Origin of the sequence: Nitrosospira multiformis (genome assembly GCF_900111585.1) — a bacterium.
Lineage (GTDB): Bacteria > Pseudomonadota > Gammaproteobacteria > Burkholderiales > Nitrosomonadaceae > Nitrosospira > Nitrosospira multiformis_B.
On the sequence record NZ_FOHI01000004.1, the window covers coordinates 1 to 57,671 of the forward strand.

General features: G+C 52.8%; 46 protein-coding genes, 3 tRNA genes and 1 pseudogene (1 of these 50 running past the window's edge). 33 read left to right on the forward strand and 17 right to left on the reverse strand.

Going from position 1 to position 57,671, the window contains the following annotated elements; translation table 11 throughout:
- A partial coding sequence (locus BMW46_RS07310; RefSeq protein ID WP_143121424.1) for an EAL domain-containing protein occupies positions 1–317 on the forward strand: 317 nt, incomplete at its 5' end.
- Between the two features lie 273 nt (positions 318–590).
- On the opposite strand, the gene BMW46_RS07315 is transcribed toward BMW46_RS07310, so the two are convergent.
- Positions 591–662, reverse strand: a tRNA-Val gene (locus BMW46_RS07315).
- 198 nt (positions 663–860) lie between these two features.
- On the opposite strand from BMW46_RS07315, the gene gltX reads away from it, so the two are divergent.
- The 8 genes from gltX to BMW46_RS07370 all read left to right on the forward strand — a co-directional run bounded on the left by gltX (position 861) and on the right by BMW46_RS07370 (position 10,096).
- Positions 861–2,258: a glutamate--tRNA ligase gene (gltX, locus tag BMW46_RS07320; protein WP_074706698.1), complete on the forward strand. Its 1,398-nt coding sequence runs from the start codon at positions 861–863 to the stop codon at positions 2,256–2,258.
- A 246-nt stretch (positions 2,259–2,504) separates the two neighbouring features.
- Positions 2,505–2,580: transfer RNA gene (locus tag BMW46_RS07325), tRNA-Ala, on the forward strand.
- Between the two features lie 58 nt (positions 2,581–2,638).
- Positions 2,639–2,714 (forward strand) — tRNA-Glu (locus tag BMW46_RS07330).
- Between the two features lie 1,713 nt (positions 2,715–4,427).
- On the forward strand, positions 4,428–4,613 hold the full coding sequence (locus BMW46_RS07340) for a CsbD family protein (RefSeq protein WP_074706703.1): 186 nt from the start codon (positions 4,428–4,430) through the stop codon (positions 4,611–4,613).
- A gap of 941 nt (positions 4,614–5,554) precedes the next feature.
- On the forward strand, positions 5,555–5,968 hold the full coding sequence (locus BMW46_RS07350; protein ID WP_011380929.1) for a nitrosocyanin: 414 nt from the start codon (positions 5,555–5,557) through the stop codon (positions 5,966–5,968).
- A gap of 882 nt (positions 5,969–6,850) precedes the next feature.
- The gene (locus tag BMW46_RS07360; protein WP_074706710.1) at positions 6,851–7,531 is read left to right on the forward strand and encodes an HNH endonuclease; all 681 of its coding nucleotides are present in this window, start codon (positions 6,851–6,853) and stop codon (positions 7,529–7,531) included.
- Positions 7,532–7,577: 46 nt separating this feature from the next.
- Positions 7,578–9,356 (forward strand): ABC1 kinase family protein, encoded by a 1,779-nt coding sequence (locus BMW46_RS07365; RefSeq protein ID WP_074706713.1) that lies wholly within the window; start codon positions 7,578–7,580, stop codon positions 9,354–9,356.
- 89 nt (positions 9,357–9,445) lie between these two features.
- Positions 9,446–10,096, forward strand: coding sequence for a hypothetical protein (locus BMW46_RS07370; RefSeq protein ID WP_256376993.1), 651 nt, complete (start codon positions 9,446–9,448; stop codon positions 10,094–10,096).
- A gap of 273 nt (positions 10,097–10,369) precedes the next feature.
- Here the strand turns inward: BMW46_RS07370 and BMW46_RS07375 are convergent, their stop codons facing one another.
- On the reverse strand, positions 10,370–11,131 hold the full coding sequence (locus BMW46_RS07375; RefSeq protein WP_074706715.1) for a GNAT family N-acetyltransferase: 762 nt from the start codon (positions 11,129–11,131) through the stop codon (positions 10,370–10,372).
- A gap of 278 nt (positions 11,132–11,409) precedes the next feature.
- On the opposite strand from BMW46_RS07375, the gene BMW46_RS07380 reads away from it, so the two are divergent.
- The 13 genes from BMW46_RS07380 (at position 11,410) to BMW46_RS07440 (ending at position 27,978) form a co-directional block, all read left to right on the forward strand.
- Positions 11,410–11,718, forward strand: coding sequence for a hypothetical protein (locus BMW46_RS07380; RefSeq protein WP_074706718.1), 309 nt, complete (start codon positions 11,410–11,412; stop codon positions 11,716–11,718).
- A gap of 47 nt (positions 11,719–11,765) precedes the next feature.
- Entirely contained in the window at positions 11,766–13,109 is a 1,344-nt protein-coding gene (gene astB, locus BMW46_RS07385; RefSeq protein WP_074706721.1) for an N-succinylarginine dihydrolase, read from the forward strand.
- Positions 13,110–13,204: 95 nt separating this feature from the next.
- Positions 13,205–13,582 carry a VOC family protein gene (locus BMW46_RS07390; protein WP_074706724.1) on the forward strand — a complete coding sequence of 126 codons (378 nt, stop codon included), beginning with the start codon at positions 13,205–13,207 and terminating at the stop codon, positions 13,580–13,582.
- A gap of 207 nt (positions 13,583–13,789) precedes the next feature.
- The gene (locus BMW46_RS07395; RefSeq protein ID WP_074706727.1) at positions 13,790–14,305 is read left to right on the forward strand and encodes an NlpC/P60 family protein; all 516 of its coding nucleotides are present in this window, start codon (positions 13,790–13,792) and stop codon (positions 14,303–14,305) included.
- Positions 14,306–14,689: 384 nt separating this feature from the next.
- Positions 14,690–17,752 (forward strand): monovalent cation/H+ antiporter subunit A, encoded by a 3,063-nt coding sequence (locus tag BMW46_RS07400; protein WP_074706729.1) that lies wholly within the window; start codon positions 14,690–14,692, stop codon positions 17,750–17,752.
- Positions 17,752–18,093 (forward strand): Na+/H+ antiporter subunit C, encoded by a 342-nt coding sequence (locus tag BMW46_RS07405; protein WP_074706732.1) that lies wholly within the window; start codon positions 17,752–17,754, stop codon positions 18,091–18,093. Before BMW46_RS07400 ends, BMW46_RS07405 begins: the two co-directional genes overlap by 1 nt.
- Positions 18,090–19,754, forward strand: a complete 1,665-nt coding sequence (locus BMW46_RS07410) for a monovalent cation/H+ antiporter subunit D (protein WP_074706735.1) — start codon at positions 18,090–18,092, stop codon at positions 19,752–19,754. Before BMW46_RS07405 ends, BMW46_RS07410 begins: the two co-directional genes overlap by 4 nt.
- On the forward strand, positions 19,751–20,239 hold the full coding sequence (locus BMW46_RS07415; RefSeq protein ID WP_074706737.1) for a Na+/H+ antiporter subunit E: 489 nt from the start codon (positions 19,751–19,753) through the stop codon (positions 20,237–20,239). Before BMW46_RS07410 ends, BMW46_RS07415 begins: the two co-directional genes overlap by 4 nt.
- Complete coding sequence (locus BMW46_RS07420; RefSeq protein WP_074706740.1) at positions 20,236–20,517, forward strand: K+/H+ antiporter subunit F; 282 nt, start codon at positions 20,236–20,238, stop codon at positions 20,515–20,517. Before BMW46_RS07415 ends, BMW46_RS07420 begins: the two co-directional genes overlap by 4 nt.
- Entirely contained in the window at positions 20,514–20,873 is a 360-nt protein-coding gene (mnhG, locus tag BMW46_RS07425) for a monovalent cation/H(+) antiporter subunit G (protein ID WP_074706743.1), read from the forward strand. The genes BMW46_RS07420 and mnhG overlap by 4 nt, the downstream gene beginning before the upstream one ends.
- Before the next feature lie 265 nt (positions 20,874–21,138).
- Positions 21,139–23,997, forward strand: a complete 2,859-nt coding sequence (locus BMW46_RS07430; RefSeq protein ID WP_074706746.1) for a hypothetical protein — start codon at positions 21,139–21,141, stop codon at positions 23,995–23,997.
- A gap of 138 nt (positions 23,998–24,135) precedes the next feature.
- Positions 24,136–25,209: a hypothetical protein gene (locus tag BMW46_RS07435; protein WP_074706748.1), complete on the forward strand. Its 1,074-nt coding sequence runs from the start codon at positions 24,136–24,138 to the stop codon at positions 25,207–25,209.
- Positions 25,210–25,611: 402 nt separating this feature from the next.
- Entirely contained in the window at positions 25,612–27,978 is a 2,367-nt protein-coding gene (locus BMW46_RS07440) for a Tex family protein (RefSeq protein ID WP_074706751.1), read from the forward strand.
- Positions 27,979–28,387: 409 nt separating this feature from the next.
- Here the strand turns inward: BMW46_RS07440 and BMW46_RS07445 are convergent, their stop codons facing one another.
- Positions 28,388–29,110, reverse strand: coding sequence for an Npun_F0296 family exosortase-dependent surface protein (locus tag BMW46_RS07445; protein WP_074706754.1), 723 nt, complete (start codon positions 29,108–29,110; stop codon positions 28,388–28,390).
- A gap of 269 nt (positions 29,111–29,379) precedes the next feature.
- Here BMW46_RS07445 and BMW46_RS15950 point away from each other — a divergent pair.
- Positions 29,380–29,735 (forward strand): annotated as a pseudogene (locus BMW46_RS15950) (S1 RNA-binding domain-containing protein); the annotation flags it as partial.
- Positions 29,736–30,013: 278 nt separating this feature from the next.
- Positions 30,014–31,576, forward strand: a complete 1,563-nt coding sequence (locus BMW46_RS07460) for an RNA-directed DNA polymerase (protein WP_074706760.1) — start codon at positions 30,014–30,016, stop codon at positions 31,574–31,576.
- Positions 31,577–31,721: 145 nt separating this feature from the next.
- On the opposite strand, the gene BMW46_RS07465 is transcribed toward BMW46_RS07460, so the two are convergent.
- Together BMW46_RS07465 and BMW46_RS07470 are read right to left on the reverse strand one after the other, a co-directional pair.
- A complete protein-coding gene (locus BMW46_RS07465; protein WP_074706763.1) occupies positions 31,722–32,804 on the reverse strand; it encodes a tetratricopeptide repeat protein in 1,083 nt (360 codons plus the stop codon).
- A 156-nt stretch (positions 32,805–32,960) separates the two neighbouring features.
- Positions 32,961–34,124, reverse strand: coding sequence for an alpha/beta fold hydrolase (locus BMW46_RS07470; protein WP_074706766.1), 1,164 nt, complete (start codon positions 34,122–34,124; stop codon positions 32,961–32,963).
- A 147-nt stretch (positions 34,125–34,271) separates the two neighbouring features.
- Here BMW46_RS07470 and BMW46_RS07475 point away from each other — a divergent pair, with 147 nt between their 5' ends.
- Positions 34,272–34,724, forward strand: a complete 453-nt coding sequence (locus BMW46_RS07475; protein WP_074706768.1) for an SRPBCC family protein — start codon at positions 34,272–34,274, stop codon at positions 34,722–34,724.
- Between the two features lie 64 nt (positions 34,725–34,788).
- Here the strand turns inward: BMW46_RS07475 and BMW46_RS07480 are convergent, their stop codons facing one another.
- Together BMW46_RS07480 and BMW46_RS07485 are read right to left on the reverse strand one after the other, a co-directional pair.
- A complete protein-coding gene (locus tag BMW46_RS07480) occupies positions 34,789–35,199 on the reverse strand; it encodes a hypothetical protein (RefSeq protein WP_074706771.1) in 411 nt (136 codons plus the stop codon).
- Positions 35,200–35,544, reverse strand: a complete 345-nt coding sequence (locus BMW46_RS07485) for a hypothetical protein (protein WP_074706773.1) — start codon at positions 35,542–35,544, stop codon at positions 35,200–35,202.
- A 346-nt stretch (positions 35,545–35,890) separates the two neighbouring features.
- Between BMW46_RS07485 and BMW46_RS07490 the strand changes: the two genes are divergently transcribed.
- Positions 35,891–37,291, forward strand: coding sequence for an adhesin (locus tag BMW46_RS07490; protein WP_081355725.1), 1,401 nt, complete (start codon positions 35,891–35,893; stop codon positions 37,289–37,291).
- A 171-nt stretch (positions 37,292–37,462) separates the two neighbouring features.
- Here the strand turns inward: BMW46_RS07490 and BMW46_RS07495 are convergent, their stop codons facing one another.
- Positions 37,463–37,924 carry a ferritin-like domain-containing protein gene (locus BMW46_RS07495; protein ID WP_074706776.1) on the reverse strand — a complete coding sequence of 154 codons (462 nt, stop codon included), beginning with the start codon at positions 37,922–37,924 and terminating at the stop codon, positions 37,463–37,465.
- 319 nt (positions 37,925–38,243) lie between these two features.
- Positions 38,244–38,555 carry a hypothetical protein gene (locus BMW46_RS07500; protein WP_074706778.1) on the reverse strand — a complete coding sequence of 104 codons (312 nt, stop codon included), beginning with the start codon at positions 38,553–38,555 and terminating at the stop codon, positions 38,244–38,246.
- Positions 38,556–38,738: 183 nt separating this feature from the next.
- On the opposite strand from BMW46_RS07500, the gene BMW46_RS07505 reads away from it, so the two are divergent.
- Positions 38,739–39,620, forward strand: a complete 882-nt coding sequence (locus tag BMW46_RS07505) for a zinc-dependent alcohol dehydrogenase family protein (protein ID WP_256376994.1) — start codon at positions 38,739–38,741, stop codon at positions 39,618–39,620.
- Positions 39,617–39,748 carry a zinc-binding dehydrogenase gene (locus BMW46_RS15795; protein ID WP_256376995.1) on the forward strand — a complete coding sequence of 44 codons (132 nt, stop codon included), beginning with the start codon at positions 39,617–39,619 and terminating at the stop codon, positions 39,746–39,748. Before BMW46_RS07505 ends, BMW46_RS15795 begins: the two co-directional genes overlap by 4 nt.
- A gap of 57 nt (positions 39,749–39,805) precedes the next feature.
- Here BMW46_RS15795 and BMW46_RS07510 read toward each other — a convergent pair whose 3' ends face one another.
- A complete protein-coding gene (locus BMW46_RS07510) occupies positions 39,806–40,360 on the reverse strand; it encodes an NADPH-dependent FMN reductase (RefSeq protein WP_074706781.1) in 555 nt (184 codons plus the stop codon).
- 241 nt (positions 40,361–40,601) lie between these two features.
- On the opposite strand from BMW46_RS07510, the gene BMW46_RS07515 reads away from it, so the two are divergent.
- Together BMW46_RS07515 and BMW46_RS07520 are read left to right on the forward strand one after the other, a co-directional pair.
- Positions 40,602–41,198, forward strand: coding sequence for a polysaccharide deacetylase family protein (locus tag BMW46_RS07515; protein WP_074706783.1), 597 nt, complete (start codon positions 40,602–40,604; stop codon positions 41,196–41,198).
- A complete protein-coding gene (locus BMW46_RS07520; RefSeq protein ID WP_074706786.1) occupies positions 41,185–41,697 on the forward strand; it encodes a hypothetical protein in 513 nt (170 codons plus the stop codon). Before BMW46_RS07515 ends, BMW46_RS07520 begins: the two co-directional genes overlap by 14 nt.
- An 89-nt stretch (positions 41,698–41,786) precedes the next feature.
- Here the strand turns inward: BMW46_RS07520 and BMW46_RS07525 are convergent, their stop codons facing one another.
- From BMW46_RS07525 to BMW46_RS07555, 7 genes are all read right to left on the reverse strand, one after another.
- Positions 41,787–43,073: a hypothetical protein gene (locus tag BMW46_RS07525; RefSeq protein WP_074706788.1), complete on the reverse strand. Its 1,287-nt coding sequence runs from the start codon at positions 43,071–43,073 to the stop codon at positions 41,787–41,789.
- Positions 43,074–43,177: 104 nt separating this feature from the next.
- Entirely contained in the window at positions 43,178–46,570 is a 3,393-nt protein-coding gene (locus BMW46_RS07530; RefSeq protein ID WP_074706790.1) for a hypothetical protein, read from the reverse strand.
- Positions 46,571–47,560: 990 nt separating this feature from the next.
- The gene (locus BMW46_RS07535; RefSeq protein ID WP_011380895.1) at positions 47,561–47,878 is read right to left on the reverse strand and encodes a DUF190 domain-containing protein; all 318 of its coding nucleotides are present in this window, start codon (positions 47,876–47,878) and stop codon (positions 47,561–47,563) included.
- A 66-nt stretch (positions 47,879–47,944) separates the two neighbouring features.
- On the reverse strand, positions 47,945–48,331 hold the full coding sequence (gene crcB, locus BMW46_RS07540) for a fluoride efflux transporter CrcB (RefSeq protein WP_074706792.1): 387 nt from the start codon (positions 48,329–48,331) through the stop codon (positions 47,945–47,947).
- Between the two features lie 23 nt (positions 48,332–48,354).
- Complete coding sequence (locus BMW46_RS07545) at positions 48,355–49,377, reverse strand: class I fructose-bisphosphate aldolase (protein ID WP_074706795.1); 1,023 nt, start codon at positions 49,375–49,377, stop codon at positions 48,355–48,357.
- A 77-nt stretch (positions 49,378–49,454) separates the two neighbouring features.
- On the reverse strand, positions 49,455–51,599 hold the full coding sequence (locus tag BMW46_RS07550; protein ID WP_074706797.1) for a hypothetical protein: 2,145 nt from the start codon (positions 51,597–51,599) through the stop codon (positions 49,455–49,457).
- A gap of 244 nt (positions 51,600–51,843) precedes the next feature.
- The gene (locus BMW46_RS07555) at positions 51,844–53,955 is read right to left on the reverse strand and encodes a bifunctional diguanylate cyclase/phosphodiesterase (protein ID WP_074706800.1); all 2,112 of its coding nucleotides are present in this window, start codon (positions 53,953–53,955) and stop codon (positions 51,844–51,846) included.
- A gap of 189 nt (positions 53,956–54,144) precedes the next feature.
- On the opposite strand from BMW46_RS07555, the gene BMW46_RS07560 reads away from it, so the two are divergent.
- The 3 genes from BMW46_RS07560 to BMW46_RS07570 all read left to right on the forward strand — a co-directional run.
- On the forward strand, positions 54,145–55,089 hold the full coding sequence (locus BMW46_RS07560) for a histone deacetylase family protein (protein ID WP_074706803.1): 945 nt from the start codon (positions 54,145–54,147) through the stop codon (positions 55,087–55,089).
- A gap of 347 nt (positions 55,090–55,436) precedes the next feature.
- Complete coding sequence (locus tag BMW46_RS07565; RefSeq protein WP_256376996.1) at positions 55,437–56,798, forward strand: ABC transporter substrate-binding protein; 1,362 nt, start codon at positions 55,437–55,439, stop codon at positions 56,796–56,798.
- A gap of 4 nt (positions 56,799–56,802) precedes the next feature.
- Positions 56,803–57,671 carry the 5' portion of a PAS domain S-box protein gene (locus tag BMW46_RS07570; protein WP_074706805.1) on the forward strand. It continues 3,337 nt past the right edge of the window, so 869 of the gene's 4,206 nt are visible here — the first part of the coding sequence; the start codon lies at positions 56,803–56,805; its stop codon lies off the right edge, out of view.

The window sequence follows — 57,671 nt, forward strand, 5'->3', positions numbered from 1 at the left end:
TGGCTATTGACGATTTCGGTACCGGCTATTCCAGTTTGTCCTATTTGCGGCAATTTGCCATCGACCGGCTAAAAATAGATCAAAGCTTCGTTCGTGACCTACCCGAGGACACTGATGCCCAAGCTATTATTTGCGCCATTGTAGCGATGGGACGCAGCCTTGGTTTACGCGTGATAGTTGAAGGTGTAGAGACAGAAGGCCAAGCGGAGTATTTGCGAAGCGTTCAATGCGATGAAAGTCAAGGTTATCTATATGCAAGGCCCATGATGCCAATTGATTTTGAGGCTTGGGTAAAAACCAGGAATCCGGTTGTTTAGACGCTCGCGCGCTATCATTCGTTAATCCTTTTGTGGGTGAGGGCCAGTTTTTCAAGGAGAGTTACCGGATCTATTGGATTTGCTGAAGACGGCAAGCGCAATCTGGTTTTGATTGTCGCCTATTCCCATTAAGATTTCATCAATTGAGGCGATGCTGATAACTATCGACCAGTTGCAAACCGGACGGAGAGTTTTGGCGAGGAAGACAGCCGCACCTGGCTCATATCCGCCAAAATTACTGGATGTCTTCAGCCTTGCTGGACTATCTTCTAGTGGGCGGTACTGGGATCGAACCAGTGGCTTCCACCGTGTGAAGGTGGCACTCTACCGCTGAGTTAACCGCCCGTTGTGACGTTATCCTAAATTGATAACGCTTGAGGGTGGCGCAATTAGAGCATAAATCGACGATTCTGGTCAACGCCTCCACTTATGCAAATTGCGCATACGGGCTGCAGGAATGTTAAGTCACGACTTACTTACATTCTTGTAAAATGGCGGGTTTCCACAACTGTCGAGCTGATTCCTGTAATCGGCGCCTCATCTATGATTCGCACTCGTTTCGCTCCCAGTCCCACAGGCTATCTTCACATTGGCGGTGCTCGCACGGCGCTGTTTTCCTGGGCTTATGCCCGCAAGCATGGCGGTAAATTCGTCCTTCGGATTGAGGATACGGATCTGGAACGTTCCACCGCTCAATCAACCCAAGCGATTCTGGACGGTATGGCGTGGCTGGGACTGGACTATGACGAGGGGCCGTTTTACCAGATGCAGCGGCTGGCGCGCTACCATGAAGTAGCGGAGCAATTATTGCGCACGGGCCGTGCCTATTACTGCTATTGCAGCAGGGAAGAGCTGGATGCAATGCGCGAGCAGCAGCGCGGAGCGGGGTTGAAGCCCCGCTATGATGGTCGCTGGCGCGATTCCAAGGAGGAGCCTCCTGCCGGTGTGAAGCCCGTCGTACGGTTGAAAAACCCGCTGGATGGGGAGGTAACATTCAAGGACCTGATTAAGGGTGAAATCACCGTTGCCAACAGTGAGCTGGATGATCTCGTGCTGCTGCGCGGCGATGGGGTGCCGACTTATAACTTTGGCGTGGTGATTGACGATCTCGATATGAACATCACGCATGTAATTCGGGGCGATGATCACGTGAACAATACGCCGCGCCAGATCAATATATTGAAGGCCTTGGGTGCACCTTTGCCGCAATATGCGCATGTGCCGATGATTCTCGGTGCGGATGGCGAGCGTTTATCGAAGCGGCATGGCGCGGTGTCGGTAATGCAATACCGTGAAGATGGTTACCTGTCAGAGGCGTTGGTGAATTATCTGGCCCGGTTGGGCTGGTCGCATGGTGATGAGGAAATATTCAGCCGGGAGCAGTTGGTGGAGTGGTTCGATTTATCCAATATCAATCGCTCACCGGCGAAGTTCAATCCGGAAAAGTTGCAATGGCTCAATCAGCAATACCTGAAAACGGCAGATAACGAGCGGCTGGCGGAATTGGTAAAACCTTTTCTCGCGGCGGATAGCTGTGACGTTACGGGCGAAGGGGTTCCCGATTTGCGCAAGGTTATGAATCTGCTCAAGGAGCGCGTCAATACCATTGCGGAACTGGCGGATGCAGCCGTTTATTTCTTCCGTCCGCTGGAGCCTGCCCAGGAACTGAGAGCGCAGTATTTCACTGCTGAGGCTAAAGTTCCAATTCTCGATTTGCGGACAAAACTTGCCACGGTCGAATGGGAAGGCCATGCCATCAACGACGCAATCAAGGCCAGCGCTACGGCACACGATGTGAAGATGCCGAAGGTGGCAATGCCATTACGCGTCATGGTTACAGGAGAGGCACAGACTCCGGCGATCAATGTGGTGTTGGAACTGCTGGGCAGGGAGGAAACGCTGAGGAGGATGGACAAGCAGCTTGAGTACTTTTCCAACTAATTAATAACCGGGACTAAACGCCGGGAATATTCCACGAACCCATCCTGCCATCGTTCCCTTTTCCGCTCTCACCTTCGACAAGCATGTCCTGAGCCTGCTGAAGGGGCTCAGGGAGTGGTCAGGACAAGCAAGGCGAAAGGATCAATTGTTCGCAGAGTGATCCGCCAGGGGATGATGGGGATGATATACTTCTACCTGTACATTGACGGGAAAAATAGTGGTCAGTATAATTCGCCTTCTTTTGCCGGGGGTATAGCTCAGCTGGGAGAGCGCTTGCATGGCATGCAAGAGGTCAGCGGTTCGATCCCGCTTACCTCCACCAGTTTATGGCAATATCACAAACTGACGGCAAATGGTTTTAAGCATTTCAAAGTCCTCTGGTCCCCATCGTCTAGAGGCCTAGGACATCACCCTTTCACGGTGAGTACGGGGGTTCGAATCCCCCTGGGGACGCCACCAATTCCCCCAAATTCAGCTTGATTTTGTAATGAATACAACAAGCTGGACTGGAGGAATCCAAAGTAATGCGGTCTATCAGGCTGCGCAGTATGGCTTTTAGCGATTCTCTGTCGAGTTCCGGTAGATTTTCTGCTACCCTCGAGAGCATGGATTGCACATCAGATTTTTTTATCTCATGCAGCGCCTTCGATTGCTTCCGAGTCACTTCCAGCCTGGAAAGCTGATCTTCGAGCGAGGCTCGTTGATTCGCGAATTCCTCTATCTTTTGAAGCAGCTTTCCAATTGCGGTTGTCTCTGACAGAAGATCGGATAGCCGGTTTATTTTTGCATCCAGCTTTTTGATTTCCGCCTGCAAGTCTGCGCCCTCCGCATCGTAGCTTGGGCCCATCAGGAACCATTACAGCCAAAGTCGGAGTTGCCTATACGCGTCCTCGTTCGATTAGCAAAAATTGGAGGATCCGAATGATATTCAGAGATGCCGAACAAGCTCTTTGTCAAGAAACGGGAGAACGAGGTTAGTAACACCTCTTCTGGAGGGTTGGGAATGGTTAAAAGAAGATTGCAGTAATATCAGGTCTGGTAGACTGGTATCGAGCTCAACAGCTGGAGATTCATTATGAAGAGGACATTAATACTTCTAATAGCTGCTGTGGCGTTATCAGGATGCGCAACCACAAGCGGGTACGAAAAGAAATTAGCTTTGTTTTACGGTATATCAGAGATTGATTTGATCATGTTGCTTGGAACTCCTCAGCAAGTTTATGAGGCAGGAGGCAGAAAGTTCCTTACTTATTCTTTTTCCAAGTCTGTAATGGTTCCGGCTGGGGAAGGAAGTATCGAAAATACCAAGTCATGCCAAACTACCTTTTAAGTTGAGAAAGGTATCGTTGTCGGATCAAGCTGGAAAGGGACGCCTGCAAAGCGTAGCCTCCGATAGAACAGGAGCACCAAGCCGCCTTCCGGCGAGAAGAGAACGACCGTGAAGAGTTCGAGCATTAAGGCAGTGGAGCACGTGATTTTCTGGGGGAATCTGCACGTATCGCCGCCTTGAAATGGTGGGGTTCACCGAATCCCACTGAGGACGCCACTTTAACACTGGTCGATTGATCCGGCATTCACAGCCTCGCCAGAGTAACGAAGTGCAATTGGAGTTTTCATCTCGCAGGCTCAGCAATTCACAGATAACGACCTCTCTCACTAGAACCCGCTCTGAGCGGTTTTTTTTTGCGTCCCGCTCTTTCCTCAATAAGCAGCGAAAAACCTGTTCTTATCGACTGATCGGTGCTCCGTCACAGAGCTAAGATAGCCATGCGGTTGTAGTTATCTCCATCTACCCTCCCAGGCCCCGAAGCACTTCCCTTTTATGGGGCTTGGGTTTTTATTTCCCGCTCCTGCGTCGCCTACACCTATCTCCTCATCACTCCCTTGCTGCGTCCAATCCCACTTTGGTCAAGAAAGAAGAACGTCGTCCTCCTGTCATCTTTGCCCCTTCATCAATAACCTTTAGCGCTACTTAGGCAGCGTGATGTTTATCTGCTCCACCTTGTGATCAAGTTGAGATAAATCGATGTCTGCCATGTTCCATCCCTCCAAGCGAGTTTTTTATTGCTGTGTTTGCTACCGAACATTACTCAGCAATATCATCTGATATTGTAATCTCCATGTTTCTCGTCCACGGTGGATAAAGAAACATCTTTAAGGAGATTACAGATGAACAAAGATCAAGTTAAAGGTGCGGCTAAAGATATCGCCGGCAAAGTACAGCAGGAGGTAGGAGAATTGACCGGTGACAAGGAACAGCAAGCCAAAGGACTTGCCAAGCAGGCTGAAGGCAAAATCCAAAAAGGAGTTGGCGATGCGAAAGAGGCAATCAAGGATGCCGCTGACAAGCTCTAAAGAAATGCCGGGAAGCTAAAAAATCACTCAATAATAACAATACATTCTCCTCTCCTCACTCCTAAACCCGCCTGCGCGGGTTTTTTATTTTCATATGTTGAGTATTTAACGGTAGAGATTCCATTGTATTGTTAATCTACCTACTCGCTTCTCCCTCCCAAAACAGGAAAGCGATTGCAGTAAACGGCGTTCGCCGGGCTTTTTGTTGCCACCCTCCGAAGGTCACAAGCCTTTCACAGCTGATTCACATCAATTTAACCCCTGATGTAATAACGTACTTTGCCTGGACTCATTAATGAGAGAGGAAAGGATGAAGCGCGAATACCAAATAGGAAATGATCAACTGATTGATCACATCTTGAAGCTATGGAACTTAGGGCTAGAAGAATCGCAGCGAGCCTTGATTGACCTGATAAGAAACCTGGACGAGACTACTCGACAAGAAGTCCTTCAAGTTCTTGAGAACTCAGTGAGCGGCGAGGGGAGGGCAACTGACCGGCTGAAGGCATCAAGATGAACTCGCCGGAGTTTCCGCAGCTTCTCCTTGGGGACGCCACAAAATCGCAAATTGATGTGCCGGATTGTGTGATAAATACAACAGTCCGGGACTTGTTAGTTGAATCCGAATCGACCTGCCCTGGCTCTTTCGGGCATGCCGGTTTCTTCCCTTGATCGTGGCCAGAAATCAGGAAGTCTGAAAACAATAAATTCAACCTCCTGATTTAACTGCGATAATCTTCAGCTCTATTTGCTCTGTACTGTAAAAGGATGATGAGGAAGATTTCGGATAAACGTGATGATGCCGAAATGAGCGGGGAAATTGTTTCTCAAGCCGGAAGTTGATGAGAAAGTGACTCTTGACATTCGGCGTCATCCCATACAAAGTATTGGTTCCAGAAATGCCATTTAATTAAAACCAACTAAACTTCGAAAGGAAACTAATGATGAAAATAAACAAGGCAATGTTTGCGGGTCTGGCTTTTGGCATGCTGTTGACGGGTGCGGTGCACGCAGCAGAACAAAAATTCACGGTGGTTATCAATGCCTATGACACCACGATTCCTGAACTCAATGTTGAAGGTGTTACGGTCAAGAACATCCGGGCTTTTAATGTTCTCAACGAGCCGGAAGCACTGACGGTTAAGAAAGGTAATACAGTAAAGGTCACCATCGAGAACAAATCGCCCATCAGCGAAGGTTTTTCCATTGACGCCTATGGAATCAAGGAAGTAATCAAGGCGGGCGAAACCAAGACCGTCAGCTTCAAAGCGGACAAGGTCGGTGCATTCACCATCTGGTGCCAGCTTCATCCCAAGAACATCCACCTGCCCGGTTCTCTGAACGTCATCGATTAATTGGATTGATCTGACGCCATTGATGGAGCAGCATTGGCGGCAAAAGATTCGTTCTTGTTCCGTTGCATAGTTATAATTAAAAACCCGCTGATTAGCGGGTTTTTAATTTATGCATTTAGTTCGGGAATGTTTTTACGGCGCAGGTAAGATGTATAGGGAAACGAAAAGCGAATTGCTTGCACGTTTTCCCAAATGTCTTTCATTACTTGGCTACACACATCCCTTTGCAGTCAAGCCCATCCTTGGTGGGATCGCATTTATCCGATGGATCATCAATGCAAATCATGCCGCCCACGCATTTGATTCTGCTGGGACCAGCGCAAGGTTGCTTGACTTTTGTTTTTTCGCCCCCACCCGCTGTGCACTTGCCCGGACAGTTCAGACCGTCTTTGGTGGGGTCGCACTTGTCTGACGGATCATCTACGCAGGCCATACCCCGGGGGCATTTAATTACGCTAGGCCCGCCACAAGGCAGCTCCTTTTGATCCATATGGTGGGATTTGGAATCCGATTTATGGCCTTCATGCATTCCGTCCTGTGCTTGAACATTTCCTCCCAAACCCATAGCCAACCCCAGAGTCAATGCAAGCAATGTTGTGAATCTGGCACCCACGCTAAAAACAGAATAAGTTTTCATATCAACTCCCCCTGAAATGAAGAAAAAAAGCAAATGACCGAGAACTCCCTCTTGGTGACACTATTGTTTATTAATGATGATCGGGTTTTTTATAAAAGAAATGAAGCGCAAAAAACCACGACAATTTTAGGAATGGAAAATCACTCCGTTCTGTACGGTGACGCACCTATTACAGAGGTTGAATTTGCACACGTGTGAGTGCCGCGTCATAATCCTGACTATGGCTGGTTAATTGGCAGAAAAATATGGATGACGTTTTCTGGAGCGATGAAGAACTGAGGGCTTCCGTTGAAGCTTACGTTGAGATGCAGTGCAATGAGCGTACGGGTCAGCTCATTGTAAAGAAGCTGTATTACAAAAAGCTGGTGGAAATGTTCGGTCGCAGCGAACAGGCTTTTGAATCTCGCATGCAGAACATTTCCTATGTCCTTTCGCTGATGGGACGCGGATGGATGAGCGAGCTGAAGCCGGCAAAAGATATCGAGCCTCTTGTTGCTGCGCGGATCGAACAATTACTGGAGCAGACCAGTGGACAAAAGGCGGTTCCAGTAGTCGCCTTTGAGATTGCTGTGCGCGAGGCAACGGAACAGAAAGACCTTCCCAAGCCCAGCGGTAATGCTCACCCTAAACGCCGACGCATATCTGTTGCGCAATTACAGCGTGATCCCAGCGTGAAGGCATGGGTGTTGCAGCAGGCAGCAGGAACTTGCGAATCATGCGAAAAACCCGCTCCATTTCAAGGGTCGGATGGATTACCTTATCTCGAATTGCATTATGTTCAGGGCCTGGCTGATGGCGGAGCCGATGCTGTTTCCAATGCAGTGGCGCTATGTCCCAATTGTCATCGCGAGATACATTACGGCGCCAATGCTCACGCGGTGGAAGCGTGGCTGTATGACACCGTCCAGAGACTGGAGCGGGATTAGATAAAGGTAAAGGTCGGGTTGAAATCATGAATCCGGGGAAGAGTTGATGCTCTGGCAAGCAATGACCGCAGCGCGGGATCTCGGACGCCTGCACGAGATTGCTTCAATCCTCATACGGCATGGTTTCGGGGATGTGGTGCGCCGGCTCGGGTTTGCCCATGCGCTGGAGCGTGCCGGACGTGCGTTGCACTGGAATGAGGCCACCGAACTGGCACAGCTTGAACCTCAAGCGAGTGTGCGGCGCGCGATGGAGGAGATGGGACCTACCTTCGTCAAGCTCGGCCAGATTCTGGCAACACGCGTCGATCTTTTCGATCCCGAATGGATCGCTGAATTCAGCAAGCTGCAGGACAGTACACCGGCTTCCCCTTATCCTGAAATCCATCAGCAGCTCACTGAGGATCTGGGCGCCCCCCCGGAGGAAATATTTGCCGCCTTTGAGCCGGGGCCGTTTGCCGCCGGATCTATTGCCCAAGTTCATCTTGCACGGCTGGAAGATGGTACCGAAGTTGTGGTCAAGGTGCGGCGACCCGGCATTCGAGTGGTGGTTGAAGCGGATTTGCGCTGGCTCTCAAGGCTTGCCGAACTCATTGAAACCAGCAACTCAGAACTGCGCCACTTCCACTGGCAGGAAGTGGTTGCGCAATTTACACAGTCACTCCGGCGTGAACTCGATTTTGGTGCCGAGTGCCGGCATGCGGAACGTGTTGCCTCTAACTTCGCCGGCTACTCCGACGAGGCCTCGCCCATTTTGCCCTTGGCACATCCTCCTGCCGGCAAGGATGAATCTTCTTCGTTACTCCCACTCATTGTCATTCCCAAGGTTTATTGGCAATGGACCGGTGAACGCGTATGTGTGCAGGAGTATATTCGAGGCATTTCCGGTCGCGATGTTGCGGCGGTCGATCGGGCTGGCCTCGACCGCAAGGTTCTCGCCCGCCGTGGGGTGGGTGCGGTGATAAAAATGATTCTGGTGGATGGGTTGTTCCACGCGGACCCGCACCCCGGCAACCTATTTTATCTTCCGGGCAATCGAATTGCCTTCATCGATTTTGGCATGATCGGCCTGCTGGGGGAAGCACGGCGCGGAGAACTGATCCATCTTTTACTCGGGTTGGTTCAGTATGATTCTGCCGCGGTGGCCGATGTGTTGCTCGACTGGACCGGGGAGGGGGATGTCAACGAAGAAGCGCTTAAGACTGAAATCCAGCTGTTTGTCGATCAATATCTGGGCGTTCCTCTAAAGCAGCTCAAGCTTGGCTCCATGCTTGCAGACCTTGTTGCCATCCTGCGCGGACATCGGTTGCATCTGCCGCCTGATCTTGCGCTCTTTTTCAAGGCATTCATTACGCTTGAAGGCACAGGAAGGGAGCTCGATCCGGAATTGGATATTGCAGGCGAGGCGCTGCCCCTGTTGCGGGATGCAATGGCAATCCGTTACGCGCCGGCCGCAATGGCAAAGCGCGGATGGCGCACAGCCATCGAGCTGGCAAGTCTGCTAAGCAATCTGCCTCGCGATCTCTCGCGATTGTTGCGTTCTGCCCGTCGGGGCAAAGTGGATATTCATATCGAGGTAGCGCATCTCAAACACGTTGGTGATCAACTGGACGGTGCGGTCAACCGGCTGGTCGTGGGTATCGTGGTTGCCGCTGTCATCGTGGGTTCCTCGGTCGTGATGGCAGTCTCCACTGGGCCCACTCTATGGGGCGTCCCTTTCTTCAGTCTGCTCGGGTTTGCTTGTGCAACGATTGGCGCAATATGGCTGTTTTCAGCGATTTCCCGCGCCAATAAGGCCGATCGCGAGAGGAAGCCACGAGGCGATTGATCGCAGGATTGCGCTTGTTTGCGTGTGCTCGTATTCATATGCTGCCCTATTTTATTCTTCCTTCCAGTAGCAGAAACCGGGATAGAACAATGAGAACAATCAATTTCTTGCAAACCCTTACTTTGGCAACCGCCATCGTACTGATGGCCGGGTGCTCAACTACGCAGCGCAACACTCAATCATCAAGAACAGCTGTCGAACAGCTCCTCCTGAGTGAAGCAGTAAAAAGAAGCTTTCCCAATGAGCCAGGTGAATTTCTGCCCATCTCCCGCGGAGCGAGCGTAGCGATCAACACGGTAGGGATGACCCCCGACCAGGCTTTTCTGCAGCAGGTTTTAGCCGGATGGCTGGGGCAGCAAGGCTATCTGGTGCAGAAAGACGGCAAGGATGCCACACATCGGGTCGACGTGGTCGTGGAGGCCTTGGGAACAGAATTGTCGGGGACATTCATGGGAATGCCCCCCGTCCAGAGTCAATTCATTCCATTTTCGCTGCCGGAATTGGCACTCTATAAAACCCAGTATCAGACCGGATATGCGAAATTTCACCTGAATGTCTTTGGCTTGCCAGCCGGGAATTTTCTTGGATCGACCTCTGCTTTCCTGGCGGATGCCTACTACAATGACTACACGGTTCTCTTCATGTTGTCGCATACCTTCACAGATCTTTCATCCGTTCCGGAGATGGGTTCCTTCAACCGCAAGCCCGCCGGTCCGCGGGTGGAGAATAAGGCAGAGTAAGCAGGAGCATTGCCAAAAGGAAAATATTCACAAATACCATGATCCATTTGGCCTCCCGCCGGTGCATGAGCCCGGGATTTCGAACGGTATTTTGCTGGCGAGGCTACTGTGTAATAGCGGGAGGGGGTAACCGTGACAGCGAGGGAAAACCGCTCGTGCACGTGCCTCGCCTTCCTCTGCAAAGGCTCATAGAACACTCGGGGTGGCATCGACAGACCCCAAGGTTCCGGGCAAAATGCATCATCCCGGATTAGGATTCTTCAAGAAGCCGGCTCATCTCCCTTGCTTTCCAGGTGTTGGCACCCGCAGTTCTTGTACGCGTAGTTCTTGTACAATATCGTGCAGCGCATTGCGAAAATCGATGTCCAGCAGGTGGCGAATTTTCAACGTCACGATAAGCTCATGCCCGTTTCGCGTCCGGCTCCAGTTTTCCATCTGCAGGCTTTTTTGGATGGCTTCCGCGCGCCTGGCGTCGGACAGATAGAAAAAATCGCAGCAGCACTTCCGTCCTGAGTCCGGGGCAGGAGGCGTCCGGCAGGAAGTGCAGGCATTGAACAACGCCGATGGGGGTGTCGGGAGAGGTTCGAAGCCAAGCCGTTCCGTATTGGCAGCAGAATGTTCATTGGCCGGCTTTACTCCGGTGATCAACGCCGCAAAGCTTTTTGTGGCGGTATCGTCCCCGCTTTTATCCGGAACGTGACCGAGTGTCGCAGCGCAAATTCTGATTTGCAAAAGGAGGTTCTGCAATCCGTAGCCTCTCCATTCCTTCTTTACGTAACACATCCCCAGTTCTTTTTCGACCGAACCTGGCAGGTCGAACACACCAGCACCTGCCATGAAACTACCTACGGCATTCTCTATGACAAAAAACAGACCGTTCTCGACTGCGGCCTTGAATTCATCATAAGGCCGCCACAACAGGTTTGCGGATTCTTCCCGGGGCAGTTCTGCAACGGCTTGGCGATATTCCGCCAATATGTGCTCAACATCCCCAAGGCCTGCTGACCGGATGGTTGCATGAGTAGTGTCTGACATCTCGCTCTCCTATGGCGCTTGTCGTATTCCGATGCAAAAAGGAAAAAAGGAGGAGTTACGACAGATACTGGCAGACACCTCCTGGAATAGCGGTGTTAGATGGGATCTATTCCACAGAATTCAATCCAGTGGCCAAATCCATGGACATCAGCCGATTTCTGAACAAGCCATTGCATGGCTCGAGATAATGTTTTGACACAAAAAAGAAAAGAATATATAAATAATTGCGTGCTGCATGTTGAATGCTTTGGATATTTGCTAATGAGGTACGGAAAGTAATGGTTACAGTAGAGCAGTATCGGCAACTTTGCGCAGAATGGAGCGGGGATGCGGCCGAATTTTCCTGGTTGGTTCAGCATGGCGATATTGCAGGAGTTTCGCAGCGTGCCATTGCAGCCGAGTTCGAATTTGCTCCGTCCACGGTTTCGCGATGGGCGGCGGGTGAGGCGCTTCCTCACAGGCGTGTCCAGAAGCTGGTGGTGGGCGCGCTGGAAAAAAAGGCGCGGCGGCTCGAACAGGCTTGCGCCAGCGCGTTTCTTCCGGTTAAAAAAGAAGTAGACACCACCCAATCCCAGCGGCAGGCTTAAGATTCTTTGGTCGACAAAGTGCACTCTGACACTCCATTTGCAAAGCGATGAACGCTTACGAAGTCAATTTTGACGGGTTGGTAGGTCCCACGCACAATTATGGTGGACTGGCGGTAGGAAACATCGCTTCTGCAGAGAGTGCCCTGACAAATTCCAATCCCCGCGAAGCCGCATTGCAGGGATTGGAAAAAATGAAACGGCTTTCTGATCTCGGCATCACGCAGGGCATTCTGCCGCCGCAGGACCGTCCAGCTGTTTCGGTGCTCCGAAAGCTGGGATTTGTCGGGGAGGACGCAGCCGTCATCCGGTGCGCGGCAACGGTTGCCCCTGGGCTTCTGCGCGCCTGCTCGTCCGCATCCAGCATGTGGGTGGCCAACGCCGCCACTGTTTCGCCGAGCGCCGACACCGAGGATGGCAAGGTACATCTTACGGCTGCCAATCTACCCTCGCAACTTCATCGAAGCATCGAGGCGCCTGTTACCAGTGCTGTTTTGAAGCGGGTGTTCAGTAATGAGCGCTATTTTGTGCACCACGATCCCCTGCCGTCCAATCTTTATTTTGGAGATGAGGGCGCTGCCAACCACATGCGTCTCTGCCCGAAGCATGATGAAAGCGGGGTGGAGATTTTTGTCTTTGGCCGCTCTGCCAGCCGCGATATTCCCAAGCCTCTGCGATTTCCCGCACGCCAGTCGCTGGAGGCCAGCGAAGCGGTTGCGAGGTTGCACCGAATCAAGCGTGGAAAGGAATTGTTCGTGCAGCAAGGTCCTGTGGCCATCGATGCAGGGGCGTTTCATAACGACGTGCTGGCGGTAGCAAACTGCGATGTCCTGTTTTACCACGAGGCGGCATACCGGGAGTGGGAGGAAACCGAAGCTGGAATTACAAAGGCATGCGACTGGCCGATTCACTTCATCAGGGCTGGGGAAGAAGATATTACGCTTGCCGAGGCGGTCCGGACTTATCTCTTTAATAGTCAACTCCTTACTCTTCCCGGTAACGAGATGATGATCCTCGCGCCCTCGGAATGCCGGGAATCTCACGCTGCCAGAATCTTTCTCGAACGGATTGTGCAGGATGGGGCTAATCCCATTGCCCATGTCGAGTACGTAGATTTGCGCCAAAGCATGAAAAACGGGGGAGGGCCTGCCTGCCTGCGACTTCGTGTCGTGCTAACCGAACCAGAACTCGATGCTGTGCAAAAAAACAGCCGTGTGATTCTTGATGAGTGCCTCTACAATGAACTCAAGGCATGGATCGAAAAGCATTACCGCGAGCGCCTATCACCAACTGATCTGGGTGATCCGACTCTCCTGCGGGAGAGCCGTGCCGCATTGGACGAACTGACGACTATACTGGGATTTGGCTCGCTGTATGAATTCCAGTGGCCTTAAACCTTGTCAGCATTTTAGCGGCAATCGGCAGTGGAATCCGGAAGCACTGCCGAATCTGAACGAACAACTTCTGCCAACCATTCCCGGAGGAATTCATGGCCATCACGCTCAATCACACCATCGTACCGGCGCGCGACAAGGAGGAATCCGCACGGTTCTATTCGAGAATATTCGGTTTCCGGTATGTCGGCCCGTTTTCTCATTTCATTGTGGTAAAAGTGAACGACACACTTTCTCTGGATTTCGATAACCGGGAAAAATTCGATTCGAACCATTATGCATTCAAGGTAACGGAGCAGGAGTTCGACGAGATCTTCACCAGGTTGAAAACGGAGAACATCAAGTATGGCAGCGGCCCTTTCGATCCCGAAAACATGAGCATCAACCACAACGATGGCGGGCGCGGCGTCTATTTCCGCGATCCCGCAGGGCATCTGCTGGAAATGCTGACGGTTGATTACAAGATTTCTTGAAACATAAGCGTTGTCCGATATATCCCGCCTTGCTATCTTTGATAATGGAAGAAGCGGTCGATCTTCCATATTGATGAGCTGGCAAGCGATATCCTAGAATTCTATGCCTTAAGGAGGAGCATCAGAGCGGCCCTCGTGCTGCTGCCCATAATACTTACAAACCTTGCGAGTATCGCATGGGAACAATAACCTGAAATTGGGGGGGCTATGAAAAAAAGCATCTGGTTCATGATTGTCCCTCTGACCATTGGATTGGTCGGATGCAGCAGCGTACCGGAAAAGGGCACGAAAGTTACTCATGCACCCGGAGTTACTCATGCACCCGGAGCCAAGGTAGATCTTGAGAAAACGTCGCAGGTAAAGAGAATGCTGTATGAGCAGTACAACCAGTGGAAACATACCCGATATCGGATTGGCGGCATGAGCAAGAACGGCATCGACTGCTCCGGTTTCGTTCAGGTGACATTCAAGACCAAGCTGGGTGTGATATTGCCGCGCTCGACCGAGTTCCAGGTGCAACTGGGAGAGAGTGTCAGTAAAAGCGAACTGAGAGCGGGAGATCTTGTTTTTTTCAAGACAGGCTGGAGGGGCCGACATGTAGGTGTCTATATCGAAGATGGCAGATTTCTCCATGCTTCAAGCACCTACGGCGTGACCATTTCAGGATTGAACGAGGGCTACTGGAAATCCGCCTACTGGAAAGCGAAGCGGCTCGATATGTAAGAAACTCTTCCTGTTGTTTCCGCTGTTATATTACTGCTTCATCATTGCCCCTGGAAAATCTAGGACCGTGAGATAGAGGCAGGTGGAGGCCTTGATCTAATAACAAATCGTCAAGAGATTCTGTCCGATGGTATTATTCAAGCAGGCAGTCTGATACGTGCCTGAGTTCTGTCTGCACTTGAGCAATTTCTTAACAGTTCTCCCCCTGGGCATGAGAATGCTGCCAATGCCCGATCCATCCGCACCTCACCTTGAGAACTTCCCGGCCAGTCCTTACAGGGTGTGCCCCCAGAGGTTCCTGGCTGGTCGCGCTCCCGTATCCTTTTTCGGAAAGTTCCGATCGGCATGGGTGGGCCTTTTCGCAGTAACTCATATCGATAGTTCATGTCGTTGATCTGGATAATTGTCCTGCCCTTCACCGGTAGCCTCTGCGCTGCGTTTCTGCCATCCCATGCGCGCAACGTCGCCGCCTGGCTCGCGGGTACCGTTGCGGGGGCGTGCGTCATTCTCACTGTCCGGTTGTATCCGCCAATAGCTGAAGGGGAGGTGATACGGGAATCGGTGCACTGGATTCCTCAGTTGGGTCTCCACTTCACGTTTCGCCTGGATGGCTTTGCCTGGCTGTTCGCAATGCTGGTTACAGTAATGGGAGCCCTGGTTGTACTGTATGCGCGCTATTACATGGCAGCACAAGACCCGGTTCCCCGTTTTTTCTCGTTCTTTCTCGCTTTCATGGGCGCGATGCTGGGTGTCGTGCTGTCCGGCAACCTGATTCAACTGGTGGTGTTCTGGGAATTGACCAGTCTGACGTCTTTCATGTTGATAGCATACTGGTATCACCGGCCGGATGCCCGCTATGGCGCCCGCATGGCATTGACCGTGACGGCGGCCGGTGGTCTTTGCCTGCTTGCCGGAGTCCTGATGCTCGGATGGGTAGCGGGGAGCTATGATCTGGATCGTGTGCTTGCCTCGGGCGATCTGATCCGCACGCATTCCTGGTATGTGCCCATGCTGATCCTGATCGGATTGGGAGCGTTGACTAAAAGCGCACAATTTCCATTTCATTTCTGGTTGCCGCATGCCATGGCGGCGCCTACACCCGTATCTGTCTATCTCCATTCGGCAACGATGGTCAAAGCTGGCGTTTTCCTGCTTGTCCGGCTCTGGCCTGTGCTTGCTGGTACCGAAGAATGGTTCTGGATGATCGGCACGGCAGGTCTTCTTTCGCTCGTGCTGGGTGCATACGCGGCGGTATTTCAACGGGATATGAAGGGTGTGCTGGCCTATTCCACCATCAGCCATCTGGGTCTGATTACGCTGTTACTTGGGTTGAACAGCCCCCTCGCGTTGATAGGCGCGATTTTTCATATCATGAACCACGCTACATTCAAGGCATCGCTTTTCATGGCGGCAGGCATGGTCGACCACGAGACCGGCACGCGCGATTTATCGCGCTTAAGCGGTTTGCGGCGTGCCATGCCCATCACCGCTACGCTGGCCGTGGTGGGTGCTGCGTCCATGGCGGGTGTGCCGTTGTTCAACGGTTTTCTTTCAAAAGAGATGTTTTTTGCCGAGACTGTGTTTGTCAGCGGTCACCCGATCACACGTATCGGCCTGCCGACAATGGCTGTGGTTTGGGGAATACTCAGCGTTGCCTATTCGCTGCGTTTTATTCTGCAAGTGTTTTTCGGGCCCCCGGCGGAAGACCTGCCGAAAAAACCCCATGAGCCGCCACGCTGGATGCTGTTTCCCAGCGCGCTGCTTGTCACGGCCTGTCTGGTGGTTGGAATGTTTCCCGCCAGAACCGTTGGATCGTACCTGAACATGGCCTCGCGGTCCGTACTTGGAGAAAATACCCCGTTCCATAGCCTCGCAGTATGGCATGGCTTCAATCTCCCGCTTATGATGAGCCTGGCTGCGATGGTAGGCGGAATCCTCCTGTATCGGGCGCTGGGAGAATATCAGCAGGGCACGACGGTAGTACCGGTGATCGAGCGTTTCGACGGCAAGCGTATTTTCGAATTCATGCTCGAAAAGCTTGACAGGCTGGCAATGCGCCTTTTGCGATGGCTATCCACCGAGCATCTGCAGGTCCAGATGCTGCTGCTTATCATTGCCGTGTTTGCCAGCGCGCTGATACCACTCTCCAGGGGCGGCCTGCCCGAGGGCGATAAAACGCCGCTTCCGGTTGAGCCGGCTTTTGCAATGCTGTGGCTGATCGGCGCGGTCTGTACAATCGCAGCCGCTGCCCAGGCAAAGTATCACCGGCTTGCTGCATTGACCTTATCAGGCGTAGCGGGATTGGCAACCTGCATGACCTTCGTCTGGTTTTCCGCCCCTGACTTGGCGCTGACGCAGCTTATCGTAGAGGTCGTCACACTTGTCCTGCTTCTGCTGGGTCTGCGCTGGCTGCCGCCACGGGATAAATCGCTGGATCATGAAACGGTGCCGCTTCCGGTACGTATGCGCGCCGAGGGTCGCCGGTCGCGGGATCTGGTGATCGCGATTTGTGCGGGTATCGGTATCACCGGGTTGAGCTACGCAATTCTGACCCGGTCCGCCGGGGAAGGCATCTCGCCTTTTTTTATCGAGAATTCACTGCCTCTGGCGGGGGGATCGAACGTCATCAATGTGATCCTGGTTGATTTCCGCGGTTTCGATACGATGGGTGAGATAACCGTGCTAGGCATCGTGGCATTGACTGTGTTTGCGCTGTTGCGGAGGTTCCGTCCTGCTGCTGAGGCCATGACGGTGCCCGTAAAACAGCAGGAGCAGGGTGCACAGATCAGGGCATTGCCGTCAGATCCGCATGCGTTGTTGCCCGCTGGATCAATGATGGTGCCGGCGGTGTTCGTGCAGTTGCTGCTCCCGGTGTCGGGCATGGTGGCGATCTATTTTTTATTGCGCGGGCACAACGAACCGGGCGGCGGCTTCGTGGCGGGGTTGATCGTCACGACAGCGGTCATTTTGCAATACCTCGTGGGAGGCACTGCCTGGGCGGAATCCCGTACCCGTATTTTCCCCCAATACTGGCTTGCAGCGGGGTTACTGTGTGCTGCCGGTGCGGGTATGTCAGCGTGGCTGGCGGCGCGTCCATTTCTTTCGGCAATGGCATGGCATGGCACTTTGCCAATAATCGGCGAGATGCATCTTTCAACGGTGTTGCTGTTCGATCTGGGTGTCTTTTTTCTGGTGATTGGCGCAGCGGTGTTGATCCTGGTGGCGCTTGCCCACCAGTCACGGCGCGCGCATCGCAAGCAGGAGGTTACAGAAGTTGAGACGCCGATGGAGGTGCCGGCTTCGCCGGCAGAGCAAGGCGGCAGCGGTCATGCCTCCGCCTCGCTATCTGTCCCGGTCGCTTCAACGGCTCCAACTGACTATGCGCCTGTGGAAGCCGGAAGGCAAAAGCTTCCCCATGTTTCGCCTCCGAAGGAAAAGGAGGATTGATGGAGGCAATCTACGCGCTTGCTATTGGCGTTCTGACCGCTTCGGGTGTCTGGCTGGTGCTGCGCCCCCGCACCTTCCAGGTCATCATGGGGCTTTCTCTGCTGTCGTACGCGGTCAATCTGTTCATCTTTGGAATGGGGCGACTCATGATAGGAGGCGCGCCAATCATTGAAACCGCGGCAAAGGCAGATCCTTCCTTGTATGACGACCCCGTGCCGCAGGCGCTTGTGCTCACCGCAATCGTCATTGGTTTTGCCATGACTGCGCTCTTTCTGGTTGTGTTGCTGGCTTCACGGGGTTTGACGGGCAATGATCACGTTGATGGGGATCCGGAAGCATGAATGGCTGGGTGAATCATCTTCCGATATTTCCGATAGTGATTCCATTGGTTGCGGGAGCAGTCATGCTGCTGTTCGCCGAAGCCCGGCGTGCTCCGCGCACCATTATCGCCCTTGTTGCCACCTTGGCAAATTTACTCGTGGCACTCGCGCTCGCCTATATCGCAAGCGATGCTGTTCCGAGTATCTGGCCGGATGGTATCGCTGTATATCTGCTCGGTGGCTGGCAGGCGCCCTTCGGTATCGTACTGGTGCTGGATCGATTGTCTGCTCTGATGCTGGTGCTCAATGCGGTGCTGGCATTGACTTCCCTGATCTATGCTCTGGCGCGCTGGCGCAAGGCTGGTCCTCATTTCCAATCGCTGTTCCAGTTCCTGATCATGGGGGTAAACGGCGCTTTTCTGACCGGCGATCTCTTCAACCTGTTTGTATTTGTGGAGGTGCTGCTGGCTGCGTCATACGGTCTCCTGCTGCACGGTCTGGGCGAGCCTCGGGTCAAGGCTGGCCTGCACTACATCGCGATCAATCTTGCAGGTTCATTTGTCTTTCTGATTGGTGTTTCGCTGATCTATGGAGTAACCGGAACGCTCAATATGGCGGACGTGGCTGCGCGCGCCTCACTGCTCACCCAGGACGAGCGCATACTTTTCGAAACCGGTATCGCCATTCTCGGCAGCGCATTTCTGCTCAAGGCGGGCGCATGGCCTTTGAACTTCTGGCTGCCGTCTGCTTACGGTACTGCTGCGCCGCCAGTGGCAGCAGTTTTTTCGATTATGACCAAGGTGGGGATTTACGCGCTGCTGCGGCTGGGGTCGCTGCTGTCCGGCGCTTCGGGTGCGAGCGTCCCGGCGCCATTCAATGATGGCTGGCTGTTTGGCATTGGTATCGTTACACTCGTGCTGGGGACAGCGGGCATACTCACCGCCAGCCAGGCACAGCGGCTGGTTGCCTATTGTGTCATCGCCTCCGCCGGCACGTTGCTTGCGGCACTCGGGTTTGGGGGTACGGCAATGAAAGGGGCAGCCCTATATTATTTGACAAGTTCAGTGTTGGCGACAGGCGCTTTCTTCATGCTTTGTGAGATGATCGACCGCACACGGCAAACCGGCGAGGACCTGCCGCTGGAGATGATGGAATCTGTCGGACAGGAGGCGGTTGATGTCGATTTTACGGATGAAGTGATAGGTATCGTCATTCCCGCGGCGATGGCATTTCTGGGTATGGGCTTTCTGGCATGCGCGTTACTCGTGGCGGGCTTGCCGCCGCTATCGGGTTTTATCGCCAAATTCCTGATCCTCTCCGCTACACTAACCGATACTGCGCCGGGGCCAGTGCCGGTTACGGTATGGGTACTGTGGGCGGGAATGCTGGGCTCGAGTCTGATTGCAATCATTGCTCTCTGTCGGATGGGGATACATTTGTTCTGGAGCACGGATGAGATCATGACGCCAAGACTGCATCTTGGGGAGGCGGCTCCAGTTGCGGTGCTGCTGCTGCTCAGCGTTGCACTCTCGATAGAGACGGGCCCGGCAATGGATTACCTGAATCTTGCGGGTAATTCGCTATCTTCACCGCAGATATATATCGATGCCGTATTGTCGGGCAGTCGGCCACCCGGGCCTTCGCCGGTGCCTTCAATTCCAGTGGAGGGAATCAGGCAATGAAACGCTGGCCATCGCTGACACTATTTACTGTCATTCTGTTTGCCTTGTGGCTTCTGCTGAATGATTCCCTGGCGCCGGGGCAGCTTTTGCTGGGTCTGATACTCACGGTGGCTATTACCGCATCGACTGCGGCAATACGCCCGCTGCGCGCGCACCCGCACCATCTGCTCACCGCATTGGGGCTGTTTTTTGTAGTGCTGATCGATATTATCCGCTCCAACATCGCCGTGGCAGGGATCATTCTCGGTCCAGCGAAGAGACGTTTTAATTCGGCTTTCATGAAAATTCCGCTGGATCTGCGTGATCCGTATGGGCTTGCCGCGCTCGCCTGTATAATCACGGCCACGCCCGGTACCGTCTGGGCCGGCCTTTCGCCTGATGGAGGCACGCTCACGATTCACGTCCTGGACCTCCAGGATGAGGAGGCCTGGGTTCGCACCATCAAGCAGCGTTACGAGCGGCGACTGATGGAGATATTCGAATGAATGGAATGCTGCCGTGGGCGATCTCCTTTGCCCTGATTGCTGTCACACTTGCCATGATTTTTACGGCGATCCGTCTTCTGCGCGGGCCTGCCGCGGAAGACCGCGTACTGGCGTTGGATACCCTGTATGTAAACAGCATGATTATGGTACTCACGCTGGGAATTCAGTTCGGATCCCGGTTTTATTTCGACATCGCTCTGTTGATTGCGCTATTCGGGTTTGTCGGTTCAGCTGCAATGGCTAAATTCCTTTTGCGTGGCGAGGTGATCGAGCCATGACGGATGGGGTGATTCCTTTCTGGGCCGATCTGCTCGGCTCGCTGCTGCTGATCTCAGGCAGTCTGTTGACGCTGATCGGATCCCTCGGCTTGCTTCGGCTGCCCAACCTGTTTGCGCGCATGCATGGCATAACATTGGGAAATACACTCGGCCTCGGGTGTGTGCTGCTGGCATCGATACTGGTTGCTTCGATACACGCTGAGCGGTTCGTGTTTCAAGAGGTGTTGATCACACTGTTCATGATATCGACATCGCCCGTCACCACGATCCTGCTCATGCGCTCAGGGATATACCGTAGACGAATGGATGCTGACAGAAAAACAGCAGGACACCAGGATAGTCCGAATCCTGGGTGACCTTTCACCTTTTCTTCCATTCCCCACCATAGCGTTTTCCCTACTGCAGTTTCCCCACCTTTGCTGATCCCGGCAGCCTGGCACCGCAGTCAATATTCTTCATTCCCGATATGGCTTGCATCTGGGGAGCCGCTGAAGAATCTGAAGCAAATAGCCTTGACTAGCCGCCTTTCCTCGCCTATTTGTTAAAAAACGCTACTTTAATTCAATTCGTTCCAATCGCTGTGTTGTGCATGGCGTGATCCAAACATGGTGGGGAAGTGATATGAAAGAACTGTTCAGATTTGGGGTCATCCGCCCACCGCGTCCGGCCTCCCGCCGGGGAAGCATTGTATTTCCCGGTAACCTGACCCTGTTACGTCGTGGTCTTTTCGCAGCACTTGATCATCCAGACCCGCGTGCGAGTATGCGAGCAGCAACTGAGCAGTTTTTCGAGGGTAACGAGTTCTCTCAGGATGCAGCAAGTATTCAGTTCGGCTCGGCTCTCCTCGACCTTCGCGACCGCTTTCAGAATCTCGGGTCAATCTCTGGTGCGACACTTGCAAGCGCCGTCGAAGAAGCAACTGGCACAGTCGCAAATCAATTGGTTGAAGATGCCGGTTTTGTGAATCTTAAAGATCGCGCATTCGATACTGTGCTTGCCTTGCGCGTTCTCCCGGACCGGTTCCCGCGCCTTTCGCCCATATTTGCCGGACTAGTCCGCATGATCGACCTTGTCCAACGCCTCTCGGAAAATGATCAGACGCTCGATGACGAGACAGTCGCTACACTTCTGCGCCGTACCATTGTACTTCCCCGGGCCTTGTTTCCCATGCCTCGGATGCCACAGCCTGTGCCGGCGCCGACCCCTGCGGCTGGCCCCACTCCGGGTGGAGGCGGCGGTAGCGGGGACGCTGGTCAGCTATCAAGCCGTATTGCCGCGTTGGATCGCGCTCGTGTTGCAATTCTTTCAACCGGCATGGATGACTTCGCGGTAACGAGTGGGCGGGAAGCACGCGTGCGTTCCAATGCTATCGCGCGGTTACCGGTAGACATACGGGAGGCATTGCGAAGCGTAAACGTTAATCTTTCAAATGTGACCGTATCGGCCGCACTGGACCAGATCGGGCGGGCGAGTGCAGCGCTGAGTCAATCGCTGCGGGAGACACAGGAACAGCGGAGCGCACCCTCTTTGGTGATGATTGGTACTGCGACTGTGCCGATGCTCGATCAAAATCTGCTCCCTGCGGGCGATATTGCGCTACCGGAGGGCCCCAAGGTTCCGACCAGCGTGGGTGTTATCCGACCCATTGGGATCATGCCCCTCATTGTTGTTTTCGAGCAGATCAAACGCTATGAACTCGACCAGATTTCGGACGTGCAAACTATTCTGCGATCGGAGAAGCAGTCGCGGGAAACACGCAGATTGACCCGTACGGAAGAATCTTTCGAAACCGAGATCGAGCGCAGCACTGAGCAAGAGCGCGACGAACAGACAACCGAACGGAATGAGATGCAGCAGGAGGTGGGCCTCACCATTGAGGAATCGGAGAGGTTCAATGTCGGGGCGACGATTTCCGGGAGCTATGGCCCGATCAAAGCTGAACTGACGACAGGATTCGAGTCCGAATTTGCAACAGAGGAATCGCGTAAATCAGCCTCGACTTACGCCCGGGAAGTGACGAATAAAACTGCGACCAAGGTAACCGAGAAGGTTCGGGAAAAGCGCACTCGCACGACATTGGAGGAATTTGAGGAAAAATTCAGTCACGGTTTCGACAATACTGCCGGTACGTCGGATGTCTCCGCGATATTCCAATGGCTTACCAAGGTGATGGAATATGAGGTGCGCGAAGTGGGAGAGCGTTTGATGATTGAGGTGATGGCGCCTGAACCTGCCGCGAACTACCTGTGGTCAGTCGCACGGAAAAGCGAGCTTCCAGACGGGTTCGCGCCGCCTGAGCCCTTTACCGCTGCACCGAGCGACATCACACCCGAGAACTATGGCGAGTTCGTGAAAAAATACAATGTTGCGGGTGTCGAACCGGTCCCCGACCTTATCACGACCATTTCCATCGCCCTGGAGGGTAAGGCGCAGGCTCTTGAGGAGGGTACTCTGCCTCCGCCCATGGCCGAGGCAAAGGATGTGGACATTCCCAAGGGTTACCGTGCTGTCATTGCCCACGCCTCTTCCAATGTCATCGCTGTTCCCCCGGAGCCGGTCTCAGGCACGCCAGGAGGGTTCGGTCCGGTGGCAGAGGTTTACATTACCGTTGGCAGGGAGGAGTTTGGTTTCGAGAGCGAATCCCGCTTACTCGATGGCGAGACAGGAGATAACCCTCAGAATATTCCTGTCACGGTACTCGTCAATAATGTTCTCGCTTATACCGTCGCAATCGAGATTAACTGCTTGCAAATGCCGGGTATGATGGAAGCGTGGCGTCTGAAAACCCATGCGCTCATTCTTCAGGCCTATCTTGCGCTCAAGACGGAATATCAAGAGCGCCTTGCCGCGCTGGCCCTCGAGCGCAGGGAAGAGCAGGAAGGACGCCATCCCCTTGATAACCAGACAATTATTCGCAGCGAGTTGCAAAGAAGCGCAATTTCGATTCTGACAGCACAACACTACGATCTCTTCAGCGCTGTTCTTGAAAGCGCTGCGCAGCGACCCCGAATCGATTTCGACGAAGCCTTTGCCGAAGGCAATTATGTCGCCGCATTTTCCCGCTGGTTTGAATGGGAGAACATGGTGTATGTCTTTCAGCCCTATTTCTGGGCGCGGAAGAGTACCTGGAATTATCGGCTCCTTTCCAGCGATATCGATCCCCTGTTTGCGGCATTTCTCCGCGCAGGTTTTGCCCGTATCCAGATCCCCGTGCGGCCCGGCTTCGAGGAGTTCGCGCTGGCGTTCTTCGAGACCGGCGAGGTACCGCAATCGCATCCTTCCGGCGTAATTGGTGAAGACTATTTGAGCATCGTGGAAGAACTCAAGGCGATGCTCGGTGTAGGCGATCGCGGCGAACTGATCGATTCCTTTGAAGTGCGTTTGCCAACAACCCTGCACACGCTGCGCACCACGCCTGGGCTGCCTGCGTGGGAGCCGAACGAGGAGGGGAACTGGGTCCCTGCGGAACCCGCACCTTGAACGCGGATATACGGGCGAAAAAGGGGCAGGCGCGACAGGCATTCGATCAACGGACAAAAGCATGCCGAAGTCGACAGTTCCATATATTGGACCAATTCTCGCATCGCAGGCTCATGCAAAAGGCGGCGCAAATTCCTGATGGCTGCTCCCGATATAGTCCAGTCCGTTTCTGATGAATCGAAAGGTATTGTCCTGTTGTTTTCGACATTGCCGTCCGATGAGCGGAAATTTATTGATGAAGTGACCACCATAGGCAAAGAGACCGTAAACCTGCCTGCGATTTTCGAGGACCATAAAACCTCCAGCCCGGAGTTCGCAGGGAAGCTCACGATAAAGAAGTTATCAACATACACTCGCACAAATGCTTTCGGCCATTTCAAGCCAATGCGCGAAGCGGTAAGCAGCGCGATGGCGGCGTCAAAAGAACTGCCGCCGTGGCTCGATGAACTGGACGAAATGCTGGCGCTGCCAGGATCACGACTGGTAGACCGAACCCTTGGCCTTGCAATTGCCCTGCGTGAGTCCGGTGGACTGGCTCGGCCAGCGCGGGCAGGGCACATCATCGATTCCTTCACAGAAGGCGGCCTCGACAATTTGTTCAGCAACCGGCAGGCGTATCTGGATGCCGAGCTTGTCCCGGAACAGTGGGTCAAGGAGATGAAGCGCTCGAGAGTCAAAAGCTCCGCTGCCGAAATCGTGCAGGAGCGGCTGATGAGCTTTTATTTCGCTCGTGTCGGCCTTGCTCAAGTCATGCTTGTCCGCGCGGTGGCGGACGAATTTTTCAGCGATGCTGGCGGAACAGGCGACCCGGATGCGGAAGCACTTGCAGAAGTGCAAATTGCCGCGTTGACCAGCATGGAACGCAAGATATGGCTTGCCATTACTTTCGCAAACGCAGATGGTGGGAAGAACCTGGCTTCAGTGAGCCCAGGTGCAACCGGGGTCGTCACAATTCTCCACGCGTTCCATCTGGCGAACGTGCCGCTTCACGAAATCACGAATGTACCAAATGCCGAGAGTAGTCGAGCCCTCCGGAATTTTTCGCCGGATGTTGCCGTTGCGCTCAAGCCGCAACCGCCTGAAAGACGCGTCGCGTTACGGTTTCTCAGGCGGTTGAAGCAATTCTTCCGGCTTAATATCGCCACCAAGACTGCTATCGTATCGCAGGCAATGGATCAGCATTTCATGCGCTCGAAAACGGCCAAGCGGTGAGGGTGAACAAATATCGATGGTTTATTTGATTAATCAGCTTTCTTCCGCCCCTTCGGAGTGATCTCATCCGTCCCGTCAAGGAGACAGGAGACCACCATTTTCTGTTAGACTACGTTCTCTCACGGAATGCTTACTGGAATCATGTCATACCCTGCATTACTTTCCCTTAGATAAGTAAAAACTCGTACAAACCGAGCTTCGATAACACAATACACCCTAATTTATGAAGCAAAAGCGCCTGCTATCATAAGATCTCCCAAGAATCCTAAAAGGCTGACTTTGCTTCACTTTTCAGCCAGCTTGTGTAAAAACCTCAAGAATTCCGATAACTTCGCCGCCAGATGTTACTGCCATTAACTGCAGATTCCTCTGGCTCAGCTTATCTTTCCACTCTGCGCCATCATGCTGCCATCCATTGAACAACGTCTTTCCTTTGAACTCGGTGCGAAGCCTGCACAGGTTAACGCGGCCATTGCCTTGCTCGATGAAGGTGCCACCGTGCCCTTTATTGCACGTTACCGCAAGGAGGTGACTGGTGGGCTGGACGATACACAGTTGCGCCTGCTGGAAGAACGGTTGCGTTATCTACGTGAACTGGAAGACAGGCGTGCCGCGATCATCACATCGATAGAAGAGCAGGGGAAAATGACGCCTGCGCTGCTTGCTTCCATCCTGCAGGCCGAGGATAAGACACGACTGGAAGATCTGTATCTCCCCTTCAAGAAAAAGCGGCGCACCAAGGCTCAGATCGCGCTGGAAGCGGGGCTGGAGCCACTGGCAGATGCGCTGCTTGCCGACCCGATGCTGCAACCCGAGGAAGAGGCCATCAAGTACTTGAAGCCGGCCTTCACCACCGAGCAGGGGGATAATCCTGGGGTACCGGATGTGAAAGCTGCGCTCGAGGGAGCACGCCAGATACTGATGGAACGTTTCGCGGAAGATGCCGAGTTGCTTCAGTGGCTGCGCGAGTATCTGCTGGACCATGGGGTGGTGGAGTCGAAAGTCGCGAGCGACAAGAATGGCGGCAAGGAAGAGGAGGGCGCGAAATATTCCGATTATTTCGATTATTCCGAACCGCTCAGTTCTGTTCCTTCACACCGGGCGCTGGCGCTTTTCCGGGGGCGACGTGAAGAAATTTTACGTGTTGCCCTGCGTCTGGATTCGGAGGCGGAGAAACCGAAGTGGGATGCCCCGCACAATCCGTGCGAGGTGCGCATTGCTGTCCGGTTCGGCATTGCGGACAAAGGGCGGCCTGCCGATGCATGGCTGATGGACTCGGTGCGCTGGACCTGGCGGGTAAAGAGCTTTCCGCATCTGGAAATCGATCTTATGGGCACGTTGCGCACGCGCGCCGAAACCGAAGCAATCCAGGTCTTTGCGCGCAACCTGAAAGCCCTGCTCATGGCTGCTCCCGCCGGGCCTCGTGTGACAATAGGTCTCGACCCCGGCTTGCGCACCGGGGTGAAGGTCGCAGTAGTGGATGCGACAGGACGGGTCATGGAAGCGGCCGCCATTTATCCACATCAGCCAAGGAATGATTGGGATGGGTCGCTTCATGTTCTTGGCGCGCTTGCGGAAAAATATCGGGTGTCGCTGATAGCGATAGGCAATGGCACCGCTTCGCGCGAGACAGACAAGCTGGCAAAAGACCTGATCAAGCGTCGTCCCGATCTCAAGCTCACCTCTATCGTGGTTTCGGAAGCGGGGGCTTCGGTTTATTCCGCCTCCGATCTGGCATCCAGGGAGTTCCCCGATATGGATGTGTCGCTGAGAGGAGCGGTTTCCATTGCGCGACGCTTGCAGGACCCGCTGGCGGAACTGGTCAAAGTCGATCCGAAATCGATTGGCGTAGGTCAATATCAGCATGATGTCGGGCAAACCCAGCTCGCGCGTTCGCTCGATGCCGTGGTCGAAGACTGTGTGAACGCGGTAGGCGTGGACGTCAACACGGCCTCCGCGCCACTGCTCGAACGCGTTTCGGGGCTTAACGCGGCTGTCGCGCAAAGCATCGTTGTCTATCGTGAGGCAAACGGAATGTTCACCTCGCGTGAAGCTTTACACCAGGTGCCGCGCCTGGGTGAGAAAACCTTCGAGCAGGCGGCAGGCTTTCTGCGTGTGATGCATGGCGAGAACCCGCTTGATGCCTCGGCAGTGCATCCCGAGTCGTATCCCGTCGTGCAAAGAATCCTTTCCGACTTGAAGCAGGAAATCAGGTCGATCATCGGCAATAACAAATTATTGAAGTCGCTCAATCCAGCGAGGTATGCGGATGATCGATTCGGCGTGCCGACCGTGACCGACATCGTGAGGGAACTGGAAAAGCCGGGGCGTGATCCCCGGCCGGAATTCATCACTGCCGCATTCAAGGAAGGTGTGAACGAGATTTCCGATCTGCAGCCGGGAATGCTGCTGGAAGGCGTGGTCACTAACGTAGCCGCCTTCGGCGCGTTCGTCGATATCGGAGTGCATCAGGATGGACTGGTGCACATCTCCGCGCTCGCTGACAAATTCGTGAGAGACCCGCACACGGTCGTCAAGGTGGGGCAGGTGGTCAAGGTCAAGGTGCTGGAAGTCGATGAAAAGCGCAAGCGCATTGCGCTGACCATGAGACTGACAGATACGCCAGCACCACAAACACAGGAGGCGCGAGGAACCGGCAAGCGTGAGCAGCCAAGGGATAGGAAAGACCGCTCAGTCCAGCCCCGGCAGAAACAGGATTCTAAGCCTGAGACCGCGATGGCTGCGGCATTCGGGAGGCTAAAGGGTTAAATAAGGTTTTGATGTCTTATTTCAATGTGAGGTGCTCGTGTCCATTACGTTTTCAGAGAGTTCATTCTGTTGCAGCAGGAAGGTATTAGAGACAATCACAAGTGTGTTTACACTACCGAGAGCCGAGAGCAAGGGCTAGCGCATTACGTCTCACTCGTTCCCAAGCGTCTCAAGGGCTCTCAGGGGTTTCAAACGCACCAGCCGCGCTGGCCGGTCAAGCATCAAGTGACAATGACCAGTTAAGTCGGGGCATGGACTTTGTCGCTGGAACAACCTCTACTGAATCTGCCCCCCCCGACAAGGAAAACACCTTGTCCGAAAGGCAGCAAGCAGCTCAATCTCCTCCCGCGTGTAGCTGGAGTGGGAGTGGGAAGGGGAGGCAGAAGAGGGTTTTCGCACGAAGAGGGGATTAGCCCCATTTCTTGCAACGCGTAATGGAACCCGCCAAAAGACCAAACCCGAGAAGAGCCAGTGTACCTGGTTCGGGAATCTCCTGAATCTCCTGGCTTGAAGTTCCGATGGCAGCCAACGCCACGTTATCGAATTCAAATGAATAGTGCGGGCTTGAGGCTATCACCTTGTTAAACTTGATATCCGAAGTAATGTTTACATAAAAAGTGCCATTTGCTCCTCGATCGCCATTTGGCAGATGGGTGACATCAAGGCCAGTGAAGTTGAAAAGGAGCGTATTGCCGTCGTAGAAAGACAAGGTGTTGTAGCTATCTACTGATCCCCACAGAAGGCCAAAGTATTGATGATATGCGTTTAGGTCGAGAGTAACCGAACCGATACCGGTGACCAGATATTGTGTAAGATCTGGTCCGTCTTCCTGAGGAATATCATTAAACAGATGATCGCTGGCACTGACCACGTAAGGAGCGGCGTATTTTCCAGACACATCTGGAAGGGCTGCCGTACCCGAATCTATTCCATTGAACGTAACGTAAATACCCTTACTGGAAAGACCCCCTGAAGAGGAGAGGCTGTTGAAATTTTCATAAACCGCATTGCCGATGGGAACTCCCCCAATGGAAGCGCTGATAAGAGCCGCAACGCTGACGGAAGAGGTCAGGCTCATGGCAGTGAAAAAAACCCCTGTCGTTACATGGATCATGGTTTTTTTTGTTGGCATTTTTTGCTTCCTCTTGTATGTTCATTATGAATATAAATAAGCTGCTTGATATGCCTCACAGCTCTATATGAGGAGCAAAAATCATGCCTATTTTTAAAAGGCTCTGTTTTCAGTAGCTTGGGAAATGAACTTCTTTCTTCATTCGATCACCTGAAAAGTCTTTCGACATGGAGGGGAAAACAACAATCTCCTTTCAGAAACAAAAACCCCATCCCCGTGGAAGGATTCGTCGGCAACAACAAATTATTGAGTCACTCAATCCAGCAAGGTATGCGGATGATCGATTCGGCGTGCCGACCGTAACCGAGATCGTGAGGGAACTGGAAAAGCCGGGGCGTGATCCCCGCCGGAATTCATCACTGCCGCATTCAAGGAAGGCGTGAACGAGATTTCCGATCTGCAGCCAGGAATATTGCTGGAAGGCGTGGTCACTAACGTGGCTGCCTTCGGCGCGTTCGTCGATATCGGAGTGCATCAGGATGGACTGGCGCACATCTTCGCGCTCGCTGACAAATTCGTGAAAGACCCGCACACGGTCGTCAAGGTGGGGCAGGTGGTCAAGGTCAAGGTGCTGGAAGTCGATGAAAGGCGCAAGCGGATTGCCCTTATGATGAGGTTGGCGGATACGCCAGCCCCACAAACATAGGAAGCGCGAGGAATCGGCAAGCGTGAGCAGCCAAGGGATAGGAAGGACCGCTCAGCCAAGCCCCAGCAGAAACAGGAAGCCGGACCTGATACAGCGATGGCTGCAGCGTTTGCGAAACTTAGGGTTGAGCCAGAATTCGCAGTTTTGCTGGTCTTATTTCAATATGAAGTGAGCTTCAATTGGTTAGAAGTCCGCCTGCACCTGTAGGAATAAACGAGAGAAAATCTCTCAAACACTACCTGTATTGAAATAATAATATGTCCCAACCACTGAAAACCCTAATTAGTCCGGATGCCTTAGATTTCGCAATAAACCATATTTCTGACTATTACGACACAGATTTTTTTCCTCGTGCCGAGGAGTTTGTTGCGATTAGGTTTTCGTGGGATGAAGTCAAAAATTATATTCTCGAATCAGATCTGGATCGTATTCTTTCCGCGACACCTCTTGTTGAGCCATGGCCGAAACCCAGAAGCGGTTTCAGAATCGTACACCGACCTGAGCCATTAGACTCTATTGTCTATGCAGCACTTGCAAAGACGATAGCTTCGCATGTGGAGGGAGCTCGAGCAAGTCCAGAAGTAGCATGTTCATACCGTATTTCTGAAAGTGATAGGAGTTTTTTTACTGAAGGCTCAGGATTCCATGTATATCGTGAGCGATGTGAAAATCTTTCAAAAGTTTTTCCATTTGTACTGTCAGCAGATATTTCAGATTTTTATAACAAAATTTATCTCCATAGATTACAAAACGCAATTCAATCGGCAATTGATAATCCGAATGGAATTTCAAAACGAATTGAATACTTTCTTACTACACTCAATACCAAAGCATCTCAGGGAATTCCTGTTGGCCCGGCAGCCAGCATTATCATGGCTGAGGCAACGCTAATCGACGCAGATCAATTTATTTTCGGCCGTGGTTTTGAGCATGTTCGATATGTAGATGATTTTCGGATTTTTGGGAGCTCTCATCAACAGCTAAGAGAGTTGTTACAGGATTTCTGCATTTATCTTCACGAGAATCAAAGACTTTCTCTTTCTTCTGAAAAAACCCACATAAGCAAGTCAGAAGACTTTATTAGGCAAGAACTCAACAACCAGTACCAGTTGGAAAAACTGGAGATTCTTGGAGAGATTGAAGTTGTTAACCCTTATACGATGGAGGTAAACGTTGGGTTAGCCCTTATCGATAATGCTGGCGAAATCCTTTCAGATGCGCTAGCACGTATTACAAAATTTGATACTCTAGATCTCGGGGTTATTCGAGCAATCATACGTCGAGCAAAGGCACATGGGATTAAAGATATTGTGCCTAATCTTATAAGTAACATAGAGTTTTTTGCACCTGCAGTTAATGATATCGCCTTATATCTGGACTCAATTTCAGATAAAGATTTCATTTCTGCTCATGCAACTCAGCTTGCTGAACTGTGTGATCATCCAGCAGCCAACATGCGTGCGGTTCGATTATGGCTGGAGTGGTATTTCTCTCGCCATATAGAATTGCTAAAAATTACTAAAATTCGTGCATTCGTTTTTTCTAGTAAACGGCTTAGGCCGCAAGCATGTGCAGCCATAACATTGAAGAACCAAGCTTGGATTAAAGATCGGAAAAGCCAAATGCTGCATTACGCTTCTTGGGACAGACGGTCTATTCTTCTTGCAGCTAAAGTTCTTTCCCGCGACGAGCGGGAAAAATGGTTGGCTCCTCTTGTTAAGAGTGAAAGCCTTAGTCGAATGGATAAATGGATGGCCGACTGGGTAATTGCTGGAGCGCCACTCCATTATTTTGATGATGATGACAATATTCCCTTCTAGTTGAATAGAATTCCTAAGAGTTGGAATACTCTTCCCCTAGGAAATCAATAGAGGTAAATAGATTTTTCTATCAGAACAATAAGGTCAGACTTAAAAAGAATTGGACAGAACCATTTTGATGAATCGTGCCTGACCCTATTGGTTCTTACGGCCGACCCATTATGTTGCTGAACCACTGGAACCGCGCTACCTGCCGCTCCGGTTCGTCATTCGGATTGAGCCGATCCATGGCGACACGAAGTCCAGCAAGATTATCCCGGGTTATCCGCGCGGTAGGGTGATCCGTGCCGAGAGATTTTTCGCAGATTGCCAGGGCTCGCTTATAAAGCGGTTCCGCCTGTGCATATTGCCCCTGCTTGTGGTGGATGAACGCGAGGTTGTTCAGGATGGTGGCAACATCAAGATGATGCTTTCCGGCAGCTTTTTCAAAGATTGCCAGTGAACGTTCATAAAGGGGTTGCGCCAATGCATAGCGGCCTTGCGTGCGATAAAGTTCCGCAAGAATGCTCAAATCCTGCGCCACGCCGGGATTATTCAGGCCCAATGCCTTCTCCCGGATAGCCAGCACGCGCTTGTAGAGCGGTTCCGCCTGTGCGTATCTGCCTTCGTTCTGGTGAATCAAGGCGAGATTGTGCAGACCCGCTGCCAGACCAGGATGGTCGGAACCGAGCGCTTTTTCCCGTATCGGAAGCAAGCGTTCGTAAAGCGTTTTGGCCGAAGCGTACTGCTCCTGAACGCAATACAGTTCCGCGAGATTGTTCAGTGTCTGGGCTATATCCGGATGATCAGGGCGATGGGATTTTTCCCTGATGGCCAGCGACCGCTTGTAAAGCGGCTCGGCGTCCCCGAAACGGTTCTGGGCGCGGTAGAGTTCAGCCTGCCCATTCAAGGTCCTTGCAAACAGGGAATGGTTTGGTCCAAAGTGCTTTTCCCGAATTGCCGCAGCACGCTTATAAAGCGGCTCCGCCTGGGCAAACTTTTTGTGGTCGCGGTACAGTTCCGCAAGATTGTTCAGGCTCGTCGCAGTATCGGGATGGTCAGGGCCATATTCTTTTTCCGCAACCGCGAGCGATTTCTTGACGGCGGCTACCGCTTTGTCATACTCACCCTTCTTGTAAAGTGATATTGCCTCTTCACTGAATGTCCGCCACTTTGTCTGCTGCGCATAAGCAATTTGAGTTATGCCGAGCACGAGAGCTAAAAAGAAAGCGGTCGAGAGCGTTTTCATTCGGTTTCCTCTCATATTTAGCGGCAGGCATCAGGTTAAGGGTTAAGAGATGGGAGAGAGCAAATGTTAAACCGATATCCACTTCAAGATTCAAACATTTTTTCACGACTTTTAAACGAAGTGTGGTGAAAACGTTTCGGCGCAGAGCTTCTGCTGTTAAATATAGCCCTCATTCCGAAAACTACAAGAAAAATACGGGGAAATACAGGGAGACTCGATTGCATCATTCATTAAACAGGAGGAATGTTGCGAGGATTTGCAATCGACTGAATTAACCACTGGCAACACTTCTTCTATCAATATTCGGTTGAATCTTGCCGATTCCTCGAAGGGCGGATTATGCGCAGAGTTCTCAAACCACACCAGCCGCTTGCAGGGCGTCTCGATAGTTTCGAAATATCGCTCTGCCAGGGTCGCAGGAACATGCTTGTCATAACGCCCAAGCAGGAAGAACATGGGTATCTTGAATGAGCGGTAGCGGTCGCTCAGATTGAGGCGGGAGATTTCATTCTCCAGCTGCACGAGAGAAAAGCGATTGCCCTGACCAAACCTGATAAGGTCAATCAGGTTCGCCTCATCGGTATTGAGTGCTGTCCATATCAGCTTACCTGTCGACAGATGGGTATGGAATATGCCGCCGAACCGTTCCACCCATCTGGCAGTTGTCAACCTTTCATCGACAGAGGCGTAGGGTGGCGGGCCAATGGCTTCCAGTTCCGAAACAGCCTTGGCATTTCCCCTATTTTTCGCTTCGGACAGGGCAAAACCGTAGGATAAACGGCGACCTTCCGGCACATCGGCCACTTGGGCAATTCCCACATAAGCGGAGACTTTTTCAGGATGCTGCGAAGCATGGATTATCCCCGGTACGGTGCCCCACGAGTGACCTACCAATACGACTTTTTTCTTGTGGAACCGATGCCTTACGTATTCCACGACTTCATCCAGATCGCGCACGAACTGTACAATGGACATCGATTCAAGAGGTATATCGAAATGGAATGATCGACCCGTTCCTCGCTGTTCCCAATACACCACGGTGAAATGCTGTTCGAGCAGGGAATTATAATGGCGAAAGAGCGCCGACTCGCTGGCGCCCGGCCCGCCATGCAGGAGAATCAGGGGAGGATTGGAGGTGGATATCCCGCGAAACCAGATACTTTGAGGAATGCCGCCGATGGTAATCGTTTCCATGCTGGCGATACTGCCGGGAATGACATTTCCGGTTGCATCCCGGAATGGCACGGTATGGATGCAGCCGCTGCATAGGAGGAGCAACACTGCGGCAGCAGTATGACGAAGAAAAGCGGAGCCCAGCACCGATGTCTCTGCTCAGGACATTGTTCCGTGGATATGATGTGGTATATGTTAGCTTAAAAACGACCGGTGCTCAGCCGAGTGAAATCTGCCCGAAAAGCGGATGACAAACCCGCCAGATCCGGGCGAAAAAACAAGAGGAGGATAATCATGCCAAAAGTATACAACTCCATTGTCGTCGATGCTCCAATCGAGCAGGTCTGGTCCAGAATACGAAACTTCCACGACTTCTCCTGGGCACCTTCGCTGATCAAGTCGTGCGAAAAAGTGGGCGAGGGCGGTGGATATTCGGTGGGGGCAAAGCGGCTGTTAAACGGAGAATTCCTCGATACGTTGATCGCTTACAGCGAGATCGAGCGTCGGATGATGTATTCCATGGACGAAGGGCCTTCCCCGGTTTCATCAGGAGAGATTTACAATTATGTGGGCAACTTGCATCTGCTTCCGGTGACGACCGATGACACGACCTTCGTGGAATGGTCCGGGTCATGGGAATCCGCAAACACAGAAGCAGTGGAATACATGAACAGAGTGTACCGTTCGCTTCTCACCGATCTCGCAGCGGAGTTTTACGAGCGAATCCAGGCGGTCAGAGCCGATTGATCGATAGAAAGAGAGCTGACCAAGCATTAGACCAATCACTCTGATCCCATGAGTTTCATGGGTTTCACGCGTACCAGCGCAGGAATGCCGCAGCAGTCAGCGCCGTTACACCTAGCAGGCTGAGCAGTCTCCAGGCATTACGGCGCTGTTTGGACGTCCATGTGGTGGATTCGCGTATATACTTCGCCGCGATGAAGATTCCGCCCACGGCGCAGAGAATCTTGATCAGCAATGCCGCAAAGGCGACGCCGTGCAGATCGGGGAATACCTGGTAATAGTAGTAACTCACTGCACCGAATCCCGCGCCGCTCAGCGCTTGCACCGCCCAACTCAACCCGACTATCCATGCAAACTTGCGGTGCGCAGAGGTTGTCTGCCCTAAGACGTATAACGCAAGGACCGGAAAACCCACTACGGCAGCGGCGCCGAAATTATGCGCCAGCTGCACCAGGGCGTAGTTGAGATTTTCAAACACCTACGCTTCTACGTTGACGTTGACGCACTTTTGTGGACCAATGGGGGTATGCGCTTTGTTTACCACCTTGACGCATATTTCGTGTTTTCCCGCTGCAAGCGTTCCCAGAGACTGGCTTCCTTTCAGATTACGCAGCGTCAAGATTTCCTTTTCATCGATATAGAGATGGGTGTGGTCGCCCTTGTCTCCCAGCGAGATGTCATAGACCAGCTCGATGTCCGTCTTCGGGCTGAATTTGGCGCCTTCCGTAGGTGAAGAAATTGCAACGGTTCCTTCGGCGGCAAGTGCCAGCGGAATGGAGCAGGTGAAAGCAAGTGAAGCTGCAAGGGCTTGGAATTTGCGCATAATCATTCTCCTTGAAATGTTGTTATCAATATTTAGTACAGGACTTGAAGAAGCGACTGAGTCATGTCACTGGCAGACTGCAAAACCTGTATGGCTAGTCTTCCGGATTCTACCATCCGAAATTATACAACAGCTTCGCCTCATCTCTGGCTCATGGGAAATGGAACAAGGCTGTTATCCGCATTCTGAAGGAGTCGACGGTGAACTGAACCAATCCAGTCGCCGGAGGCCGGTTTTCCTTTCCGCATCCCGCGCGGTTTATACGGACAAGCAGGGAAGAAAAGGGCCGATGTTTTCGCTATTGTCGCGCTATAGTTTGATATGATAGCGCGTTTGTTCAAATCGAATGGATCAATCGAAGATGGAGTTCAATCAGAATAAAAGAGCCATTTCCTGGGCTCATCTCATGCCACTTGCATTGGCGTTGAGCATCGCCGCATGCGGTAATGGAAGCGGACCGGCAACAGGCGGCAGCAGCGGCGGTGGGGGGAAAACCGGAACAGGCCCGACTACGGGCAGACTGCTGGACACCGCGGTAAGTGGTGTAGGTTATGCTGCGTCATCGGGGGCTGCCGCCAATACGGATGAAAACGGAATCTTCAAATACAGCCATGGCGATACTGTGGAGTTCAAGCTGGGGGGCTTGGCTCTGGGGAAAGTGAAGGGAGCAGGTATCATCACTCCCATGGAATTGGCGGGAGAAAGCGCGAATAAACTGCAAAACCTGCTTATTCTGCTGCAATCGCTCGATATCGACGGCAATCCCGATAATGGTATCTCCATTCCTCCCAGTGCCGCGGCCGCTGTCGCGACTTCCATCAATCTGGATAGCGATCCGGCTGCCTTTGCAGCTTCTGCTGAATTGCAGAAGGCCAGGGAGGCGGGAGGCGTGAGCGGTGCTGTGAAGACGGCGAATCAGGCCAGGGCACATTTCCTTTCACAAGGCATTCCCATGCTGAGTTCCAGCATCTGGGTCAAACATGATGGTACGTCCGCCTCTGTAATCCGTATTTCCACCAGCGGAGGGGGCGAGTACCTGAACGGTGAAGCCACGCCGGACGATTCCTGTGATGCCAACCGCGTTTGTGGCGGTAAACTGGTCAGCAAGGCGGGTGTGGAGTACGGGGTGGCAGGTGTATCAGAATTTGATACCAGGGGATTCAAATTCGTGAGCAAGCCGGTAATCGATACCAATCTTCAGGCTGGATTATCCAATCCCCGGGCAACAGTGCGGGTACGCACGGACGGTTCCGACCTGATTAATTCGGATATCGTGACGGTTCAAAGAGAGAAGAAACAGGCAAGTCTGTTTGGAGAGCTTTTCCACATCGCGGGAACCCTGGAGATCAGTTCGGAGAAGGAGCCGATCAAGACGGAGATCAAGGAAAGCCGCTATTCAGCCATGGAAAATGAACCGAAAGGCATCATTGGGACGTGGGCGGCAGACCAAACGAATATCAAGACCCAGACTTACTTTTTCTTTTCCAATGGAAAGTTCATGATGGTCGATCCGGTCGGCAATCCGGAGCATGCCGAAAATTGCGGACCCGGTGTCGAGTTCGCCTCGTACACGTACGATGCCGGGAGCAAGGCCTTGAGCATTAAAGGGTTTACCTATGACACCAACGGGTGTGCTGGCTTTTCGGAAACCGGTGCAAGCTCCTTTAACCTGAATGCCGATGGCAATACGGCTACCCTGGAAAAACAGGATAAAAGCAAGATTTCCTTATACCGCGTATCGAAGTAGCGAGGCTCGACAGGGAAGATAGGGAACCGATTTCCCGGATGATGGTGGAGTTCCATACCGGGAGATCGATCGCCGGACAGAGGAGACACCTCCTCGCCCATTACACCCTGGCTATTGGACAGCTTTCTCTCCACTCGCAGGCTAAAAAAGTGAGCTGTACGAACTACATTCTCAAATCGCTTTGATGCCATGCCGCGCTGCATCGCGCAGATGGCGGACGCGATCATGATTTCTTTTAACACCTTCGTATTGCCTGTCAAGCAGCGCGCGCAGATCGAGCGGCATTTCTTCTCTGAGGGCGTTGTCGTAGGCCATCACGGCAGCGGCTTCGCCCCGCTCGCATTCTTCAAGCACTGCCAGGTTATCGTTGCTGGTGATTGCCGTCTTCAAGTCAACCCACATGCGATGCAATGTGCCGGTAGCGGTGCCGCCTGTATCGGGATCTCCGCCGTAACGCCTGACCTCTACACTTAAATCACGCACCGCCTCCTCGCAGCTCTGTGCCCGGTTTCGAAGATACATCTTCAACTCGGGATCGTCGATATCATCCGCGCAAGTTTTGAAGCCTTCTGCGCCATCGCGCGAGATCTCGATGAGATTGTTCAACATGCTTATAATTCGTTCGTTATCCATCTTTATCTCCTGATGAAAGCCTGAATATTGGCTTTAAAACAGGATAGAGAAACCTTTCCTGCCGTTCTGTACGTTGAGGCACATTTAGGCTTTAGCAGAATACCGTTCAGCAAGCCTGTCCTGAGGTTGTCGAAGGGTTGGAGCACCGTGGATTCTTCGATCTCCCGACAGGTCTCAGGGACGACCCTCCCTCTTACAGAGTGGAAGTCTTGTTCGGGTAAAGGGGGGACGAGGGGTTCATGCCCTTTGACAGAGCCAGGGTGACGATTTTTTGAATCACTTCGATAGGCTCAGGGTGATCAGAGTGAGAGCCTCGTTCTTACAGCTGCAGCCAGTAAATCACACCGTCGAAATCAACCGGGACGAGGCGCACAGCTTTTGCATTCTTCCCTTCCAGCACTTTTCTATAATCCTCGAAGTAACTGTTGCGAATGAGGTTCGATCCTTTGTCGTAGGTTGAGACGGAGGCAGCGGCATCAACGTTTTTGACAAATACTTGCAACGCCTTCAGTTCTTCAGAGTATTCATCGGAGCACCGATAATTGAGTTCCTGCTCGAGCCAGTTGATGCGGGTGAATAAATCTTTCGAGCTAATTATGTTGATCGTATTGTTGATCGGTTTTGAGTCCATGAATTATTTCCTTGTTCATTACAGAAAAAACGGGTTTCGCATTTAGTAATCGTAAGAAAACCGGAATCTCTACGGCGAAGAAACTTTTTCTCGATAGGGTGTTAATGGTTATCTGTCCGGGATCAAGTATATATACTAAACATTCTTTGGACTCCAAAGCACGTTTGGAATGAGAGGCGAGCGATGACCAACAAGGCAGTCTATGTGCAACCGGGTGGAGGATTTGATCGTGTAACGCTGGGTACATGCGAATCAATGACGCCGAAAGCAGGCGAGATTACTGTCAGAATTCGCGCAAGTTCATTGAACTACCATGATTATGCAGTGGTAAGCGGGATGTGGCCACCCGCGGTGCCGCGTATTCCAATGTCCGACGGGGCGGGCGAGGTTATCGCCGTGGGTGAAGGCGTTAACGAATTTGCAATAGGTGACCATGTTGTCAGTACCTTCTTTCCAAGGTGGCAGGAAGGACAACCCGAGACTGACGACATGGGCACCGTTCCGGGGGATGGCATTGACGGTTTTGCGTGCCAGCAAGTGACCATGCCTGCTACCGGTTTCACTCGTGCCCCGAAGGGTTATAGCCACGCTGAGGCGGCGACTCTTGCGTGCGCGGGTTTAACAGCGTGGCGGGCACTGATGGTAGACGGTCCATTGAAGCCAGGCGAAACGGTATTGATTCAGGGAACCGGCGGAGTTTCAGTATTCGCCTTGCAATTCGCGAAGGTAGCGGGAGCAACGGTAATAGCAACCTCTTCCAGCGACGAGAAACTTGCCCGCCTGGAAACGCTTGGCGCAGATCATCTCATCAATTACCGGAAACATGAAAACTGGGGAGATCTGGTACGTGAATTGACAGCGGGACGCGGGGTCGACCATGTGATTGAAGTGGGAGGTCCCGCCACGCTGGCTCAGTCGATGGTAGCAGCGCGCATCGGCGGCCACATCGCGATAATCGGCATCCTGTCAGGTATGACAGGAACGCTGCCGTTACTCTCTGTGTTGACACGGCAATTGCGCCTTCAGGGCTGGTCGTGGGCAGCCGCCGTCACCAAGTCGAGATGATCCGGGCAATCGAAGCTACCGGGTTGCGGCCGACAATCGATCGTCATTTCCCACTGGAAGAACTTGTGGAGGCTTTTCGCTATCAGGAAATCAATCGACACATTGGCAAGATATGTCTCGATATCTGAGTGCTACCCGTCATTTTTCCCAATAAGAAATAGAAATGAAAAATGAAAATGTCATAATCAGACGGCATGCCTTTTGACCCAATCGACATAGCGATTCATCCAGTTCTGCAGGAATTTCCTGCTGTCTTCATTGCCGATGTTCCCATCCTTGTCAAAAAGCCCTTCTTTTACATGTATAAACGCTTCCGGCTGGCCCAGAGTGGGAACGTCCAGGTAGGCCAGGGAGTTGCGCAAGTGCTGCTGCGCTATGGCTGTGCCGATAGAGCCAATGGAAGCGCCGATCACTCCCCCCGGTTTGCCTGCCCATGCATTCTGCCCATAGGGACGGGAGGCATGATCGAGTGCGTTCTTGAGCACGCCCGGCATGGAGCGGTTATATTCAGGTGTGACGAACAGCAGGCCTTGGGCTCTGGCGATTTCAGCCTTCAACCGTTTGACCGATTCGGCCTGATTTTCATCGTCGTCTTGGTTGTATAGCGGCAGGTCCCCGATGTTCAGGTGCTTGAATGTAAATTCCGGTGGAGCCAGCTTTATCAGGGCATCAGCCAGTTTGCGATTGAATGAGTCGCGGCGAAGACTGCCCACCACTACAGCAATTTGATACTGGCCCATGTCATCTCTCCTTATAAAAGATCGTAATGTGACCGGTTTGGTCATTCCTATAGCCGTGCGGGCTGAAGATCATGACGTTTGATTGAGCATCGCCGGTTCCGGTCTGATGGCTAAAAGACGGGCAGGACCTGAAAATATCGTCTATATCGATAATATAGCAGGAAAATTCCGCACGTCGAGGGCTTGAGACAAGGAGCTTGAAGAATTCAAGGCGGCCATCAGTATTATCAGGAGGGGAAACATGCTCGGTGACGAAAAACGGATAGTCCTTTCTTTTGACGATGGACCGGGGCCTGTAAGTGCGCTGGAAAGCATTCTGGGAACGCTGCGCGAAAATGACATCAAGGCGGAGTTTTACGTTCTTGGCGACGAAGTCAGGCAATTTCCCGAGGCAACAAGAATGATTGTCGATCAGGGGCATGATATCCAGAATCACTCCTGGAGCCACCCAAATCTCGCGCAGGAGACGGAGGAGGAGGTGCGCCGCGAACTTGAACGAACGCAGGATATTATCGAAGAAGTCAGCGGGGTCCGGCCCACCAAAATTCGGCCGCCTTATGGTGCGGGCGGTTTTCGCGGCCACCTCGATCCAGAGCTTGTCCGGGTAGCCGAGGAGTTGTCACTCGCTATCGTCACCTGGGATATCGATACGGAGGATTGGAAAGCCCCCCAGGGATTAGGTGAGGAAAAGATAGCCTACATCGAGGAGCAGTTTACCCAGATGCCCCGCAAGGTTTCATTCAATGTCCTCATGCATATACTTGCCGGAACCGCGAGAGACCTGCCATCTTTTATATCCCGGTTGCGGGAATGGGGATTCACCATTGCTGAGCCGTGATAGCTGCTTTCATTCCTGTACCAGGCACCTTGCACCGTTTGCGTACCCCACGCTGTTGGTATCGTTGCTGTTCTCTCCGGGAGTTTTAGCCCAGCAAAAGGGAGAGTTTGATTGCAGAACGAGCGTCAAGTATGAATGTACCGCGGATCAGTGCGAGCGGGTAACGGAGGATTTTCAGCACCAGGAGTCGTTTCTTTATAATGCAAAAACCGGTGAGTTGTCCGCCTGCCTTTGGACCAACTGCTACTCGGCCAAAACCAAAGCTTTTACCGTGAAAGCGGGCGGCGCGACTACTGCTATCGGCAGACTGATCCCCGTCGTTCATCCGAAAAACAAACCGCTTGTCGTCTCCCTGACCATCAAAACCAGCGAAATGGAGGGTGACGCAGATGAAAAGAAAGCACCCTTTACCGCCATCTGGAATTATGGGGGTGACAGGCTCACTTTCGATATGGGGGAATGCGTACTCAAACCTCCTGCCAAGGGGAGTAAGGGATAGATCGGGATAAAACCGGGGAAAGGAGGACAAGGAAAAAGCTGTTTCTTAAGAGCCCTGTTTGATTCGACTTGGGCCTGACGATCCAGAAGTTATTCCTCTCCGGCGGCTTTCTTGCCGAGATAGGCTGCTTGGCCCAAGCCGAATATTGACAGCAGCGTGGCATCCACGTCCGGCATGGTAACCACGCGGCGGAACTCGATGTTCTCCATGAATTCGACTGCGGATATGGCATAAATGATTACCGTGAGAATGGTGATCGCCACCATCTGGAAGTCTCCAAGATCCGGCCTGTTGTTATCATCGCATATCAGATCGGTGGCCTTGGGTTCGGGGGCAGGCTGTTTCAGGTCAGGTTTTTCATCCACTTTGCCCGTTGTGATCGCTTTTGCTCCGGCAAATGTCAGCACGCTGATCCCGGAAAGGATGAGCAGATGTGGCGGAATATCCACGCCGCCTACATAGCTCCAACCGGCCGCTGCAATGCGATGAGATACGATGGCGATATAGGCGCTGATGACCAGCCAGAACCAGAGGAAAGTCTGGAACTTGGAGCTGCTGTAGCGATTATCACGCCCGAGGTAAAGGTGAGTGGGGTGTCCCCGGGTGAAAATGTACGCAAGGATGAAAAGCACAAAGATCGCAATGAGTAGCGATGCCCAGCGGGCAGCGCGTCCGACGGGCTCGCTCTGCCACTCGAGCGATCTGACGTGATTGATTCTAACCTGAGCAGTTTCATCGGATGAGTTTATGCCACCTTCGCGTACGTATGTGGCCCTGATGCCATCGCCCTGTCGCATGGCGGACACCAGAGGCTTGAAATCGGCGCTTGCCTGGAGTGGTATGTTCACCTCGTATTCCCGCTTCTCCGGCAGTTGCGTGCGTACAACGATCCAGGAGTCATCCTCCGCGATTTCCTTGATTGTGCCGACAATGGTTTTACCCACTATCTCGATATCGGTGAGCGCATGACCTCCGGCACGCGGTACGTAGGTAAGTAAAACCAGGTCGCCTGAATTGGGCCAGTCAGCCCTGAGCCCAGCCGGCGCTTCCTGGCGCGACGGAATAAATGTCTGCACATCCCCGTTAACCGATTTCACCGCCAGCGGGTCAACCTGAACGACGATGCCTTCGAACTTTACAGGAACTGAATTGGGCGGAAACTCCCCTTGCCCTCCTACTGGTTGAGTCTGGGCCTGAGGCAGGAGGAGGCGCTGTGACTGAGACTGAAGCTGAGTCTGAGGCTGAGTTTTCGGATTAACATTGGCGTTCATGCTTTGGTTCTGGCCAATGCTGGATGGTGGAACAGCCTCCTGCCCGTGAACTAGCGGCGTGAGCAGAAGAAGAGCGAGGATAAACAAGAGTTTTCTGTTATTCATATTGTTAACCCATTTTGCTCTTGAGAAAGGGGATTCTATTTTCCCGGCAGTTCCGGTTAAAGCCGCTATGGAATCTCACTTCATCCCTTCCGCTCCCGGAGCTATTACTGCCCGGTGGCAAAATATTCAAGCAGGAGTAGAAGTCCATAGCCGCCGGACGGCAATGCGATCGCCGCCCCGAATATCGGGTGCTGTGTGAAGGGGAGGAAGGCCCCCCTTTTGTTATTTTTGATCGTGTGAATTGACCACTCGATCTGCTGCCTCTGCTTTATTTCTTCCGGTGTCTGGCCGGATAGCTGGATCAGCCTGCTCTCCAGACGCCTGATGGCCTCGCGCCGGGCTTTTTCGGCCGATCTTCGCAACGCCAGCGCATTCCCGACAACGAGTATCGCATTGAGGGAGAAGATAATGACCAGCGAGGCAGGAAACCCCCAGTTATCGATATAACCATGGCGCCCGATGATTAGAAGAACAACGATGATAAACGGGAAATAGACGAAATTGCCGATGACAGTCGTGCGTTCGGCAATCAGTTCGATGCCCAGCCATTCATCCAGATTCTCTTTGTTGATGCCGCTCTTGCTGGCTATTCTCCCGAGCGTGCCGGCGGGCCAATGGATTTTATTCGTGGCAATGCAATTGACCCAGCGCCGGCATAACCTTGTGGCATCCACTACATAAAATATCAGTGTCATCATCGCCGTGCCGCTCATGATGAGGAGGCTATTGCTTATCAGGAAACAGCCCGCACCCCGGCAGGGCGTATTTGGAAAACCGAACAGCATCATTATCAGCCAGGCGAAACTTAATGCGACAACCAGCTGCGTCAGGCCCCGGATTGCGAAATTTTTCAGAGCGCCAAGGGAGACATATTCTCGCCAGAGGCGAACAGCATCGATCTCGTCAGTACTTTGTGGACGCCAGACATGCAGGCCCAGGATGCGTCGAATAGCGTGGGAAAAGATCCTGAACGGGAGCCTCTTGTAACTGGCGTCTTTTTCGGGGTCACATAGGGAAGTATTGGTAAAACTTGTACCTTTATCTTCGAGATCCAGTTCATGCGTCAGAACATTTTCGTTATTTTTCATCTTCCGCCATGAATACCATAAAAAGAGCAGGCTCATGACCAGTGCGAGCAGGCGAATCGCTGCTGTTGGCCATGCGCTGATCCCTTCGGTGAGCACGAAGGGCTCACTTCCTGCGACATCAAGCGCCTTCCAGGGTACCCATTTGACCAGGCTGTAGCATGCACCGACTGCAACCACCAAACCTGCCCAGAATAATTTCATCAGGGCAAGGTTATGAAAAAAATCGGCTACCTTGGTACTGATCAGTATGATGCCCAGAATGAGAATGATGATCGCGGCGAACGCTTCCGCCAGCCACCTGAGGTTTCGTTGCGTGTCGAAATAGGCATCCAGGTCTGGGCGGGTCGGATGGATGCTTTCATAAGCTGCGGAAGGTCCCTGCGGATCAATGCTGATATCGAACGCTCCGGTCCTTCCGATCTCATACAGCCTGGTTCCTGTATTTGCAAAAAAATTATCCGGCTTGCCATCCCTGTTTTCTTTATTCACTTCTGTGTTCAGCCTGACGCAATCGGGGCAATTCGTTTTATCTGCATGAACAGGGGCGAGATGTCCGAGCGCCATCAAAGCGGCATAGAACAGGGATGTCTGATAACTATCTCTAAATGGGGGAATGGGTATTTGCAGTTCGGGTTGCAACTTCAATCCAAAATGTGAGGCGATGACAAGATTGTGGGTAAATTCCCACTGGGCAGGATAGGCGAGCCTGGCATTGAGGTCGGTCGTGAAAAATATGGCGCTTGGAAACTGCGGACGGAGTGCTTGAAGGATCAGAAGCTTGTCGTATACATCACCTCCCAGGACGCCGATTGCCTTGAATTTCCCATCCTTCGCTTCCTCCTGTTTCAGCGCCGCCGACAGTCTGACGAGATAATCGATCTGGCTGCGGCCCTCGGGTCTTTGGTTCGCACTTCCCTTGTTCGTCGCCGACCGTCCTTCGTACCATGCTTTGCCTTTGGCCAGAACACCCTCTGTATCCTTATCGCTGCTCCTGCCTTCCGTTTTGCTGCCTTGCGATGCCGGCAGTTCACCGTCAAGCCCTGCAAGATACGAGTGGTGCGACACCCATTCCGGCCATTCATCTCTCCGCAGCTTATTTATTTCCGTCTCCAGCTCAGGGCCGGATTTGCCGGAACCGGTTTCATTTGACGCTACCCCTACAAAAGTACGTGGGAGGGCCCGTCCATACAGCGTATCCCACTCTGAAATCAGCGCCACCTTGAATTCGCACGATTCTTTTGTATCTTTTCCGAACTTGGTTCCCGAACAGTTCTTCAACTTGAGTTGACGACGGTTCAGTTCCTGAACCAGGTGCTCGGCCAGTACTGCATCTGTGCCAATCGTCCTGCTGAAGTTTTTAATACCTGCGCACGAAAACAGGCGCTCCACAATCGGCAGATTTTCTGCAGTTTCCGTTCGTCCGTCACCCCCATTGCCGGCAAGTGTTCTATCGGGACAGCTGCAGAGTTTGTCGATTGCTTCCGCTGCTTCTTTTTCCGCTTTGCTTTTATCCGGGTAGGGCGAATCGTCAAGCAGGAACGTATCTTCTGCCGTCGCCCAGGGTGAATAAAACCGAACGCTCCTCAATGCATCGAATGGTGGGTCGGGGGAAGGGCACTGCCCGCCGGATTGCCTTGCCTCTTCGCCTAACTTGTCTTTTACCTCTTGCACCATTGCGCGCAGGCCAGTGGAGAACCGGGGACCTAGAACGTCATATGTCAGATTTATCTGATATTTCCCGAAGCTGCTGTCGAGGTGCGTCATCAACTCGCTCAAGGAGGTGAACGGATTACGGCCGAAATCCTGCGCTTTCAGCCATATGACTAATATATGTTTTTTGCTTTCCAGTTTTTCCTTGGGGATGAATAGCTCGGCAGGAATGACGACAGATCGGGTTGCTGCCATCTCTTGCTGCCCGTTCTGCTTGCTCTCTTCTGCGCGATTCCAGATGAAAAAACGGATGTATTCGCCCGATTCCGGCGTGTATCCTGCTGCGCCCAGGGCGGATATCACCGCGTAACGATCATTGAGCCTGGTTTCCGCGCCGCTGGAGTACGGACTTCCATCCACGAACACCGGCAGGATGCGGAGCTGGGAGGAGACGCCGGATTTTGCGAGAACTTCGACAAGCCGGGCGAGTTGATGCGGCCCATCGATTTCTTCGTCCGCCTCCTTCGGTATTTTCGTTTCACCCGACTGATGTGCTTCTACCGCCTCGAATGGGTCCTGCCAGAGCCGCGACTGGACAATTCCCTCTTCCATGAAAACATGGGAACTGACTCCCTTGCTGATGGGCCGGAAAGTCTGGAGCGAGATTTCCTGATAGATGAGAAAGCTGCTGACCATCGCGAATAGCGCAAAGATTCCGGCGAGTGGCAGTTTTGGCTTCTCATCCTGTTGTTCCGCCATGTGATGAACCTTTCAGTTGGCGGGGCAAGCGGCGGTTGACCGGTTTCAAGGCCGCGCCATAGCGAGTTGCGGAGTCGGCAGTTGCAATTATGTATAGCACAAACGCCCGCAAATGCTGAATGCGTGCAGCCAATCCAGTGATTGATGCCTGGGCCCTGGGCAGAGGGGCCTGGAAACCGGTAATGACAGGACGTATGCGATGCCTTCACCCACCTTGACTGGAAACCTATCGTCCCGAAGGTATGTCCTGAAGATATAAACGTAGCTATACCCGAGGGTTGTACTTTGGTCCAATAGGCAAAGTCGTTCAAGCTGGTAGTATGCAAACCGGGGAAGCAAGAGTGGATCGGAAGCAGGTAGCTTCTCCAGTAGCAGTAAACGAGGTAGAAGTAAAAGTCATGTACATGTAATCAGTAGTAGAAGCAAAACGCCACCGCGCCCGGCCGCAGGCCTCCTGCGCCGGGCTTTTTTTGCAACTTTATAACCTTATCATTCCTTTTGAGATGTCCGCTATGCGTATAAAAATCATAATTGTTGCGCTGGTGATAGGGCTGGTATGGGGAAGAGGAGGGGATTCAGACAAGGTGGGCAGCAAGGAGAGCATCTCGCCTCTTTTTATCACTGCATCTAAAGAGCAGTAAGCAACGGCCAGGCAGCAAGGGCGAAAACAACAGCCGATATTCCACATTATCGCCGTGCATGCCTTATCAATCGAAGGCGGAGTTGTCACAGATCGAATACCGGTTTTAAGCGCTTCAAGGGAACTCGGCGGGCGCAACAACAATGTTTCTGTCATTGCAGATCAATTGCGCATAGTGCCTGTAAAAGTGAGAATGTCTGATAGGAATGGCAGATCGAACAGCATGACCAAGTGGTGAGCAGGAATATGCAGGAAAATCTGGAATCAGATAGAGTGCAATTCAACTTACTTTTAGGGGGTGATGCTGATGTATTGCCGCTTCTGTATATTGTCTGCGGCAACACTTACACTTACTCCGGCAAAAAACCATACTCGACCGGAAAATTGACGTAAAAAAGGTCGATGTTTTCCGCTTGCAGCAGATGCATGAAGTCTTCGGCTTCTTTTTTACTGAGTACGAAGCTGACTTCTACCGGAAGATCCGCCGCCAGTTCAAGAAAGGTTTCCGTGTGCAATACGCCATGGCGACCGAAACCGGCCAAGGCGCGGGTTGCGGTACCGCCGTTAAAGCCGCTTTTTTTTGCGCGTTCCAGCAGCCACTCGTACAGCAGTATGCCATTATGCTCGCGGTACTCGCTTACGTAGAATTTGAGAAAGACCCCTTGCATATCCTCCTCCGTTTGCTCCTCTCATTCCCTGTATCATTCTTCCGGCCGGATTTGGAAAATCCTCTTTCAATGCTGGGCAAGCCATTTGACTGTCATTATTCCCAGTATAGTCATCACGAGGGAGCCAGTCAGGTGTGAAAATATGATGACAAACGTCCAGGCATATTGACCACGCAAGAGCAGCGTAACGGTTTCCGCCGAAAAGGTGGAGAAGGTTGTCAATCCGCCAAGAAAGCCGGTGATGGCAAACAGCCTGGCCTCGGGCGGGAGAAAGCTGTTGTGATGAAAATACTCGATCGCGACGCCGATAAGATAACCTCCGGTCAGGTTAGCGGCGAGAGTACCCAGGGGAAGGGTCGGAAACAGGGGGTTTAATGTCATCCCAAACCACCAGCGTAACCAGGCGCCCAGCGCCGCACCTGCGCCCACCGCCGTTAATGCATAAACACCCATAGCTTACACCCGTGTCCGCAAGTTCAGCTATCTTCCATCGAGGGGTTATAAAGCCCTTCCCGCGCCAAGCCATTTAACTGGGAACGTCTGGAAAACGCGCGCTGTGCTTCAGCCACATTTTTTTCCTCTCCCTTCCAGGCTGCAAGAACCGGTTCCTGGAGCGCGCGGCCATAAGAAAAGCTGAGTTGCCAGGGGCAGTTTCCCCTCATGGCGTTCATGGCATTCAGATTATCGGTCGCTTCCTCGGGGCTTTGACCGCCCGAGAGAAACACGATCCCCGGTACTGCCGCCGGGACATAACGGCGCAGGCAGCGAATCGTTGCTTCCACAACTTGCTGAGAACTGACCTGGAGTGCGCATTTCTTTCCCGGAATGACCATATTGGGCTTGAGCAGGGCCCCTTCGAACACTACGCCATGGGCGTCGAGTTCTTCGAACAAAGTCTCGAGCATGGCGGAAGTGATGCTTTCGCACCGTCCGATATCGTGCGCACCATCCATCAGAACTTCCGGTTCCACAATGGGCACGAGGCCGGCTTCCTGACAGAGGGCTGCATAGCGAGCCAGGGCATGACAGTTTGCGCGGATGGCATAGACAGAAGGAAGCGCGTGCTCATCGATTTCCATGACTGCCCGCCATTTGGCAAATTTTGCACCCAACTGTTTGTACTCCACCAGCCGGTCGCGCAAGCCGTCCAATCCTTCGGTGATTTTGTTCCCAGGTTGCAGCGCTAGCGGCTTCGCGCCCTTATCCACTTTGATGCCCGGTATGATTCCCCGCTCCGACAGTACCTGCGGAAACGGTACACCGTGCTTCGAACTCTGCCGTATCGTTTCATCATACAGAATGACACCGCTGATATGGCGTTCGATGCCTTCGGCAGTGAAAAGTAACTCCCGGTAGCGGCGCCGGTTTTCCTCCGTGGATTCAACGCCGATCGAAGCAAAACGTTTTTTTATGGTGGGATTGCTTTCATCCGCTGCCAGAATTCCTTTCCCCCTGGCGACAATGGCTTCGGCCACTGACTTGAGTTCATCGGTGTTCATGGGCTTTTATCCTCCTTAAGCAAGCGTAGATTCAGGACAGGCAGTCGGATATGCGATTTTTCACTTTCATTACCGGGCTAGCGGATGGGCGGCGATTCAAAAACTCCTAGTTGCCACATAATGAACAAGAGAATGAGGATTCCGATGAGCAAAAGATAGAACGGCCACACGGTTTTTTTATCCTCGTATGGATCCGCCAGTGAGCGGCGCGCCCCTTCCGGCAAGCGGGCGAGCTTGGTAAGTGATGTTCCAAACGGAATATTGATGCGTGCACGCGCATTGATGGCCCATCCATTTGCGTCCAGAACCGGTCCAAGGTTGCGTTTTTTCAGCTTGAACCATGCGACCAGCATAGCGGGGCCGGAAATCAGCAATATCAGGCCGATGATCGCGAGCGGTATCTGCCAGAATTCAAGTCCCAGTATACCCGTGACAATGGAAGCAATGACCCCCCCGATTGCGCCAAGGGCCAGTCCTATCGCTGCAAATATTCCGGCGAATTTGCCTACATCGAATGGTTGCGCGGAGGGCGGTGGAGGGGTACCGGGAGTCGGCGTTCCGCCGACTCCTGCTGCCGCCGCAGTCAGTTTTTCATCCGCCTCGGCAGCTTTCCGGCTAGCTATTTTTTCCAGTTGCTCATTGATGAATTTCACCAGCTTTTTGTAGGGGGACCAGAAAGCCTGACGAATGCTGATGGGATGGTCGATGATTCGCACGATCGTGGCATCCCAATCCTGGCCTTTTCGATCATAGAAAATGCCGTTCCGCCCGACCATCAGGAAATCGGAATCGCCGGCGGTAAAGGCGGCTGCGATACTCATTTTCTCGGTGCCACCCTTACGGATACAGTCGCAATACGCCAGATAGATTCCGCTCATGCTTGCAAACTCCGCATGCTTGGCAATGTCGTCCACCGTTACGCACAGATCACAGCTTCGCCCGTCGAGGTACAGTGTTCCCAACTGGAAGAGTGCTCTATCCCTGCCCGTATAAAAGCTGCGGAAGGATACGAAATTATTGACCAGATTGAACAGGTCACGGTTGTAGCGCAGCAGTTTTTCCACCGAATGGATTGCCTTTACTTCCTCTTCTACCGCTTTATCCTGGCTGATCAGCCTGCCGATCTCCTCCTTGTGCTCCCCGGTGGAAATTTCGCGCAAGCGTGCGTCTCCAAGAGGTTCGGCAGAGCAGGCAGGCTTGTTTGCCTGCCAAGCTTCAAATGCTGCAAATCTGTCGCATAATGCTTTCCATTCCGAAGCCAATAAGTTTTCTTTCTCGCCGAGTGATGGTACGACGACCAGGCTGCGGAATACATCGATTTCTTCCTGCCAGGCAGGATTGATTCCTGCCATTAATGGCAGAGGTTTTTCCGGCTCCACGGTGGCCAGAGGAAAACTGGCGATATCTCCGCTTTTTGCCGACAATGTTTGCGCGGCAATGCCTTTGTAGTCGTCAGCGGAGCGGCTCAGGGGCACGGCTGAGCGTATGTCATAGGCAGCCAGTCGGCAGCGCGTGAAGTAATCATCGATTTTTTCTTTGACCGCGTGGAAGGCCGCCGCTGCTGCCTGCGTTTTGTCTCCCAGGAAGCTGATATCGCCGTCACTTTCTCCCTTGGCTTGCCAGGCGGAATAGGCCGCAACTTCGGCAAAGAACGCGTCGCTGATTTCCCGATCGATGCCTGGCTTCCCGCTTACGTCGGTTGCTGATCCACGGCACTTCATGATGTCTTCCACGGTTGCACGCAGTGCCGCATCGGGAATCTGACTTGCAGTGATTACCCCATCGCCATTGAAATCCAGTCCTGCGACAAACTTCTCAATGTCAGCCATATCGGCAAGAGAAATTTCGGGCGCGTCAGGCTTGCCAAGGCTGCTCAAGATGTATTGTGCCGATGCCAGCACCTGCTGCCCCTCGTCTGTGCTGTTGTCTATATCCGCCAGGGCAACACTACCGGAGCCATTGACCAGCAGATCCGGGTTCCTCAGCAGTTTGGCTGCCCACGCGATCGCGGCGAGCACCTCATTTGCGTGCACACGCCCGTCATCGTCATGGTCGATCAGGTCGAGTGTTTTCGTGTCAAACTCTATGCCGCGTGTGGGACAACTCAACGCTACCCACAATTTCTGATCCAGGTCTTTTAATGCCAGCAGGTCGGCTCCGGTATCAATTTGTACCTGATCAAAACCACCTGCCCGGAAAAACTTCCATTGATGGATAGTCATTGTGTCTCCTTTATTTTTTTGGTTTTATTCCTGAACTACGTTCTTATACGGAATTAATTTATAGGCATAGCATGTTTGTATCACAAGATATGTGAACGGATAGCGTTGAAACTGAAAAGCCTTCCAAAGATGAGCTTTGTGGCGACTGCAGGTATACGCCGCTCCGGGGAAAGGATTACGTTCACATTGGACGCTGCAAGGCTCAATGTCCCCGTTCACAATGCCGTACTTTTGAATCAAAAAGCTATTTTATGGCTCTGCCGCTTAGACCGTCGAAACCCAGTTTTATCAATGCTTTTCGCTCGGCTTCATTTTGGACGCCCAGCGCGATCACTTTCATACCCAAGGCGTGGGCTTGCTCGCACAGATTTTTCAGGAATTTCTGGTTGGTTTTATTCTGATTAATGCGGTGAATGAACCTGTCGGTTACTTTAAGATAGCTTAGCCCAGCCCCGGCGAGACTTTGAATACTGTCGAGATGGCGGGCGAAATCCTTGATACCAACGTGACAACCCAACTGCCTAAAAATGTGGCAAAAATCGCGAAAGGCTTCAAACTTGCGAAAAGCCCCATACTCCGACACTTCGATCCAGAGTCGCCGGCACAGTTCGGGATGCGGACGCAGCAGTGCGTCAAGTTTATTGCGGAAACGATGGTTCGCGACTGTTTCAATCGATAAATCAACCGCCACCTCGCCGGTATTCGATTGAAGGAATTCCAGTGCGTGACGCAATACTGCTACGTCAATGGGGCCCGTGATATTCAGACGAGCGGCGATGCTGATAAAGTCGGATGCCTCCAGCCACCCGCCTTCCGGTTGAGCTTGCATGCGTGCAACGCCTTCCTGGTGCAGGACTGCGCCAGTGGGATCGATAACAGGATAGAAAGCCAGCACGAAGCGGTTGGCAGTCAAGGCATCACTGAAAATGTGGCGCCAGTCGGAGATATTGAGGGAGACTGGAGAAGCCTGCCTTGATGACGGGGCCGCGAGATGCCAGGCGTTTGCTCCGGTCTGCTCCGCCGTGGCCAGGGCTGCATCTGCTCTGGAAAGAAGCTCGCTGAGCGTATCGCCGCGTTGATAGGGCACGGCTCCGATATGACAGAAATCAGTGATCTTGTCACCGTCACGCAGCGGGAGCGCTGAGAGCTCCTCAGACAAGCGCCTGGCAAATTTTGCCGCATTACGGATATCAGGAGCAAGAAGCGCGAAATCCGAGCCATTCAGGCGTGCAGCAAGCGGCGGAGAAGATGTGATTTCCTCGAATTCCCCGGTGATGCCGCCGATCAGTGAACCAACCCGATGAAGCAGTTCGTTTGCGCCAGCTCTGCCGAGTTTGCGGTTGATCTCTTCCAGATTATTGATGCGTATGAGGAAAAAAATTCCCCGCCTGCCTTGTATCTGTCCCGTGGCCGTGTCTGCAACAGTTGCAATTGAAGCGAGAGTCTTTTCCTCGTGCAGGACAACTTCGCCGTGTTCACCCATAGGGTGATATTCTCCCTCCCTGGCCCCATCCTGGACCGTCTCCCGCGCTGCTTCGCTGGCAGCTGCGGATTTCTGTTCTATTTCATGGCCTTCTTCCCTGCCAATCAAAATCTGGCTAAGCTGGTTCATGAAGTGCTCCCGCCGGGCCAGGCCTGTGACCGGGTCGAAGTTTATTCGCTTGTGCAAAGCTTCCAGGCGCTTGGTTTCTTCGATGCCGCGGTTATGCAGGCGTCTGATCATGTCATTGATGGCACGCGCCAGACTGCGCAGTTCCGGTATGCAGGGTTCTGAAATAGTGAGAAAGCGACGTTCTATGATCTCATCAGCCTGCTCGACCATCTCCGCCAGCGGTTTGTGGATACGCTGCAATATCATCGCCCCGATCAGCACGCATACGATCGCTGCACCCAGAAACCAGAGCATCAAGGTTTTCGCTTGCTCCCAAAGTGCCTGATACGCGAGTTGAGCCTGGCTGACCACCTTGATCACGCCAAAATGCAGTAAGGCGTCCGATATCTGGGCTTGACCCGGTGCTGCACTGATTGGAAAGAGACGAATGAACCATCCGGGAACAGTCGTTTCTATCTTGTTCTGTACGCGTTCCGTGATCAGCTTGCCATCGGCGGAGGTGATGGAGATTGCCTGGTATTGGCCACTATCAAAAAATGCAGCGATTTGAAGACCAATGGTGATAGGGTCTTTGCGCAGTTGGGAAATCGAATATGCGAGAGAATTCGCGCTATCGATGTTTTTACGGTGAAGCTGTTGCTCCAGATAGCTTCGTGTGCCAAGCAGACTTACAAAAAGGCTACCGGTAAAACTTGTGATGGTCACCAGGATAACGGCTAACCATAGTTGTCGAAAGAGAGACATTGAACGCCTTATTGTTTTAGACAGCGTCTTCAGGACAATGTCCTCCGCGGGCGCGATGACGGTTTGTCAAGGAATTATCAACCTGCGGTGGATTCCTGAGCTATGAGATTAGCACGGAGTGGACAGGGGTTCAATTTGCAGAAAACACACCCGGAAAAGGTAACGAGACGACATCAAGAGAGATAGCCCATGCGACCCGCTTCCCATACTGCCTTCATTTCCCATCCGGATTGCCTGTTGCACGAAATGGATTTTTATCATCCTGAGAGTCCAGCACGGCTGAAGGCGATCGAGGACGAGCTGTCTGCTTCAGGACTGATGGATAAACTGAGACGTTATCAGGCGCCATTAGCGACTATCGGTCAACTGGAGCGTGTCCATGCACAGGAACATATTGCAAGGTTGCAAGCAGCAGCATCCCGCGCGGCTTCGGGAGGTTTCGTCTACCTCGATCCGGATACCGCCATGAACTCTCACAGCCTGCAAGCAGCCTATCGTGCTGCGGGGGCCGTCGTCCTTGCAACTGATCTCGTTATTGGAGGGGCGGTGGAAAATGCGTTTTGCAGTATTCGCCCCCCGGGCCACCACGCCGAACGCGGGTACCCGATGGGTTTCTGCCTGTTTAACAATATTGCCGTAGCGGTTGCCCACGCGCTTGAAACACATGCTCTGGAACGGGTCGTGGTGGTGGACTTCGACGTGCATCACGGCAATGGTACGGAAGATATCTTTCAGCACGACCCGCGCGTCATGATGGTCTCGACATTCCAGCACCCGTTCTATCCATATAGCGGCATTGCAGGCCGTTCAGAGCGAATGGTCAACATCCCGCTACCGGCCGGGAGCAACGGCAAGGTATTTCGAAAAGCAGTGGATGAATTCTGGCTGCCGGCGCTGGAAAGATTCGAACCGCAAATGTTGTTTGTTTCCGCTGGTTTCGATGCTCATGCCGATGATGAGCTTGCTTCCCTGAATCTGGTGGAAGACGATTATGCGTGGGTAACTGAAAAAATCAAAGAGGTTGCCTGCGCTTATGCCGGGAAACGTATCGTGTCGGTGCTGGAAGGCGGGTATGCGTTGGCTGCGCTGGGACGAAGCGTGGCAGCGCATATAAAAGTTCTTATGAAGCGCTGACAGCTCAAAACACGCCTCTTCAACGCCCACTATTCCAGGCTACCCCTTCGACCCCCCCGGTTTACCTGAGAGTCCTTCCTCGAGCATATCTTGAGCCTGCCAAAGGGAATGGGGAATATCCTGAGCCGGGCCTATCCTGAGCTCCATTCGCACCTTACAAGCGTGCCTTGAGACACCGAAGGATTCAAGGCGAACGGAGAAAAGGGATACAGGTCAAAAGGAGGAGAATCAGGTTCAAAACAGAAAACCTGGTGTCCAACAGAATTTCCCCGAAGACAGAATTTCCCCGAAGACGTTTCGCTATTCTCCTATCAAGTCTATGATGGAAATAGCAATGAAGGGATCAGATGCAGTATTTTCCGGCTCATACCGAGAGGGTGGCATTGAAGGGCAACCATAAACTGGGTATTCCCCTGATTCTGTTAATCGTTCTCGCCATCATGGCGGGGGTGGTATGGCAGTATCTTACCGGAAGTAAGCCGAGCATCAGGATAGGTGTGCTCCACTCCCTCTCCGGGGTCTTGGCCGCAAGCGAGAAGCCGTTGATTGATGCAATACAGTTGGCCGTTGAGGAGGCCAATGCCGCAGGAGGCATCCACGGTCACAAAATTGAAGCTGTGGTAGCGGATTGCAGGTCGGACGCGGCCCATTGCGCGCGGGAGGCCGAACGCCTGATTCTCGAAGAGAGAGTAGAGGCGTTGTTCGGTTGCTGGACCTCTACCTGCCGCAACGCTGTGAAACCGGTAGTGGAACGGCATGATCACCTGCTGTTTTATGCGCTGCGGTATGAAGGCATGGAGCAGTCCCGGAATATTATCTACGGAGGTGCGGTACCCAACCAGTTGGTGATGCCTGCTGTGCACTGGGCCCTGGAAAATCTTGGTAACCGAAAACATGCACGTCATAGCGGCAAACGGGTCTATCTAGCAGGGTCAGAAAATGTTTTTTCGCGTGTCGTGAATATTCTTATCAAGGATGTTCTGGCAGCAAATGGCGGAATCGTATCGGGGGAATATTATCTGCCTCTCGGTTCCCAAGACATGGATCCTCTCGTAGAGGATATCGTGGATCTACAGCCCGATCTGATATTGAGCACGATTGGGGGCGCCTATAACGCCGGGTTCTTTCAAACGTTGAACAGGAGGGGAATCACAGCGGAGAGCATCCCTGTATTGTCGTTCAGCGTTACCGAGGTAGTGCTGTCGGTACAGGATAAGATACCGATGACGGGACACTTCGCTGCCCGGAATTATTTCCAAACCATTCCCTCACCGGAGAATCAGGCATTCGTCAAGCGGTTCCGCGACCGCTATGGAGAGAAAGTTGTTATTGACAGTCCGACAGAAGCCTCCTATGTCAACGTACACATGTGGATTCGGGCTGCTTCCGAGGCGGGCTCAGGTAATCTGGCAAAGGTACAAAGATTGATTTTGCGTCAAAGCCTTCCTGCTCCGGAGGGGATCGTGGCGCTTGATCCGATTACTCGCCACGTATGGAAAGTGGCCCGGGTTGGCAAAGTGCGGGAAGATGGTCAATTCGATATTGTGTGGGATTCCACGCGACCGCTGGAACCATCGCCGTTCCCGTCCTATCGGTCGCGTGAAGAGTGGAACATCCTGCTGGAGAAGGTGCTGAACACGCCTGCAATGCTGCAAACAACGCAGTTCATGGAAAAATCCGGGAGTAACTCCAGAGGGCCGGCGAGGTGAAACGATGATACGCTTTACCTCACTTACACAGCGTTTTGCTGTCTGGTTTGTGGTCGTTTCCCTGCTGCCTATCCTGATCATTGGTTATGCGCTGTTGCGTACCTTTGAGACGGAGGCGGAAAAGGCCGCGATTCAACAGGTGTCAGGGATCGCTGACATGAAAGCGGAACAGATCGACAGCTATCTGCGCGAGCGTTTGCTGGACGCGAGGGTGATCCAGACAACCAGTACGACACGCATGGCTATGCAGGACTTCGGTCGGGTGTACGTGCAGAGCGGGGTGGACTCCAATGCCTATCGGCAACTGGATGCATTTTATCGCGAACACTTCAAGCGCTTTGTGGAGGATGCCGGATATTACGATCTGTTCCTCATCTCTCCCCAAGGCGAAGTCGTCTACAGCCAGGCCCATGAATCGGATTTTGCGACGAGTTTGATCACGGGTCCGTATCGAAACAGCGGTTTTGCCTGGGTTGTGCGTGCTGCACTCAATACCTTGCAGGGAGGCGTCTCGGATTTCGAATACTACCCGCCCTCAAAAGGCGCAATTGCGGCCTTCATGGCATTGCCTATTATTGTTCAGGGAAAGCTGGAAGGCGTGCTGGCGCTGCAGATCTACAGCGAACGCGTGTTTGAGGTAGTGACCGACAACGTGGGACTGGGAGCGAGCGGTGAAACGGTCGTAACGCGCCTTCTCAACGATCGCACCGCACTAGTCATCGCGCCACTCAAGCATGAGCCGAACGCGGCGCTGCAATACAAGATACCTCTCGCCACTCCACCATTTTCCATTGCGATCCAGAGCGGGTTGCATGGGGAGCGAGGAGGAGGATTGAAGACGGACTATCGGGCCAAGGAGGTCGTGGCTGCCTG

What these genes read in the sequence shown, in the direction of transcription:
- mnhG (WP_074706743.1), top strand. Translation starts at nt 20,514, where the DNA reads ATGACGGATGGGGTGATTCCTTTCTGGGCCGATCTGCTCGGCTCGCTG.
- BMW46_RS07435 (WP_074706748.1), top strand. Translation starts at nt 24,136, where the DNA reads ATGGCTGCTCCCGATATAGTCCAGTCCGTTTCTGATGAATCGAAAGGT.
- gltX (WP_074706698.1), top strand. Translation starts at nt 861, where the DNA reads ATGATTCGCACTCGTTTCGCTCCCAGTCCCACAGGCTATCTTCACATT.
- BMW46_RS07350 (WP_011380929.1), top strand. Translation starts at nt 5,555, where the DNA reads ATGATGAAAATAAACAAGGCAATGTTTGCGGGTCTGGCTTTTGGCATG.
- BMW46_RS07465 (WP_074706763.1), bottom strand. Translation starts at nt 32,804, where the DNA reads ATGAAAACGCTCTCGACCGCTTTCTTTTTAGCTCTCGTGCTCGGCATA.
- BMW46_RS07550 (WP_074706797.1), bottom strand. Translation starts at nt 51,599, where the DNA reads ATGACTATCCATCAATGGAAGTTTTTCCGGGCAGGTGGTTTTGATCAG.
- BMW46_RS07360 (WP_074706710.1), top strand. Translation starts at nt 6,851, where the DNA reads ATGGATGACGTTTTCTGGAGCGATGAAGAACTGAGGGCTTCCGTTGAA.
- BMW46_RS07495 (WP_074706776.1), bottom strand. Translation starts at nt 37,924, where the DNA reads ATGGATAACGAACGAATTATAAGCATGTTGAACAATCTCATCGAGATC.
- BMW46_RS07460 (WP_074706760.1), top strand. Translation starts at nt 30,014, where the DNA reads ATGTCCCAACCACTGAAAACCCTAATTAGTCCGGATGCCTTAGATTTC.
- BMW46_RS07475 (WP_074706768.1), top strand. Translation starts at nt 34,272, where the DNA reads ATGCCAAAAGTATACAACTCCATTGTCGTCGATGCTCCAATCGAGCAG.
- BMW46_RS07410 (WP_074706735.1), top strand. Translation starts at nt 18,090, where the DNA reads ATGAATGGCTGGGTGAATCATCTTCCGATATTTCCGATAGTGATTCCA.
- BMW46_RS07340 (WP_074706703.1), top strand. Translation starts at nt 4,428, where the DNA reads ATGAACAAAGATCAAGTTAAAGGTGCGGCTAAAGATATCGCCGGCAAA.
- BMW46_RS07490 (WP_081355725.1), top strand. Translation starts at nt 35,891, where the DNA reads ATGGATCAATCGAAGATGGAGTTCAATCAGAATAAAAGAGCCATTTCC.
- BMW46_RS07390 (WP_074706724.1), top strand. Translation starts at nt 13,205, where the DNA reads ATGGCCATCACGCTCAATCACACCATCGTACCGGCGCGCGACAAGGAG.
- BMW46_RS07535 (WP_011380895.1), bottom strand. Translation starts at nt 47,878, where the DNA reads ATGCAAGGGGTCTTTCTCAAATTCTACGTAAGCGAGTACCGCGAGCAT.
- BMW46_RS07370 (WP_256376993.1), top strand. Translation starts at nt 9,446, where the DNA reads ATGAGAACAATCAATTTCTTGCAAACCCTTACTTTGGCAACCGCCATC.
- BMW46_RS07375 (WP_074706715.1), bottom strand. Translation starts at nt 11,131, where the DNA reads ATGTCAGACACTACTCATGCAACCATCCGGTCAGCAGGCCTTGGGGAT.
- BMW46_RS07560 (WP_074706803.1), top strand. Translation starts at nt 54,145, where the DNA reads ATGCGACCCGCTTCCCATACTGCCTTCATTTCCCATCCGGATTGCCTG.
- BMW46_RS07545 (WP_074706795.1), bottom strand. Translation starts at nt 49,377, where the DNA reads ATGAACACCGATGAACTCAAGTCAGTGGCCGAAGCCATTGTCGCCAGG.
- BMW46_RS07440 (WP_074706751.1), top strand. Translation starts at nt 25,612, where the DNA reads ATGCTGCCATCCATTGAACAACGTCTTTCCTTTGAACTCGGTGCGAAG.
- BMW46_RS07420 (WP_074706740.1), top strand. Translation starts at nt 20,236, where the DNA reads ATGAATGGAATGCTGCCGTGGGCGATCTCCTTTGCCCTGATTGCTGTC.
- BMW46_RS15795 (WP_256376995.1), top strand. Translation starts at nt 39,617, where the DNA reads ATGATCCGGGCAATCGAAGCTACCGGGTTGCGGCCGACAATCGATCGT.
- BMW46_RS07510 (WP_074706781.1), bottom strand. Translation starts at nt 40,360, where the DNA reads ATGGGCCAGTATCAAATTGCTGTAGTGGTGGGCAGTCTTCGCCGCGAC.
- BMW46_RS07380 (WP_074706718.1), top strand. Translation starts at nt 11,410, where the DNA reads ATGGTTACAGTAGAGCAGTATCGGCAACTTTGCGCAGAATGGAGCGGG.
- crcB (WP_074706792.1), bottom strand. Translation starts at nt 48,331, where the DNA reads ATGGGTGTTTATGCATTAACGGCGGTGGGCGCAGGTGCGGCGCTGGGC.
- BMW46_RS07415 (WP_074706737.1), top strand. Translation starts at nt 19,751, where the DNA reads ATGAAACGCTGGCCATCGCTGACACTATTTACTGTCATTCTGTTTGCC.
- BMW46_RS07365 (WP_074706713.1), top strand. Translation starts at nt 7,578, where the DNA reads ATGCTCTGGCAAGCAATGACCGCAGCGCGGGATCTCGGACGCCTGCAC.
- BMW46_RS07430 (WP_074706746.1), top strand. Translation starts at nt 21,139, where the DNA reads ATGAAAGAACTGTTCAGATTTGGGGTCATCCGCCCACCGCGTCCGGCC.
- BMW46_RS07445 (WP_074706754.1), bottom strand. Translation starts at nt 29,110, where the DNA reads ATGCCAACAAAAAAAACCATGATCCATGTAACGACAGGGGTTTTTTTC.
- BMW46_RS07515 (WP_074706783.1), top strand. Translation starts at nt 40,602, where the DNA reads ATGCTCGGTGACGAAAAACGGATAGTCCTTTCTTTTGACGATGGACCG.
- BMW46_RS07525 (WP_074706788.1), bottom strand. Translation starts at nt 43,073, where the DNA reads ATGAATAACAGAAAACTCTTGTTTATCCTCGCTCTTCTTCTGCTCACG.
- BMW46_RS07400 (WP_074706729.1), top strand. Translation starts at nt 14,690, where the DNA reads ATGTCGTTGATCTGGATAATTGTCCTGCCCTTCACCGGTAGCCTCTGC.
- BMW46_RS07565 (WP_256376996.1), top strand. Translation starts at nt 55,437, where the DNA reads ATGCAGTATTTTCCGGCTCATACCGAGAGGGTGGCATTGAAGGGCAAC.
- astB (WP_074706721.1), top strand. Translation starts at nt 11,766, where the DNA reads ATGAACGCTTACGAAGTCAATTTTGACGGGTTGGTAGGTCCCACGCAC.
- BMW46_RS07500 (WP_074706778.1), bottom strand. Translation starts at nt 38,555, where the DNA reads ATGGACTCAAAACCGATCAACAATACGATCAACATAATTAGCTCGAAA.
- BMW46_RS07395 (WP_074706727.1), top strand. Translation starts at nt 13,790, where the DNA reads ATGAAAAAAAGCATCTGGTTCATGATTGTCCCTCTGACCATTGGATTG.
- BMW46_RS07485 (WP_074706773.1), bottom strand. Translation starts at nt 35,544, where the DNA reads ATGCGCAAATTCCAAGCCCTTGCAGCTTCACTTGCTTTCACCTGCTCC.
- BMW46_RS07505 (WP_256376994.1), top strand. Translation starts at nt 38,739, where the DNA reads ATGACCAACAAGGCAGTCTATGTGCAACCGGGTGGAGGATTTGATCGT.
- BMW46_RS07530 (WP_074706790.1), bottom strand. Translation starts at nt 46,570, where the DNA reads ATGGCGGAACAACAGGATGAGAAGCCAAAACTGCCACTCGCCGGAATC.
- BMW46_RS07555 (WP_074706800.1), bottom strand. Translation starts at nt 53,955, where the DNA reads ATGTCTCTCTTTCGACAACTATGGTTAGCCGTTATCCTGGTGACCATC.
- BMW46_RS07405 (WP_074706732.1), top strand. Translation starts at nt 17,752, where the DNA reads ATGGAGGCAATCTACGCGCTTGCTATTGGCGTTCTGACCGCTTCGGGT.